At 46.0% G+C, this 51,856-nt stretch carries 64 protein-coding genes, 1 tRNA gene and 1 rRNA gene; 14 read left to right on the forward strand and 52 right to left on the reverse strand.

Going from position 1 to position 51,856, the window contains the following annotated elements:
• Positions 1-383: 383 nt before the first annotated feature.
• Complete coding sequence (locus BM292_RS11285; protein WP_092858660.1) at positions 384-1,181, forward strand: hypothetical protein; 798 nt, start codon at positions 384-386, stop codon at positions 1,179-1,181.
• Between the two features lie 71 nt (positions 1,182-1,252).
• On the opposite strand, the gene rplQ is transcribed toward BM292_RS11285, so the two are convergent.
• From rplQ to rplN, 17 genes are all read right to left on the reverse strand, one after another.
• Positions 1,253-1,654, reverse strand: coding sequence for a 50S ribosomal protein L17 (rplQ, locus tag BM292_RS11290; RefSeq protein ID WP_092858662.1), 402 nt, complete (start codon positions 1,652-1,654; stop codon positions 1,253-1,255).
• 38 nt (positions 1,655-1,692) lie between these two features.
• Positions 1,693-2,682, reverse strand: a complete 990-nt coding sequence (locus BM292_RS11295) for a DNA-directed RNA polymerase subunit alpha (RefSeq protein ID WP_092858664.1) — start codon at positions 2,680-2,682, stop codon at positions 1,693-1,695.
• A gap of 25 nt (positions 2,683-2,707) precedes the next feature.
• Positions 2,708-3,328, reverse strand: coding sequence for a 30S ribosomal protein S4 (gene rpsD / locus BM292_RS11300; RefSeq protein ID WP_092858666.1), 621 nt, complete (start codon positions 3,326-3,328; stop codon positions 2,708-2,710).
• Between the two features lie 30 nt (positions 3,329-3,358).
• Positions 3,359-3,748, reverse strand: a complete 390-nt coding sequence (gene rpsK / locus BM292_RS11305) for a 30S ribosomal protein S11 (RefSeq protein WP_034734070.1) — start codon at positions 3,746-3,748, stop codon at positions 3,359-3,361.
• A gap of 11 nt (positions 3,749-3,759) precedes the next feature.
• A complete protein-coding gene (gene rpsM, locus BM292_RS11310) occupies positions 3,760-4,116 on the reverse strand; it encodes a 30S ribosomal protein S13 (protein WP_055439831.1) in 357 nt (118 codons plus the stop codon).
• Between the two features lie 131 nt (positions 4,117-4,247).
• Positions 4,248-4,361: a 50S ribosomal protein L36 gene (rpmJ, locus tag BM292_RS11315; protein ID WP_055439830.1), complete on the reverse strand. Its 114-nt coding sequence runs from the start codon at positions 4,359-4,361 to the stop codon at positions 4,248-4,250.
• Between the two features lie 25 nt (positions 4,362-4,386).
• On the reverse strand, positions 4,387-5,715 hold the full coding sequence (gene secY / locus BM292_RS11320) for a preprotein translocase subunit SecY (RefSeq protein ID WP_092858668.1): 1,329 nt from the start codon (positions 5,713-5,715) through the stop codon (positions 4,387-4,389).
• Positions 5,716-5,720: 5 nt separating this feature from the next.
• Positions 5,721-6,155: a 50S ribosomal protein L15 gene (gene rplO, locus BM292_RS11325; RefSeq protein WP_092858670.1), complete on the reverse strand. Its 435-nt coding sequence runs from the start codon at positions 6,153-6,155 to the stop codon at positions 5,721-5,723.
• Between the two features lie 3 nt (positions 6,156-6,158).
• Complete coding sequence (gene rpmD, locus BM292_RS11330) at positions 6,159-6,341, reverse strand: 50S ribosomal protein L30 (protein ID WP_055439827.1); 183 nt, start codon at positions 6,339-6,341, stop codon at positions 6,159-6,161.
• 6 nt (positions 6,342-6,347) lie between these two features.
• Positions 6,348-6,854 carry a 30S ribosomal protein S5 gene (gene rpsE / locus BM292_RS11335; RefSeq protein ID WP_055439826.1) on the reverse strand — a complete coding sequence of 169 codons (507 nt, stop codon included), beginning with the start codon at positions 6,852-6,854 and terminating at the stop codon, positions 6,348-6,350.
• Between the two features lie 9 nt (positions 6,855-6,863).
• On the reverse strand, positions 6,864-7,217 hold the full coding sequence (gene rplR / locus BM292_RS11340) for a 50S ribosomal protein L18 (RefSeq protein ID WP_092858672.1): 354 nt from the start codon (positions 7,215-7,217) through the stop codon (positions 6,864-6,866).
• A gap of 9 nt (positions 7,218-7,226) precedes the next feature.
• Positions 7,227-7,760: a 50S ribosomal protein L6 gene (gene rplF, locus BM292_RS11345; protein WP_092858674.1), complete on the reverse strand. Its 534-nt coding sequence runs from the start codon at positions 7,758-7,760 to the stop codon at positions 7,227-7,229.
• A 14-nt stretch (positions 7,761-7,774) separates the two neighbouring features.
• A complete protein-coding gene (gene rpsH, locus BM292_RS11350) occupies positions 7,775-8,167 on the reverse strand; it encodes a 30S ribosomal protein S8 (RefSeq protein WP_092858676.1) in 393 nt (130 codons plus the stop codon).
• A gap of 26 nt (positions 8,168-8,193) precedes the next feature.
• Positions 8,194-8,499 carry a 30S ribosomal protein S14 gene (gene rpsN / locus BM292_RS11355; protein WP_092858678.1) on the reverse strand — a complete coding sequence of 102 codons (306 nt, stop codon included), beginning with the start codon at positions 8,497-8,499 and terminating at the stop codon, positions 8,194-8,196.
• Positions 8,500-8,510: 11 nt separating this feature from the next.
• Positions 8,511-9,050: a 50S ribosomal protein L5 gene (rplE, locus tag BM292_RS11360; protein WP_092858680.1), complete on the reverse strand. Its 540-nt coding sequence runs from the start codon at positions 9,048-9,050 to the stop codon at positions 8,511-8,513.
• A gap of 21 nt (positions 9,051-9,071) precedes the next feature.
• Entirely contained in the window at positions 9,072-9,386 is a 315-nt protein-coding gene (gene rplX, locus BM292_RS11365; RefSeq protein ID WP_092858682.1) for a 50S ribosomal protein L24, read from the reverse strand.
• 11 nt (positions 9,387-9,397) lie between these two features.
• Positions 9,398-9,766, reverse strand: a complete 369-nt coding sequence (gene rplN, locus BM292_RS11370; protein ID WP_092593899.1) for a 50S ribosomal protein L14 — start codon at positions 9,764-9,766, stop codon at positions 9,398-9,400.
• A 453-nt stretch (positions 9,767-10,219) separates the two neighbouring features.
• On the opposite strand from rplN, the gene BM292_RS11375 reads away from it, so the two are divergent.
• From BM292_RS11375 to BM292_RS11400, 6 genes are read left to right on the forward strand one after another with little or no spacing between them, the layout of a single operon-like run.
• On the forward strand, positions 10,220-13,009 hold the full coding sequence (locus BM292_RS11375) for a monovalent cation/H+ antiporter subunit A (RefSeq protein ID WP_092858684.1): 2,790 nt from the start codon (positions 10,220-10,222) through the stop codon (positions 13,007-13,009).
• Positions 13,009-13,353 carry a Na+/H+ antiporter subunit C gene (locus BM292_RS11380; protein WP_092858686.1) on the forward strand — a complete coding sequence of 115 codons (345 nt, stop codon included), beginning with the start codon at positions 13,009-13,011 and terminating at the stop codon, positions 13,351-13,353. Before BM292_RS11375 ends, BM292_RS11380 begins: the two co-directional genes overlap by 1 nt.
• Entirely contained in the window at positions 13,353-14,870 is a 1,518-nt protein-coding gene (locus tag BM292_RS11385; protein ID WP_092858688.1) for a monovalent cation/H+ antiporter subunit D, read from the forward strand. Before BM292_RS11380 ends, BM292_RS11385 begins: the two co-directional genes overlap by 1 nt.
• Positions 14,863-15,351, forward strand: coding sequence for a Na+/H+ antiporter subunit E (locus BM292_RS11390; protein ID WP_092858690.1), 489 nt, complete (start codon positions 14,863-14,865; stop codon positions 15,349-15,351). The genes BM292_RS11385 and BM292_RS11390 overlap by 8 nt, the downstream gene beginning before the upstream one ends.
• The gene (locus tag BM292_RS11395) at positions 15,345-15,614 is read left to right on the forward strand and encodes a K+/H+ antiporter subunit F (RefSeq protein WP_092858692.1); all 270 of its coding nucleotides are present in this window, start codon (positions 15,345-15,347) and stop codon (positions 15,612-15,614) included. Before BM292_RS11390 ends, BM292_RS11395 begins: the two co-directional genes overlap by 7 nt.
• 11 nt (positions 15,615-15,625) lie before the next feature.
• Positions 15,626-15,991 carry a Na+/H+ antiporter subunit G gene (locus tag BM292_RS11400; RefSeq protein ID WP_092858694.1) on the forward strand — a complete coding sequence of 122 codons (366 nt, stop codon included), beginning with the start codon at positions 15,626-15,628 and terminating at the stop codon, positions 15,989-15,991.
• Here BM292_RS11400 and BM292_RS11405 read toward each other — a convergent pair.
• The 14 genes from BM292_RS11405 to queE form a co-directional block, all read right to left on the reverse strand.
• Positions 15,988-16,707 carry a hypothetical protein gene (locus BM292_RS11405; protein WP_143434095.1) on the reverse strand — a complete coding sequence of 240 codons (720 nt, stop codon included), beginning with the start codon at positions 16,705-16,707 and terminating at the stop codon, positions 15,988-15,990. The two genes, BM292_RS11400 and BM292_RS11405, sit on opposite strands and share 4 nt — an antisense overlap.
• Positions 16,697-17,182: a tetratricopeptide repeat protein gene (locus BM292_RS11410; protein WP_092858698.1), complete on the reverse strand. Its 486-nt coding sequence runs from the start codon at positions 17,180-17,182 to the stop codon at positions 16,697-16,699. Before BM292_RS11410 ends, BM292_RS11405 begins: the two co-directional genes overlap by 11 nt.
• Positions 17,175-17,543, reverse strand: a complete 369-nt coding sequence (locus BM292_RS11415) for a DUF192 domain-containing protein (RefSeq protein WP_092858700.1) — start codon at positions 17,541-17,543, stop codon at positions 17,175-17,177. Before BM292_RS11415 ends, BM292_RS11410 begins: the two co-directional genes overlap by 8 nt.
• Entirely contained in the window at positions 17,540-18,340 is an 801-nt protein-coding gene (locus tag BM292_RS11420) for a type II secretion system F family protein (RefSeq protein WP_177203844.1), read from the reverse strand. Before BM292_RS11420 ends, BM292_RS11415 begins: the two co-directional genes overlap by 4 nt.
• A complete protein-coding gene (locus BM292_RS11425; protein WP_092858704.1) occupies positions 18,330-19,205 on the reverse strand; it encodes a type II secretion system F family protein in 876 nt (291 codons plus the stop codon). Before BM292_RS11425 ends, BM292_RS11420 begins: the two co-directional genes overlap by 11 nt.
• A complete protein-coding gene (locus BM292_RS11430) occupies positions 19,196-20,368 on the reverse strand; it encodes a TadA family conjugal transfer-associated ATPase (protein WP_233340263.1) in 1,173 nt (390 codons plus the stop codon). The genes BM292_RS11425 and BM292_RS11430 overlap by 10 nt, the downstream gene beginning before the upstream one ends.
• A complete protein-coding gene (locus BM292_RS11435) occupies positions 20,358-21,554 on the reverse strand; it encodes a type II and III secretion system protein family protein (RefSeq protein WP_165383933.1) in 1,197 nt (398 codons plus the stop codon). The genes BM292_RS11430 and BM292_RS11435 overlap by 11 nt, the downstream gene beginning before the upstream one ends.
• Entirely contained in the window at positions 21,541-22,296 is a 756-nt protein-coding gene (cpaB, locus tag BM292_RS11440; RefSeq protein WP_092858708.1) for a Flp pilus assembly protein CpaB, read from the reverse strand. The genes BM292_RS11435 and cpaB overlap by 14 nt, the downstream gene beginning before the upstream one ends.
• A 6-nt stretch (positions 22,297-22,302) precedes the next feature.
• Positions 22,303-22,449, reverse strand: coding sequence for a hypothetical protein (locus BM292_RS11770; protein ID WP_165383932.1), 147 nt, complete (start codon positions 22,447-22,449; stop codon positions 22,303-22,305).
• Positions 22,450-22,462: 13 nt separating this feature from the next.
• A complete protein-coding gene (locus BM292_RS11445) occupies positions 22,463-22,975 on the reverse strand; it encodes a hypothetical protein (RefSeq protein WP_130203608.1) in 513 nt (170 codons plus the stop codon).
• Complete coding sequence (locus tag BM292_RS11450; RefSeq protein ID WP_092858712.1) at positions 22,966-23,514, reverse strand: hypothetical protein; 549 nt, start codon at positions 23,512-23,514, stop codon at positions 22,966-22,968. Before BM292_RS11450 ends, BM292_RS11445 begins: the two co-directional genes overlap by 10 nt.
• Entirely contained in the window at positions 23,511-24,698 is a 1,188-nt protein-coding gene (locus BM292_RS11455; RefSeq protein ID WP_092858714.1) for an Rv3654c family TadE-like protein, read from the reverse strand. The genes BM292_RS11450 and BM292_RS11455 overlap by 4 nt, the downstream gene beginning before the upstream one ends.
• A gap of 1 nt (position 24,699) precedes the next feature.
• On the reverse strand, positions 24,700-24,996 hold the full coding sequence (locus BM292_RS11460; RefSeq protein ID WP_092858716.1) for a Flp family type IVb pilin: 297 nt from the start codon (positions 24,994-24,996) through the stop codon (positions 24,700-24,702).
• Positions 24,997-25,076: 80 nt separating this feature from the next.
• Positions 25,077-25,769, reverse strand: coding sequence for a 7-carboxy-7-deazaguanine synthase QueE (gene queE / locus BM292_RS11465; protein ID WP_092858718.1), 693 nt, complete (start codon positions 25,767-25,769; stop codon positions 25,077-25,079).
• A gap of 69 nt (positions 25,770-25,838) precedes the next feature.
• Between queE and queC the strand changes: the two genes are divergently transcribed.
• Positions 25,839-26,495, forward strand: coding sequence for a 7-cyano-7-deazaguanine synthase QueC (queC, locus tag BM292_RS11470; RefSeq protein WP_092858720.1), 657 nt, complete (start codon positions 25,839-25,841; stop codon positions 26,493-26,495).
• A gap of 1 nt (position 26,496) precedes the next feature.
• On the opposite strand, the gene nagZ is transcribed toward queC, so the two are convergent.
• Positions 26,497-27,540 (reverse strand): beta-N-acetylhexosaminidase, encoded by a 1,044-nt coding sequence (gene nagZ, locus BM292_RS11475; RefSeq protein WP_425439086.1) that lies wholly within the window; start codon positions 27,538-27,540, stop codon positions 26,497-26,499.
• A 130-nt stretch (positions 27,541-27,670) separates the two neighbouring features.
• Between nagZ and BM292_RS11480 the strand changes: the two genes are divergently transcribed.
• A complete protein-coding gene (locus BM292_RS11480) occupies positions 27,671-29,002 on the forward strand; it encodes a S41 family peptidase (protein WP_177203845.1) in 1,332 nt (443 codons plus the stop codon).
• Here BM292_RS11480 and BM292_RS11485 read toward each other — a convergent pair.
• The 5 genes from BM292_RS11485 to serB are packed head-to-tail and all read right to left on the reverse strand — an operon-like array spanning position 28,999 to position 33,500.
• Positions 28,999-29,739, reverse strand: a complete 741-nt coding sequence (locus BM292_RS11485) for an ABC transporter ATP-binding protein (RefSeq protein WP_092858726.1) — start codon at positions 29,737-29,739, stop codon at positions 28,999-29,001. The genes BM292_RS11480 and BM292_RS11485 overlap by 4 nt on opposite strands.
• Positions 29,739-30,692, reverse strand: coding sequence for a FecCD family ABC transporter permease (locus BM292_RS11490; RefSeq protein ID WP_092858728.1), 954 nt, complete (start codon positions 30,690-30,692; stop codon positions 29,739-29,741). Before BM292_RS11490 ends, BM292_RS11485 begins: the two co-directional genes overlap by 1 nt.
• Complete coding sequence (locus tag BM292_RS11495; protein WP_092858730.1) at positions 30,689-31,444, reverse strand: substrate-binding domain-containing protein; 756 nt, start codon at positions 31,442-31,444, stop codon at positions 30,689-30,691. Before BM292_RS11495 ends, BM292_RS11490 begins: the two co-directional genes overlap by 4 nt.
• Positions 31,445-31,446: 2 nt before the next feature.
• Positions 31,447-32,808, reverse strand: coding sequence for a DNA repair protein RadA (gene radA / locus BM292_RS11500; RefSeq protein ID WP_092858732.1), 1,362 nt, complete (start codon positions 32,806-32,808; stop codon positions 31,447-31,449).
• Between the two features lie 35 nt (positions 32,809-32,843).
• The gene (serB, locus tag BM292_RS11505; protein WP_092858734.1) at positions 32,844-33,500 is read right to left on the reverse strand and encodes a phosphoserine phosphatase SerB; all 657 of its coding nucleotides are present in this window, start codon (positions 33,498-33,500) and stop codon (positions 32,844-32,846) included.
• 178 nt (positions 33,501-33,678) lie between these two features.
• Here serB and BM292_RS11510 point away from each other — a divergent pair, with 178 nt between their 5' ends.
• Positions 33,679-34,146: a hypothetical protein gene (locus BM292_RS11510; protein ID WP_092858736.1), complete on the forward strand. Its 468-nt coding sequence runs from the start codon at positions 33,679-33,681 to the stop codon at positions 34,144-34,146.
• On the opposite strand, the gene BM292_RS11515 is transcribed toward BM292_RS11510, so the two are convergent.
• From BM292_RS11515 to BM292_RS11565, 11 genes are all read right to left on the reverse strand, one after another.
• Positions 34,127-34,915, reverse strand: coding sequence for a TatD family hydrolase (locus BM292_RS11515; protein ID WP_177203846.1), 789 nt, complete (start codon positions 34,913-34,915; stop codon positions 34,127-34,129). The two genes, BM292_RS11510 and BM292_RS11515, sit on opposite strands and share 20 nt — an antisense overlap.
• 23 nt (positions 34,916-34,938) lie before the next feature.
• Positions 34,939-36,534, reverse strand: a complete 1,596-nt coding sequence (prfC, locus tag BM292_RS11520) for a peptide chain release factor 3 (RefSeq protein WP_092858740.1) — start codon at positions 36,532-36,534, stop codon at positions 34,939-34,941.
• A gap of 120 nt (positions 36,535-36,654) precedes the next feature.
• A complete protein-coding gene (locus BM292_RS11525) occupies positions 36,655-37,296 on the reverse strand; it encodes an SCO family protein (RefSeq protein ID WP_165383929.1) in 642 nt (213 codons plus the stop codon).
• A gap of 2 nt (positions 37,297-37,298) precedes the next feature.
• The gene (locus BM292_RS11530) at positions 37,299-38,042 is read right to left on the reverse strand and encodes a formylglycine-generating enzyme family protein (protein WP_092858744.1); all 744 of its coding nucleotides are present in this window, start codon (positions 38,040-38,042) and stop codon (positions 37,299-37,301) included.
• A 17-nt stretch (positions 38,043-38,059) separates the two neighbouring features.
• A complete protein-coding gene (locus tag BM292_RS11535) occupies positions 38,060-39,211 on the reverse strand; it encodes a multicopper oxidase domain-containing protein (protein WP_245751943.1) in 1,152 nt (383 codons plus the stop codon).
• Positions 39,212-39,239: 28 nt separating this feature from the next.
• The gene (locus BM292_RS11540) at positions 39,240-39,632 is read right to left on the reverse strand and encodes a c-type cytochrome (RefSeq protein WP_092858748.1); all 393 of its coding nucleotides are present in this window, start codon (positions 39,630-39,632) and stop codon (positions 39,240-39,242) included.
• A gap of 182 nt (positions 39,633-39,814) precedes the next feature.
• Positions 39,815-40,519, reverse strand: a complete 705-nt coding sequence (gene deoD / locus BM292_RS11545; protein WP_092858750.1) for a purine-nucleoside phosphorylase — start codon at positions 40,517-40,519, stop codon at positions 39,815-39,817.
• Positions 40,520-40,527: 8 nt separating this feature from the next.
• Positions 40,528-41,751, reverse strand: a complete 1,224-nt coding sequence (locus BM292_RS11550) for a phosphopentomutase (protein ID WP_092858752.1) — start codon at positions 41,749-41,751, stop codon at positions 40,528-40,530.
• 23 nt (positions 41,752-41,774) lie between these two features.
• Positions 41,775-43,097, reverse strand: a complete 1,323-nt coding sequence (gene deoA, locus BM292_RS11555) for a thymidine phosphorylase (protein WP_092858754.1) — start codon at positions 43,095-43,097, stop codon at positions 41,775-41,777.
• Positions 43,097-43,864 carry a deoxyribose-phosphate aldolase gene (gene deoC / locus BM292_RS11560; RefSeq protein ID WP_092858756.1) on the reverse strand — a complete coding sequence of 256 codons (768 nt, stop codon included), beginning with the start codon at positions 43,862-43,864 and terminating at the stop codon, positions 43,097-43,099. Before deoC ends, deoA begins: the two co-directional genes overlap by 1 nt.
• A complete protein-coding gene (locus BM292_RS11565) occupies positions 43,861-44,289 on the reverse strand; it encodes a cytidine deaminase (protein WP_092858758.1) in 429 nt (142 codons plus the stop codon). Before BM292_RS11565 ends, deoC begins: the two co-directional genes overlap by 4 nt.
• Positions 44,290-44,461: 172 nt before the next feature.
• Between BM292_RS11565 and BM292_RS11570 the strand changes: the two genes are divergently transcribed.
• Together BM292_RS11570 and BM292_RS11575 are read left to right on the forward strand one after the other, a co-directional pair.
• Positions 44,462-44,680 (forward strand): YgaP family membrane protein, encoded by a 219-nt coding sequence (locus BM292_RS11570; protein WP_092858760.1) that lies wholly within the window; start codon positions 44,462-44,464, stop codon positions 44,678-44,680.
• A 10-nt stretch (positions 44,681-44,690) separates the two neighbouring features.
• Entirely contained in the window at positions 44,691-45,008 is a 318-nt protein-coding gene (locus tag BM292_RS11575; protein ID WP_092858762.1) for an ArsR/SmtB family transcription factor, read from the forward strand.
• On the opposite strand, the gene rimI is transcribed toward BM292_RS11575, so the two are convergent.
• From rimI to BM292_RS11590, 3 genes are all read right to left on the reverse strand, one after another.
• Positions 45,005-45,496 carry a ribosomal protein S18-alanine N-acetyltransferase gene (gene rimI, locus BM292_RS11580; RefSeq protein ID WP_177203847.1) on the reverse strand — a complete coding sequence of 164 codons (492 nt, stop codon included), beginning with the start codon at positions 45,494-45,496 and terminating at the stop codon, positions 45,005-45,007. The two genes, BM292_RS11575 and rimI, sit on opposite strands and share 4 nt — an antisense overlap.
• On the reverse strand, positions 45,466-45,822 hold the full coding sequence (locus tag BM292_RS11585) for a hypothetical protein (RefSeq protein WP_092858766.1): 357 nt from the start codon (positions 45,820-45,822) through the stop codon (positions 45,466-45,468). Before BM292_RS11585 ends, rimI begins: the two co-directional genes overlap by 31 nt.
• A gap of 55 nt (positions 45,823-45,877) precedes the next feature.
• A tRNA-Trp gene (locus BM292_RS11590) sits at positions 45,878-45,954 on the reverse strand.
• A gap of 152 nt (positions 45,955-46,106) precedes the next feature.
• Here BM292_RS11590 and BM292_RS11595 point away from each other — a divergent pair.
• Positions 46,107-47,882, forward strand: coding sequence for an autotransporter assembly complex protein TamA (locus BM292_RS11595; RefSeq protein WP_092858769.1), 1,776 nt, complete (start codon positions 46,107-46,109; stop codon positions 47,880-47,882).
• Positions 47,879-51,313: a translocation/assembly module TamB domain-containing protein gene (locus tag BM292_RS11600; RefSeq protein WP_092858771.1), complete on the forward strand. Its 3,435-nt coding sequence runs from the start codon at positions 47,879-47,881 to the stop codon at positions 51,311-51,313. The genes BM292_RS11595 and BM292_RS11600 overlap by 4 nt, the downstream gene beginning before the upstream one ends.
• A gap of 241 nt (positions 51,314-51,554) precedes the next feature.
• On the opposite strand, the gene rrf is transcribed toward BM292_RS11600, so the two are convergent.
• Positions 51,555-51,669 (reverse strand): 5S ribosomal RNA (gene rrf, locus BM292_RS11605).
• Positions 51,670-51,856: the final 187 nt, after the last annotated feature.

A 51,856-nucleotide genomic window follows, 5' to 3' on the forward strand; every position in this document is an offset into this window, starting at 1 on the left:
TTGCATCCGAAGATGCTTCTCTGCCTGAATCCGGTAAGTGCCCACACAGTTTGCTTGGCTTGGTATATTGTTAAAGAACATTCGCTTCTTCGTGAAGCGGGATGCGTATTTTACGCCATCCTTGGTTCAGGTCAAGATCCTTTTGGATCTTTTTTTTGACTTGCGTCACTTCCTAAACCCGCGTCATCACTCGGTGACAACGGCGGCGAATTATAAGGATCGCCGCCAGCTGTGCAAGATCTTTTTTTGCATTTTTTTCTAATTGGTTTATTTTTACTCAAATTGAACAAAGTTTATCTATTGATTGTCTATAAACACTGCTATTGTTCAAATTCGTCACTAATAATTACTAAAAAGACACATTGTTAAATCGGGGTGCGCCTATGAAAGTTTTTCCAACTTTATTGGCTGCGAGCGTATTTATTACTTACGCAAGTTACGCAGCAGAATCTGCTGTGGTCGAAACGACGAAACCTGGCGTTTATGTTTTAGATGAAGAAAGCCAACGACTCGCAGATACATACGCACGGATGCTTCGTTATTATGAACAACGGAATTTTTCCTCTATTCGATCGGTTCGGGTTTTGATGAGTAATTATCCTCATCACGTTGAGCCTATTTTGTATGCCGCTTTTGAGCGATATCCACGACACTACCGGCACATCATAAAAGCTGCAATTGACGCAGAACCAGCGTTCACTCGCGAGGTAATATCTGTTGCTCTAAATCTACGTGTGGCAGATCCTGCGGAAATCGTCCGAATTGGCGTTGAAACCGAACCGAGTTACGCCGAGGCGATTGTTGGAACCGTCGATGAGATCGATCCCGAGCATCTAAATGAAGTGATTCGGGTTGCTGTAACAACCGAACCGCATACAGCTGACGGTATTCTTAGAGCTAATAAAGAAGCAGAAGTTGGCAAATTAGAGTCAATCATCCAAGCTGTATTGGCCGCGGCTCCAGCCGTAGGCGGTTATCTAGCAGATACTATCAGCGATATTATCGGTTCGGCAGATAACACCGAAACGAATGAACTGCTGCAAGATCAAGATCGTGAACGTGCAATTAAATTGTTGCGTAGCGCATACAAAGCCGGCGGATTAACCGATGAACAACTACATGCTATTGCTGCTCGACACGAACTTTCCTCGCAGGAACTAGAGGTTATAACTAACCAATAAGTTCGCTTATTTTATATACAAACAAAAAAGCCGCTCGATGAGCGGCTTTTTTCATAGCGAATAAACTTCGCTTATTCTTCTACTGCAACTTCTTCAGCAGCAGTAGCGTCTACTTCTGGACGGTCAACTAGTTCAACATATGCCATAGGTGCATTGTCGCCAGCACGGAAGCCACACTTCATAATACGAGTGTAACCACCAGCGCGCTCTTGATAACGCGGACCTAATTCATTGAACAACTTACCAACCACTTCTTGGTCACGTGTACGAGCAAAAGCTAAACGGCGATTTGAAACGCTATCTTGCTTCGCTAATGTAATTAGCGGCTCAATTACACGGCGCAGTTCTTTCGCTTTTGGCAAAGTGGTTTTAATCACTTCGTGACGAACCAGTGAGCTTGCCATATTGCTGAACATCGCTTTGCGATGGCTGCTGTTGCGGTTGAGTTGACGACCACTCTTACGATGGCGCATACCTATACCCTTCTCAGTAAATCTCTGTAAAAGATAACTTAGTCGCGATCAACGAGACTTGCTGGTGGCCAGTTCTCTAGACGCATGCCTAAAGACAAACCACGCGATGCAAGCACATCTTTGATTTCGGTGAGCGATTTCTTACCTAAGTTCGGAGTTTTTAACAACTCAACTTCGGTGCGCTGCACTAAGTCACCAATGTACTGAATAGCTTCTGCTTTCAAACAGTTCGCAGAACGCACAGTTAATTCCAAATCGTCTACTGGACGCAAAAGAATCGGATCGAATTCCGGTTTCTCTTCTTTCTCTTCTGGCTCGCTCATATCACGTAATTCAACAAACGCTTCAAGCTGTTGAGCAAGAATTGTTGCTGCGCGACGAATCGCCTCTTCTGGATCCAATGTACCATTGGTTTCCATATCGATAACCAGTTTGTCTAAGTCGGTACGTTGCTCAACACGTGCAGAATCTACACTGTAAGCAATACGCTCAACTGGACTGAAAGAAGCGTCGACTAATAGTAGACCGAGCGGACGCTCTTCATCGTCAGCAGACTGACGTGCCGAGGCTGGAACATAACCACGACCACGCTCTACTTTGATTGACATATCAATCTCAGTATCACCTGTAAGAGTACAGATGAGGTGATCAGGGTTAATGATCTGGATATCACCATCATGGGTAATATCGCCAGCCTTGACAGGGCCCGCTCCGGATTTTTTCAAGGTCAGAATCGCTTCATCTTTGCCTTCCATGACTACTGATAAACCTTTAAGGTTTAACAGAATCTCGATGATGTCTTCCTGAACACCCTCTTTGCTGCTGTATTCGTGTTGAACACCGTCGATTTTTACTTCGGTTACTGCCACACCTGGCATAGACGAAAGTAAAATACGGCGCAACGCGTTGCCCAGCGTGTGACCAAAGCCACGCTCAAGAGGCTCCAACGTCACTTTAGCGTGAGTCGGGCTAATTTGTTCGATATCGACTAGCCTTGGCTTTAGGAATTCGGTAACAGAACCCTGCATTGTGTCCTCTCTTTATGCTTAAGCTTTACTTAGAGTAAAGCTCTACGATCAACTGTTCGTTAATTTCAGCAGACAAATCTGCACGCTCAGGAAGACGTTTAAACTGACCTTCCATCTTAGTGCTGTCTACTTCCAACCATACTGGCTTTTCACGCTGTTCAGCGAGTTCCAGTGCGGCTGCGATGCGCGCCTGCTTTTTCGCTTTTTCGCGAACGGACACAACGTCTTCCGGACGTACTTTAAACGACGGAATGTTGACTACCTGACCGTTCACTACTACTGCTTTGTGGCTTACCAACTGGCGCGCTTCAGCACGAGTTGACGCGAAGCCCATGCGGTACACCACGTTATCAAGGCGTTGCTCAAGCAATTGCAGCAGGTTCTCACCAGTATTGCCCTTAATACGGGCAGCTTCTTTGTAGTAGTTACGGAATTGCTTTTCTAGTACGCCGTAGATACGACGAACTTTTTGCTTTTCACGTAACTGCAAACCGTAATCAGACAAACGGCCGCGACGAGCGCCGTGCTGACCCGGTGCGCTTTCGAGTTTACATTTCGAATCGATTGCGCGTACGCCGCTTTTGAGGAACAAGTCTGTTCCTTCGCGACGACTCAGTTTGAGTTTTGGACCCAAATATCTAGCCATGTTCTTTCTCCAACTATCGTATAGCGCCTATTAAACGCGACGTTTCTTAGGCGGACGACAACCGTTGTGAGGAATAGGAGTCACATCAGTAATATTCGTGATGCGATAACCTACAGCGTTCAATGCGCGAATCGATGATTCACGACCAGGACCTGGGCCCTTAACGAACACTTCTAGGTTTTTCAAACCATATTCCTTCGCCATTTCACCTGCGCGCTCAGCAGCAACCTGTGCAGCAAACGGAGTTGATTTACGTGAACCACGGAAACCAGAACCACCTGCAGTTGCCCATGCTAACGCGTTACCTTGACGGTCAGTGATGGTCACAATGGTGTTATTGAAAGATGCATGGATGTGAGCCATGCCATCTGCGACTTGCTTTTTAACGCGCTTACGAGTACGAGTTGGTTGTTTAGCCATTTCTCAACTCCCTACTTCTTAATTGGTTTACGCGGACCTTTACGAGTGCGCGCATTAGTTTTAGTGCGCTGTCCACGTAGAGGCAAGCCACGACGATGACGAAGACCACGGTAACATCCGAGATCCATCAAGCGTTTGATGTTCATAGATACTTCACGGCGAAGATCGCCTTCAACAGTAAACTTAGCTACTGCATCACGAAGTACATCCAGTTTTTCTTCTGACAAAGAGCCGATTTTAGTATCTTCAGGCAGATCGATCGAAGCTAAGATAGCTTTTGAACGAGTACGGCCGATACCGTAAATCGCAGTCAAGGCAATGACTGCATGCTTATTGTCAGGAACGTTAATGCCAGCGATACGGGCCACTAACACGTCTCCTATAGTTTATGGGTGACCGGATTTGAAAAGCCCGTTAGGATACTCAACCGGTCGCCAATTTGCAAACATATCAAAGCCGCAGCCAAAAATATTTTTTGACTGCGGACTTCTTCTTCGAATTAACCTTGCCGTTGCTTGTGCTTAGGGTCACTGCAAATTACGCGCACAACACCGTTGCGCTTGATAACTTTACAGTTACGGCAGATTTTCTTCACGGAAGCACGAACTTTCATTGCTACACTCCGTAATTATCCAACCTTAACGGCCGAAGCCTTTAAGGTTAGCTTTTTTCAGGACCGAATCATACTGATGCGACATCAGATGAGTTTGGACCTGCGCCATAAAGTCCATGATAACAACTACGATAATTAAAAGCGACGTACCACCAAAATAGAATTGTACGTTCCACGCAATCATCATGAACTCAGGAACCAAACAGACAAAGGTAATGTACAAAGCGCCAGCAAGCGTCAATCGAGTCATTACTTTATCAATGTAACGTGAGGTTTGCTCACCAGGACGAATCCCAGGGATAAACGCTCCCGATTTCTTCAAGTTGTCTGCTGTCTCACGTGGGTTGAATACCAACGCAGTGTAGAAGAAACAGAAGAAAATAATTGCTGCTGCATAAAGCATCACATACAAAGGCTGACCCGGTGACAGTGTCAACGACAACTCTTGTAGGAAGTTTGCTACCGCACCTTCACCTTGGCCAAACCAGGTAGCGATGGTGCCTGGGAACAAAATAATGCTCGATGCAAAAATTGGTGGAATCACACCAGCCATGTTGACTTTCAATGGCAAGTGCGTGCTTTGCGCTGCGAAAACCTTACGGCCTTGTTGACGCTTCGCATAGTTCACAACAATACGACGTTGACCACGTTCTACGAACACAACGAAGTATGTTACTGCGAGAACGATAACACCAATTAGCAATAACAATAATAAATGTAAATCACCCTGACGAGCTTGCTCTGCCGTTTGACCAATGGCCGACGGGAGCCCTGCTACAATACCGGTGAAAATTAGAATAGAGATACCGTTTCCAATCCCACGCTCGGTAATTTGCTCACCTAACCACATTAAGAACATGGTACCAGTAACCAAACTCACGATAGCCGTGAAGTAAAATCCAAAACCAGGGTCAATAACTAATCCTGGCATTAGATTTGGTAAGCCTGTAGCTATACCAATTGATTGGAAAGTTGCGAGTATTAAAGTACCCCAACGCGTGTATTGGCTGATCTTACGACGGCCACTCTCACCTTCTTTCTTAAGCTCAGCAAGACGTGGATGAATCACGCTTGCCAATTGCATAATAATCGAGGCTGAAATGTACGGCATAATGCCTAGAGCAAATACCGACGCACGCTCAAGAGCACCACCGCTGAACATGTTAAACATGGCCACGATGGTGTCTTTTTGCTGATCGAATAATTGCGCCAATACAGCGGCATCTATACCAGGAATCGGCACAAAGGAGCCCGCACGGAACACGATTAACGCGCCGAGTACAAACAGCAGTCGACGTTTAAGCTCCGACGTGCCACCTTGAGCTCTGTTAGATTCCAATCCTGGTTTAGCCATGTGCTCTATCCTTCGATTTTGCCGCCAGCAGCTTCAATAGCTTCGCGGGCGCCTTTGGTGACCTTGATGCCTTGAACCGTTACTTTACGGCTGATTTCGCCTGACTTGATAACTTTAACAGTTAACACGTCGTGACGAATCAAACCAGCTTCTTTTAATGAAGCTAGAGTAACAGTATCACCAGCAACTTTCGCAATCTCTGCCAAGTTAACTTCAGCAGTAGTCATAGCCTTGCGTGAAGTAAAGCCAAACTTTGGCAAACGGCGTTGGATTGGCATTTGGCCGCCTTCAAAACCTGGCTTGATAGAGCCACCAGAGCGTGAAGTTTGACCTTTATGACCACGTCCACCAGTTTTACCAAGGCCTGAGCCGATACCACGGCCGAGACGCTTTTTGCTAGTTTTCGCACCAGGTGCAGGGGAGATAGTATTCAAGTACATGTCTTAATCCTCCACCTTTACCATGTAAGTGACTTGGTTCACCATGCCGCGGACGGCTGGAGTATCTTCCAGCTCGACCGTGTGACCAATGCGGCGCAGACCAAGACCACGAAGTGTAGCTTTATGTTTCGGCAAACGACCGATTGAGCTACGCGTCTGGGTTACTTTGATTGTCTTTTTCGCCATTGCTCACTACCCCAAAATTTCATCAACGCTCAATCCACGTTTAGCCGCTACTTGCTCAGGCGACTTCATACCGTGAAGTGCCTTAATAGTGGCACGAACAACGTTGATTGGGTTGGTTGAACCATATGCTTTTGACAGCACGTTGTGTACACCGGCAACTTCCAGTACTGCACGCATCGCACCACCGGCGATGATACCTGTACCTTCAGAAGCTGGCTGCATAAATACCTGTGAACCTGAATGACGGCCTTTAACAGGGTGCTGTAAGGTATCACCTTTCAGCTGCACGGTTACCATGTTGCGACGCGCTTTTTCCATTGCTTTTTGAATAGCAGCTGGAACTTCGCGAGCTTTACCATAACCGAAACCCACTTTACCTTGACCATCACCAACCACAGTCAGTGCAGTGAAGCTAAAGATGCGACCACCTTTAACAACCTTCGCTACACGGTTTACTGTGATTAGCTTTTCTTGCAGATCACTTTGTTGAGCTTCTACATTTGCATTTGCCATGTTCGTCTCCTAGAACTGAAGTCCAGCTTCACGAGCTGCGTCAGCCAAAGCGGCGACACGACCGTGATAACGGAAACCACTGCGATCGAATGCAACGTTTTTCACGCCTTTCTCAATCGCCCGTTCAGCGATCAGCTTACCAACTGCTTTTGCTGCTTCTACGTTACCAGCAGATTTGAACTGCTCACGCATAGTTTTCTCAACAGTTGATGCTGAAGCTAGTACTTCAGAACCGTTCGGTGCAATAAGCTGTGCGTAAATATGCCGTGGTGTACGGTGAACGACCAGGCGGTTAGCACCCAACTCTTGCATTTTCTTACGAGCGCGAGTTGCGCGGCGTAAGCGAGCTGATTTCTTGTCCATCGTCTTACCTTACTTTTTCTTGGCTTCTTTACGGCGCACTTGCTCATCGGCATAACGCACACCTTTACCTTTATAAGGCTCAGGCTTACGGAATGCGCGAATGTTAGCGGCAACTTGGCCTACTAACTGCTTGTCGACACCTTTCACGACTACTTCAGTTTGTGCTGGGACTTCGATAGTGATTCCCTGAGGGATATCGAACTCAATCGGGTGAGAATAGCCCAGCGTCAGGTTCAATTTAGAACCTGCAGTGTTAGCACGATAACCAACACCGATTAGCTGTAGTTTTTTCTCATAACCCTGCGCAACACCAACCACCATGTTTTGCAGTAACGCACGTGCTGTACCTGCTTGCGCAGTAGCGTTTGCAACGCCTTCACGTGCGATGGTGCGTAGAACGTTGTCTTCTTTTACAACTTCTACTGCATCATTTACTACACGGCTCAATGAGCCTTTGGCACCTTTGATTGTTACTTCCTGGCCATTTAGCGTAACTTCAACGCCAGCAGGAATGGCAATCGGTGCTTTAGCAACTCGTGACATTTCCTAACTCCTCGTTAAGCTACGTAACCAATAACTTCACCGCCAAGACCCGCTTTGCGAGCGGCACGGTCAGTCATCAGGCCTTTCGAAGTAGAGACAACTGCGACACCTAGACCACCCATAACTTTAGGTAGTTCGTTGCGTTTCTTGTAGATACGCAGACCAGGGCGACTTACGCGCTCAATTGATTCAATAACAGGCTTACCTTCAAAGTACTTCAAAGTAACTTCTAGTTCTGCTTTCACATCACTAGTTACGCTGAAGTCCGCGATATAACCTTCTTCTTTCAGAACTTGGGCAATAGCCACTTTCTGCTTAGAAGCAGGCATGCGCACGGCAACTTTGTTAGCACCCTGAGCGTTGCGGATGCGAGTGAACATATCCGCAATTGGATCTTGCATGCTCATATTTGCTTTCTCCCGTGACTCGTGGCTTACCAGCTAGCTTTTTTCAAGCCAGGAATTTCACCGCGCATCGCTTTCTCACGTACTTTGATACGGCTCATGCCGAACTTACGTAGGAAACCGTGTGGGCGGCCCGTTACGCGGCAGCGGTTACGCTGACGGCTTGGGCTCGAATCACGAGGAAGACTTTGCAATTTAAGCACGGCTTCCCAACGCTCTTCGTCCGAAGTATTCGGATCGCTGATCACATTTTTCAGTGCGATGCGTTTTTCTGCGTATTTAGCTGCTAGCTTTTGACGCTTCAGCTCACGCATTTTCATTGACTCTTTTGCCATAACTCTACACCTTACTTCTTGAACGGGAAGTTAAAGGCAGCGAGCAAAGCGCGAGCTTCGTCATCAGTGCCTGCAGTAGTGGTGATAGTGATGTCAAGACCACGAACCTTATCAACTTTATCAAAGTCGATTTCAGGGAAGATGATCTGCTCACGTACGCCCATACTGTAATTTCCCCGACCATCGAAAGATTTCGGGTTCAAACCACGGAAATCGCGAATACGTGGAATTGCAATCATAATTAAACGTTGCAAAAAGTCCCACATACGCTCGCCACGCAGAGTCACTTTACAGCCAATTGGGTAGCCTTCACGGATTTTGAAGCCAGCGACAGATTTACGAGCAACAGTACGTACCGGACGTTGACCAGAAATTGCTTCAAGGTCAGATACTGCGTTGTCGAGAATCTTTTTGTCAGCCAGAGCTTCACCAACACCCATGTTAAGGGTGATTTTTTCAATCCGAGGGACTTGCATGACGCTGTTGTAGCCGAACTGTTTAAGCAGCTCAGGAACTACTGATTCTTTGTAAAAATCATGCAGTTTCGCCATCGTAAAACTCCAAATTAAAAATTAAATGATTGCGTTGTTAGATTTGAAGAAACGAACTTTTTTGCCGTCTTCAATCTTGAAACCAACACGATCTGCTTTACCAGTCTCTGGGTTGTAAACTGCTACGTTAGAAACGTGGATTGGTGCTTCCTGCTCCACGATACCACCCGCTACGCCCAATGCAGGGTTTGGCTTCTGGTGTTTCTTAACGATGTTTACGCCTTCAACGAATACACGATTCGAAGCGGTATCGACTTTAAGCACTTTACCGCGCTTACCCTTGTCTTTACCTGCCAGGACTACTACTTCATCATCACGTTTGATTTTTGCCGCCATATCTGGACTCCTTACAGTACTTCTGGTGCCAGAGAGATAATCTTCATGAACTGCTCAGAGCGCAATTCACGAGTCACTGGTCCAAAGATACGAGTGCCAATCGGTTGTTTGTTGTTGTTCAACAAAACAGCCGCGTTGCGGTCAAAACGGATGACTGACCCGTCTTGACGACGGACGCCTTTCTTGGTGCGAACGACCACCGCATTCACAACATCACCTTTCTTCACTTTTCCGCGAGGAATCGCTTCTTTAACAGAAACTTTGATGATATCGCCAATGTTTGCGTAACGGCGGTGCGAGCCACCCAGAACCTTAATACATTGTACGCTGCGTGCGCCGCTGTTGTCGGCCACTTCCAGAGTAGTTTGCATTTGGATCATTGCAGTGCTCCGCTTTATGTAAAAAACAGACCCTCTCGAGTCGCTGTTGTCCAGTTACCCTCGCGTTTAAGCTATAAGCCTAAATTTTGAGAATAAAAGACTTCCCCTTATAAAAAGGGCGGCGAATTGTAACAGATAAAATTTCGAGATGGTAGTGCGATGTAGGAAATAAACTAAGAAAAGTTTACTTGTTTGAACTGACTAATTTCCGCGATTGAAAAATGTGAGCAGGTTTGTTGATGCTCTAGTCGATTAACAGACGAGAATTCTATCAGAATCTCGCCAAATGTCGAGGTAAATCACCCTTCTTATTTATGAGTTCAGATCGGTGAATTCCCACGTTAAGCGGTCGATATGTTACGTTCGAAGCTGTTGGCAACCGTTTGAGCTAAGTGGTAAATTCATTCGTACAAACCTTGAGAACGAACAACTTTTTGCAATATAAGGATTCCAATGAATCTAGCTATACTCGTTATGTTGCCGTTTATCGGTGCAATATTGCCGTTATTGGTGAGCACCCGTCCGCGCTGGATGATTACTCTTTCAGCGGCATCAGTGACTGCGATCAGTCTGGCTCTTCTCTTAACCCTTGCACCACAGTCGCTACAAGGCTTAGTTCCCAGTTTTCATGTTGACTGGTTACCCGCGTTAGGCTTGAGCTTTAGCTTTCGTTTAGATGGACTGTCCCTGTTATTTGCCGGTTTAATACTTGGCATTGGATTACTTATTGTTATTTACGCGCACTATTACCTCAGTGAAAATGACAATAGTGGTCGGTTTTTTGCTTGTTTATTGTTGTTTATGGGTTCCATGCTCGGAATCGTTACCGCTGATAACCTCATTCTGCTGTGGTTGTTCTGGGAGCTCACGAGTATTTCAAGCTTTTTGCTTATTGGATATTGGTTCCATCAAAGTAACGCACGTCGCGGTGCGAGAATGGCATTGGCAATTACCGGTGCTGGTGGATTAGCCTTATTAGCCGGTATCTTGTTGATTGGTAATATTGCCGGTAGTTATCAATTAGACGCAGTTTTCGCAGCGGCCGAATCGATTCGCGCTCATTCGCTTTACGTTCCAGCTTTGTTATTAGTGCTGCTCGGCGCATTTACTAAATCAGCACAGTTTCCGTTCCAGTTTTGGCTACCTCATGCTATGGCCGCACCAACGCCAGTGAGTGCATACTTACACTCAGCAACAATGGTCAAAGCTGGGATATTTCTCATGGCTCGTCTCTACCCAGTATTGGGTGGCACACCCGAGTGGTTCACCATAGTAACGCTAACAGGTCTGGCTACGATGCTGTTTGGCGCATACTTTGCACTTTTTAAAACCGACTTAAAAGGATTACTCGCGTTTTCGACCATCAGCCACTTGGGCTTAATTACGATGTTACTTGGCCTCGGCAGTGCCGGCGCCCTGCTTGCTGCGCTATTCCATATTTTAAACCACGCCACATTTAAGGCCGGTTTATTCATGATTGCCGGAATTGTCGACCATGAGACAGGTAGCCGAGATTTGCGTAAACTCAGTGGGTTGCGCAAATTCATGCCATTTACCATGGTACTCGCCGTTATTACATCAGCCTCAATGGCAGGAATTCCGCTATTCAACGGATTTTTATCGAAAGAGATGCTGTTTGTGGAGTCATATCAACAACATCTCTTTGGTGGTTTATCTTGGCTAGTTCCAGTGCTAGTGACCGCAGGCGCTATGCTTTCCGTTGCTTATTCCATACGCTTTGTACACGGTGTGTTCTTTGATAAAGTTGCCGAAAACTTGCCGAAACAACCACATGAACCACCACTCATGATGCGCGCCCCAGTTATCATCCTTGCCGCACTGTGTGTTGTTGTGGGCGTTATTCCAATGTTTGTCGTTTCAAACCTACTCCAAACAGCTGTCGCGGTAGTGAGCCCTAACCCTGTTGAAGTAGCCATTTCAATTTGGCATGGTTTTAACTTGGCTTTATTAATGAGCGTCTTAGCAATCATCGGCGGCATCGGAATTTATGTATATCGAGAAGATTTACTGTCATTTAATCGGCAATTTGATCATCACGATGCCAAAGAAGTATTCGCTAAGATTGTTAAATCAGTCACCAACTTTTGCGATGGCTTGATGAGTCGAATCGAGACCGGCTCATTACAGCGCTACATTGCTGCCTTGCTCATTCTAACTGTCGTGTTTGTGATACCTGAGTTGTATCAAATAAATCAACTCACAGGCTCTCGCGAGCAACTCCCTGTAAATGCGGTTAGTTTAGCCGGTGCTTTAATTATTATATTGGCAGCAATTGGTACTGCAGCATTTCATCATCAAAGGCTTACCTCCCTGATGATGTTGTCGGTGGTTGGCCTCATGGTGTCACTCACATTCATCCATTTCTCGGCACCCGATTTAGCATTGACTCAGCTGGTTGTTGAGGTTGTCAGCATTATTCTCATGATTCTGGCATTATTCTTTATGCCACAGCGTATACCGAAAGCATCAAGTGGAAGCCGAGTTGCACGAGATATTCTGCTCGCCGGCTTCGTCGGAGGTATTGTCGGCACGCTTAACTACGCATTGCTAACGCGTCCAATAAACAGTATTTCTGACTTCTTTTTGGAAAACTCAGTTTCTGGCGGTGGCGGAACCAATGTTGTTAACGTGATACTAGTTGATTTCCGGGGCTTTGATACGCTAGGTGAAATTACCGTGCTGGCCATTGCTGCTGCCGGTATTCACAAATTACTTAATAACCTGCGTCCGTTTATGCCATCCAGTGATGTCGATGGCCGACCTTGGCACCGAGTGAAACACCCGCTATTGGTACAAACGGTTTCTCAAGCGATTTTACCGCTAGCGCTGATGGTGTCGTTTTATATATTCCTACGTGGTCATAACCTTCCCGGAGGTGGCTTTATTGCAGGCTTGATTACTGCCTCGGCAATGATTTTGCAATATATGGCTAATGGGGTTGATTGGGTGAAACACCGCTTTAATTACAACTATCAAACCCTCGCTGCAGTCGGCGTCATGATCGCATTATTTACTGGCGTTGGTAGTTGGTTCTTCGGTCATAACTTTTTAACGTCTTGGTTCACTCATGTGCACTGGCCTATTGTGGGCGAATTTGAATTCGCCACGGCAATTATTTTTGATCTCGGTGTCTATCTCACCGTTATCGGTGCCACTCTGATGATATTGGCTAATTTTGGTCAAATGACAACGCGTCACCGTCCAAGACAGGAGAAGCATTAATGGAAGCTTTATATGCAGTTACTGTGGGCGTGTTAACGGCATGCAGTATTTATTTAATTCTACGCGGGCGCTCATTTCCGATTGTCATCGGTATCACCATGCTTTCGTATGCGGTAAACCTGTTTCTGTTCTCGACCGGTCGATTGGTTCTTAATCAGTTACCGATAATTGGTAATCAACCGGACTATACCGACCCTCTTCCACAAGCTTTGGTGCTCACAGCTATTGTTATCGGTTTTGCAATGACCGCCTATTCAATTATTTTGGCTGTAAGAGTGAGAGGCGAACTCGGCACTGACGAAGTTAATGAACCCAATCAAAATGATGGGGAGGCACAGCGCTAATGTTCAGTCAACACTTAGTCGTTCTTCCATTACTGATTCCTATGCTTGCGGCATTGTTGCAACTGCTACCGTGGGGTGAAGAGCCACAACGGTATCGCCGGGCTATTGGTATTGTCTCTTGTATCGCTTTGCTGATTGTTGCTGTGATCTTGTTGCTACAATCCCAGCAGGGACCAAGCGTTTATGCGCTAGGCAGCTGGCAAGCTCCTTTTGGCATCGTTCTCGTTGTCGATAAACTCTCAGCACTGATGGTTCTACTCACAGCCATTCTGGCACTTCCTGTTCTATGGTATGCCTGCTACGGTGAAGACAACCTTGGCTCGCATTTTCAGGCTTTATTCCAATTTCAATTATTAGGAATACTTGGTGCATTTTTAACCGGCGATTTGTTTAACTTATTCGTATTCTTCGAAATTCTACTGATTTCAAGCTACGCACTTTTAATGCACGGCGGTGGTAAACAGAAGCTCCGGGCTACTTTGCATTACGTATTGTTAAACTTAACTGGCTCTGCCGTTTTTTTGATTGCTCTTGGTGTAATTTACGGTATTACTGGCACCTTAAACATGGCAGATTTAGCCGTGAAAATTGCTAGTCTACAAGCCGACGATGCGCACATTGCTCGTGTTGGTGGGTTACTGTTACTGATTGTATTTGCTCTTAAGGCAGCCTTGTTACCACTCTATTTTTGGTTACCGCAGGCGTATGCCATGACCACTGGTACCGTTGCAGCACTATTTGCGATTATGACGAAAGTCGGTATCTACGCAATAATTCGCGTGTTCACTTTAATTTTTGGTGAAGATTCCGGTGCTTCTGCATTACTGGGTTATGAATGGCTTTGGTGGCTAGGTTTAGGCACACTCGCAATTGGTGCACTGGGTGTCATTGGTAGCCGTGATTTGCGTCTGGTTATTGCCTATCTTGTTGTCATCTCGGTCGGAACAATGTTGACAACATTTAGTATGAACTCAGAGCGTTCTATTACCGCAGTGCTGTATTACATGTTGCATTCAACCTTCATAACGGCCGCCCTCTTTCTCATCGCCGACGTGGTCGCAAAACAACGCGGCAAAACCGCATCGCGTATTGTTAAAGGGCGTAAGATGGCACAGCATGCTGTGCTAGGGATGATGTTTTTCGCTGCAGCGATTGCAATTATTGGTATGCCACCATTCTCAGGCTTTATTGGAAAGCTATTTATCCTAGAGGCGGCGAGAACAGGTGCTCAGGTTGCCCTATTATGGCCACTCGTGCTTGGTAGCACTTTCTTGGTCATGGTGTCACTGTCGCGAGCTGGTAGCCGCATGTTCTGGCACACATTCGATGGCAAACCCGGTGATATCAATCATCCTAAAGGTCAACTTATTGCGATTGGATTATTACTTTGCGCAATTGTGGGCTTAACCATTTTTGCAGGAAGTATTAGCAACTTTATTAATGGTATCGCCTATGATGTCATGCACCCTGCTTCGTACATTGAAGCTGTATTAGGAGAGGGGTATTCCCATGAGTAAGATTTTACCGGCTCCTTATCTAAGCCTGTTTTTACTTATTTTTTGGCTACTATTGCAAAATACCGTCACGCCAGGATTAGTTCTGCTAGGCTGTATATTAGCAGTGGCAATTCCACTTTATACAAATCGCGGCCGAGACTTTCCTGCCAAGATTCATAAGCCATTGAAGGCCATTGAATATTTTTTTCTGCTGCTTGTTGATATTTTAATTTCCAACCTAAATATCGCAGCAATCATCTTGATGCCTTCGCGGCGGATCAAGCCTGCGCTTATTGAGTATCCTCTTGATATTGTTGGTGAAGTACCTATCACTGTACTAGCAAGTACTATCAGTCTTACGCCTGGCACAATTACTGCTGAAATTCGTCGTGATGGCCGCGCTCTCATGATTCATGCGCTTAATGTTGAAGATCATGAAAAGCTAATCGCTTCAATTAAACAACGCTATGAGATGCGCCTAAAGGAGATTTTCAAATGTTAATTTTCGCTGTTCAATTTGCGTTTGTCGCGTTTAGTGTGGCGCTGTTACTAAACTTGTGGCGCCTATTTAGAGGGCCCGACCTACCTGATCGCATTCTAGCGCTAGACACGATTTACATTAATTCACTAGCGCTACTGGTACTATTTGGAATTTGGCACGGCACCGCATTTTATTTTGAAGCCGCTTTGCTTATCGCCATGTTAGGCTTTATTGGCACCGTTGCAGCAGCGAAGTTTTTACTTCGCGGTGATATTATTGAATAAGGCATCACTAAATGAATATGACTGAACTCCCTGCTTGGGCAGATTGGCTAGTTTCAAGCTTGATTATTATCGGTGCACTATTTGCCTTGATAGGCTCAGTAGGCCTAGCTCGCTTGCCTGATTTCATGGCACGACTGCATGCCCCAACCAAGAGTACAACTTTAGGTGTTGGCGGTGTCATTCTTGGCTCTATTATCTATTTTTCAGTGACCACAGCGTTTTCTTGGCATGAATTACTCATTACTATTTTCTTATTTTTGACCGCGCCTATTAGTGCTCACCTTCTCGCCAAAGCCGGTCTTCACCTTGAGCTTAAGCGCGTCGCAAATACCCGTGATTTACGAGCGCAACCCAATCAATATTCGGATGAAGATTAATACGGACTAGGCTCATCGGGAGCGGACTGCATATATGCCAGCAACTTATTGTACTGCCGGTTGATATCGGTGAGTAAATTACTCAGTTGATCAACCCGCAGTCGATCAGGGGCAATCTTGTCTGCCACCACCGGACCATTCATAACCAGTGTTGTCATATTAGCGGTTATCGATCGAATTCTGTCAACGGTACTTGGTAAAGCGACGCTGGCTTCGTTTACGTAGATATCTCTGGTGCTTAGCAAATGGTGATTACCGAGAGAAAGGTTTGCGGCCAACGGAGAACTCTCGTAGCGATGCACACCTTCAATTTCATGCGATGCAGATCCATTCCCCATCACCGCTTCAATGCGATCGTCATGAATATTAACGTGCGGGTGTTGTAGTCCGCTGCTAAGTATTTGGATATCTGCTGCTGTTAGATTCAACCAACTCAATTTGAATCGATTACCTTCTGCAGTACCGATTAAAAACTCGGGTGCAGGAGGCAGCGTAAAAGTCGTCGCGAGTTCTTCAAGTGATGGCGGCCAAATATCAAATTTTCTTTGATAATGAACCACAGCTCGTTGCCAAAACCACCACGTTGCGTGTTGGTAGCGTAAGCGTTCTAGCTCTGAGATTCTGGTGTCTGGTGGCAACGGCATCATAGCTGCCGTGACAATAAGCACTATCCCAATGAGGAGCGGCGTAAACATACCTGCTTGCCTAGTTTTCAACACGAGTCTCCATACTTAAGCCGGATACGCCATGTAATTGAGCCAGTTCCTGTAACAACAATCGATAATTAGTGCCAAATTCGGAATCGCTCTCGCCGAACTCGAGATAAGGTAGCCCAGTAATTAATAACTCAGTTGCTTGTCTCAATTTGACTGCCGCTAAGTTATGCCAGATGGCGGGTTGATCTGCTCGAAGAGCTAAACATTTTTGATAGGCATTGTCTGCCGCCTCATAGCGATTCAAGCGATAGTAGACGTGTCCCAGTAAACACCAACTTTCGAGGTGTCTCGGTTGCGCCTTGAGCACTTGCTGTAAACTCCCCTCCGCAGTGTGCAAGTCGCCACGCTCATAGACTACCTTAGCAATGGCGTAATGCTGCTCTACCGTAGAAAAGTTAACTCGTGTCGTGCTGTTACAACCTGTGGTAGTCAATACGAGGCTAATCATTATCAGCATTATCGTTGCTTTATTCATAAACCGCTTCCCTTAAGCAAAAATCCAATTTTTGACCCTGCCAAGATTCTAATGGCAGTGGACAACCAGCTTCGCACTCAATAAGAGAATCGACACCGGTTAAACGGACAACTTTAGCTGGCTGGACATTTCGCAACACCGTTACAATGTTCAGTTGCTTATCGAGGCCGACAACATCAATGGCAAAGCGCATTCCCCAAGTATGAATAGCACTACATTTGGGAAACCAAAACGCCCGTTGCGGGGATGCGACACGTAGATAAAGCATGCCGACAAGTCGTTGTGGGAAATACTCCATAACCTTAACATCGCGCCAAATGCAGCGACCATTTGAATGAAGATAGAAACGTCCCTGTTTCATAGCATTCCTCCTTGGGTAAAACCGATAAACACTGGACCTAAAATCAGTAACATTGTTACTGGGAAAAAACAGAAAATTAGCGGCAACATTAACTTGACGGAAACTTCTTGTGCTCGTTTCTCAGCTTCGAGCAACTGCTGCTGTCGAAACTGATTGGCTTGGCTCTTTAATGTGTTCGCTAGTGCGCCGCCAGTCTCTTGTGCTTGGAGCACTGCGCCAGCAAAAAGACTTATCCACGGATGTGTGATCCGTAAAGATAATGCGTCTATGGCTTGACTGAGTGAGTAACCGCTTTGCTGTAAGCGATGCAACCGCGCTATCTCAGCTACTGCAGATAGATTGTTGGGAATACTCTGTAACGCATGGAGCGCGGCTCGTAATGACAATCCCGATTGCATCAACATGGCAACCAGATCAAGTGCGCTTGGCCATTGTCTGATTACCTTGCGCTGATAAGCTTTAAGTCGATTACGTCTCGCTAAAACCATGAGTAGTAAAGATACCCCGATAGTTAATTTAACCACCGCGCCAATCGGCAAGCTAAGAATGATGAAAACACTCATTGCAATAATGAGCTGATGCAAGAGCCATGCAGCAGGCGTCTGTTCAGGTACAGCCTGTTGGGCGGTCGTTATAACTTTGCTAGAAAGGGTTTTGGGTAACTTATAAATGAGTTTATCAAGGGTAGCTTTTAATCGAACACTACTGCCGCATACGGCTACAATTTTTAACCAAAGAGCAGCAATACAAACACACGTGATAGACAGGGCTACCCAAATCAAAATATCAATGTGCATAGGCATCTCCTAATATTCTTCGAATTAAGAAATGACCGGCTAACATCAAACCAAAACTGACGCCTAGCAAATAATGTCCAAACTCAGTCTGAGTCAAAATGACGGTGTTTTCTGGATGCAGAAAATGCAGTGCTGCAAACAAGCCAATGGGTAGCAGCAACATGACTTTACCTTGCAATCGAGCTTGTGCGGATAAACTCTTAACCCGCTCAACAGCGTACTGTTGCTGTCTTAACGTAACTGCCAATCGCTGCAGAATATCTGCTTGTTGTGAGCCATGCTGAATGCCAAGCTGCATGGTTAGTAACATCTGCAAAACGGCCTCAGTGTTCACTCGTTGATAAAAGCTGGCGAGTGCGACGATTGGTGTTTCGCCGGTTCGCATGCGCCGAATCACAAGTAGCCATTCGTATCGGAGGGGAGCGGCAACTTGCATAGCACTGCGCTCAAATGCAGCATTGAAACTCAAACCCGCCTGCATTGCTGTCACCAGAAGGTCAATTGCATCCGGCAGCTGGAAGTTAATCAACCGATGACGCCGCGCTAATAACAGTTTTTTTGCAAACACGGCTCCTAACGCCATCGCGCTTCCAACGACAAAACTAATAAATAGCGATGTCAAAACAGTCAATATCAATAGAAGAGGCAACACGAACAACGTTAAGCGTTCCCAAAAAATCTTCGCGGGTAGGTAGATTAGAAAATCGGCGAGAGATTGTTCTGTGCTATCCATGAGCCATTTTTGTGCTGGATTTTTCCATCTATCAACGAAGTGAATTAATAGAATAAATGCTGTGACATATAAACTCACAAAGGTCAGCATTACGATAATTTCAGTCGTCGCTCCCAGATTTTCTATTGCCATACCGAGAGCACTCCAGTTGCCATGAACTGCTTATCTTCTCGCTTAAATACTTGATTCATTTGAATCACGTCAGTATCAATTCCAGAAACTTCGGATATCTCTCGAATGACCCTAGCTCCATCACTATCTCGCTGAATTTGAACTATCACATCGATTGCTGAAGCAATCTGTTGTCGAATAGCTGCTAAAGGAATTTCTAAACCTGCCATAAGGACCATTACCTCAAGCCGCTGAATTGCGTCTCTTGCCGTATTCGCATGTAGCGTTGTTAATGAACCTTCATGTCCGGTGTTCATGGCCTGCAACATATCAATGGCCTCTATGCCTCGGCATTCACCGACAATGATTCGATCCGGTCGCATCCTCAAGGCATTGATTAGCAATTCTCGGATTGATACTCGACCTTGGCCTTCAGCGTTCGGCGGACGCGCCTCTAATGCAATTAAGTTTTGATGGTTCAGCTGTAATTCAGCAGCATCTTCAATAGTGATTACCCGTTGATGCGGGGGAATTATTCCCGCCAAGGTGTTTAAAAGCGTAGTTTTTCCGGTACCGGTACCACCCGCAATTAATATGTTGCGCCGCTCAACCACACATTGTTGTAAATATTCTGCGGCTTGATCTGACAGCGACCCTTGTTGCACTAAATCAGCAAACTGCAACTGCTTCGCTAAAAATTTACGTATCGTTAAGCAACTCCCACGTAGCGCCAATGGCGATATCACAGCATTTATTCGAGAGCCGTCGGGCATACGTGCATCAACCATTGGTTGAGCACTATCTAAGCGCCTACCCAGTGGCGTTATGATACGATCGATAACACGTAGCAATTCTTCTTCACTTGAAAACGCAATCGAGCATCGCGATAGCTTGCCTTCCTTTTCGACAAAAATAGTTTGAAAGTCATTAACCATGATTTCTGATACCGACTGATCGTGTAGCAAGCTAGTTATTGGTCCAAAACCAATACAATCATTGACGATGTTTTCAATCGTTAGCGCGAGTTCGTTGGCATCCGCTACCGATAAAGTCGTTTTATAATTTTCTAAAATGATGATTGCTTGCTGATGAAGTTCAGTAGTTGTCATCTGCTCAATATTTTTCTCACTACGCTGCAAAGATTGGCGCAGATGTTGCCGAGCTAAGTCCTGATTAAATGGCATCGGATAACCCCACGCAATCGGCTGCATCGCGAAACAGGTTAATCAGTAATTGAGCATTCTTATGCGCTTTCTGAGTCTGACGTTGTTGCGCTTGCAGCATTGGCGTGACGACAACAATCAGCTCCGTTTCAGCGTCGCGAAACTCTTTCGATGAAAAGAGTTCACCTAAAATCGGCATTTTGTTGAGTACCGGAAATGCATCGGTTTGTAATGACTGCTCTTGACTCAGTAATCCTGACAATATGATTGCTTCACCACTTTTTGCCGTAATAAGACTGCTCACGCGTCGCGTTAGCATGCCTGGGATGCCCTGAATAGCCGTGGCAGGATCAATCGTACTGATTTGAGCTTTGATTTCGGTTGATATTTGGCCATGACCCAAGTCATGCGGCGACATCGATAATGAAATACCGTAGTCTCGAAACTCGACATCCTGCATGCCTTGAGCCAGTACTTGTGGAATCGGAAACTCTCCACCCACCAAAAAGTCCGCTTTCCCGCCACTTGCTGCGATTAATTTTGGCTCAGCGAGAATTCGTGCCTGACCATTTTGAATCAATAAATTAACGGTCGAGAGTAAAGTTATCGGAAATGTCACCCATTGAGAGTTAACATCGCTAAGTGTTGGCCCAGATATCGAATTTTGCCAATTAACACCTAAATGTTTAGCGCTTTGACGTTTAACCTCCAGAATGGTCACTTGAAGCTCAATCATTTGGTCAATAGCAATTGGCGCTTGGTCCACCTGTATCAGCCATGTTGGATAATCTTTTGTGTCTTGATTTAATTGTTTCAAATCGGCTTGATTGAGCTCGCCAGATATCACCATAGCGCCTGCGATTTCGGTAAACTGCAATTGCGAATATTTGCGCTTTATCCAATTTAAATGAATCTGCTGCTTCGCATCTTCAAGTTCACTAACTGCTACTTTGATTTTATTGTTTTCACCATTTTGATATCGAACAAGCAATTCGGTGTGTCCTGCAGTAATTGCTTTGATAACAAGGTCATTAGGCTGCAATAACTCGACCTTTATAATACTTTCATTGCCCACCACAACATCAGAAACACCTTTTAGCGATACTAGCTGAGTTTCTCCGACGTTCAGGTTCACAACGTTGGATGCTGCAACGGGAAAAGCAACCATCGCCACAACTGCAACAACAACGAAATTAATAAATCGCATCAGTACTGACCTCATTGGCGAAAAATCGGTGGATTTTGACGGGAACTGGTGGTGTTGATACAACGTACTCACTACCTGGACGTTGCAGCCACACCCCGAAATTTTGTAGTTTCATCACCTCAAAAATCTCCGCCTGCACCGGCGTAAACTCAAAGGTCATCGTGCTTGGTAGGTAATGCGATGGGCTAATATCAAGCTGCGCTTCATTGTCGAAATTGTCCATTGCAATAACCGGAATATTAACCAGAACCAATGGCTTACTGCTGTCTTGAAAGTCGCTTCCTCGCAACGTCACATGGTCTCCAATTTTCACCAAGCCATTGTGCAACTGCTGAACAGAGACAAGACTCGTGACGCCATAAAAGCCGGGTTTTAAATTGCTGGAAAAGCGAGGCGTTCTATATGGCTCTATCGCATTTGCTGTTAAAGGTTCACCGCGGTCAATAAACCGACTTGAAGCTAGGCCGATTATGCTCGGCGCATCCTCGGGGCGAAGCCAATTATCTTGCACAAGACTTTGCGGGAAGTTACGGACAACCAAAGTGTCAGAATTGATGATTTCGCCAACCAAAATATCGCGTTGACTGACTAAAATCCCCAGTTCAATTTCCCGTTGTTCAGCAACTTCTTGCGAAGCCTTCTCAGCAACATAACTCGTAACTAACTGATAACTGGCGAAGCTTAAAATTAAACTCAGCACGACCAATGCCGTAAGTTTGCTTTTGTGATTGGGCTTGAGCATAACTCGTTACCAAACCAACGGATTAAGTGTGAAATACTGCCAAACCCAATCGAAGTGCGCTGCTGTCGATTGCACAATGTGCTTTGTCATCTCAATAATGTTATACCCATCGGCAGTTATTGGAATCAGCCACATTGCGCTAGCAAACAACATAATAATTAGGCTCTCAATGAGACTTTGTCCTTGTTGTAATTTGTACGATGTGGGTACTTGTTGGCTGCTGAACCAACAACAAAGAGGTTTGTGGCTTGTCCAATGTAATGTGATAACGTCCATGTTCTATTTCCCTTGATGACGCAAGACGCGCGCCATATCGAAAGTTAAATCCGTCGACTAGAGTTTGTGCCCGCTGCTGTGACTCAAAAATTTCAATCTGATAATGTTCAACTACTTGCGTCAGGAGATGTTTGCCAAGCCAGGTTCGCTTAGCCACAACCTGCTGCTGGTTTAGGGCAAATGATTGCGCATAAACGCGCCCATTGAGTGATTGTATGTGCCAAATTTGTTTAGCCGCATCTCGGCAATAGTACTGTTGATTAACTGGCTCAATAGGTGAGCAACCAAAACGTTCAACCAATTGAATCACAGCATTAGGTTCGTTCATTTGCCATAACACACCCTGATCGTTTTCGGCCACGACCTGCGCATGAGCTAACATCCACGCACTTATCAACGACACGCCGGATCCTTACAACGCAATTCATAAGGCGTAATGTCACTATCCACCTTGCCGAGTACTAGTGATTCACGTTTTAATTCGCGGCTTATCGGTAACCCACCAATCACATCAAGCACGGTGCTTAAACCAGATTGATGTAAATAGTGACTCAGCGTCAGCGAACGCGGAGATGAAATCAGCTCCATATTGTTATCCAACTGCCAATCATCCGTGAGTCGAGCTAATATGTAGCGCGAGTTTTCCGAGGTGACAAAATGCAGGTTATCGAGCTTAACTTTTAACTCTGTGTAATCATTCCGTGGTGCTAAGATTGGTTTCACTTGTGAACTAAATTCATCTGTTTGCTTGCGTTGCCAGGAGCCGGTCGGTATTGGCTGCAAGATTTCAGCGCGCAACTTATTCAGCTCGTTATGCTGGGAAGTCAAAGCATCATTTAATTTAGTGAAACTCATAGACAAGGTCACTGACAACAGACTCAACAATACAATGAGTTCAACCATACCTTGCCCATGTTGACGAAAAGCCGAGTAATTATTCATAGTTCACCTTGTGCAAAGCGGCTTAAAATAAGCTTTTCTGGAGCATTGAGTGACTGCAGCTCAGACTCCCAAAGTGCATTAAATAAATTCGCCTGCTCGGTTGTTTTAGTAGCTCTAGGAAGTACTGATTGAGGACGTGAAAATCGCACGCCTGCTTTTGCAAAAACATCATCAAACTTAATGATCACCGACGGCCAGTCATCTACTTCAAGCTGTTCTTTATTGAAGTAATAAGGTGTTGTTGTGGTGCCCATATTTTGTTGATCAATCAATGCCAACTGGGTTGCTCGTGGGTTGATTTGACGGCTTTCGCCAAACTGATTCTCAGTCACGCTAGTAATGTTGCGACTCTGATAAGTTACGCCTTCGCCCCAAGGAATTTCCTCGCGCTTAAACAACCAACGGATATGCAAGGCAACTGTATCCATTGATTGCCATGCCCAACGCCCCTGATTGACCATAACGAGGTCACTGCCACCTGCTTTTCTAGCTTTCACAAAGCCAGCATCGAACCACTTGTAGCTGCGCTTGGAAGAAAAATCATCGCGACTACTTTGAGTCATTTCCCGCAGTAAATCATTATCTCGAGCCCCATGTTGAAGTGGCATATATCGCCACCACAACCACGGAAACTCAATCAGACCCGGACTATGAAACAGCGTCCATGAATGTTGCAATATGTTTTGAACCTTGGCGATTTCAGCAAGACTTTTGGGGATCATCATTGCGAATGAAGCGCGAATCATCCACTGAGCGGTTTGCAGTGTTGAAAGCAATATGCGCTGCAACACTAAGGCACTGTTCACGATGATATGGAGTGGCCTTTCAGCATATTTGACTGCCTTAGCAAGATGGCCTGTCACCACATTCAGGTATGGAACAATACTAGTAACCAACGCTAGACGTTCAGTAGCGGAACGAATACTACTAAACCAACTAGCTAAACCTAATAATTGCCCCTGCGTCACTTGGTTAGCAATCAACGCGCGATTAATAACTGCAATTAAATTAAATTCGCGCGCGATAATCGTGGCTGCACTTAACGCCATGTTATCGGCAGCACTTTGCAAGTGCCACCGTTGCTGTAATCGCTGTTGTTGCGAGACCACAACAAGCAGCATGGCGAGCAAACCAGCAACGGCAGGCAATACGAGCACACTGACATAACCACGCTCACTTCTCATGTTAATTTCCAGATTCTGTAACTTCATCATAGTTACCTAAACTGACGTCTTGGCGACCCAACGTATTGGCGCGACGCGCTGCACTGCGAGCACTATTCAGTTGATTAGTGGCACTTTGACCGGTTATTTCGCTAGCGATACCCGCCACCTGACCACGAACGGTTTTCCCTAACAGGGAATACACACCGATGGCTGCAACAGCAATTAACGCAACAATAATAATATACTCAGTCATGCCCTGCCCTAGGGCATGGCGTTTTGAGCCAGGAGAATAGGAAAGCTTAATTGTCACTTGCATCTGAGTTTCCTTATCAAGATTGGTCAGGAAACTCAGTGTAATGTCGATGCTAGAGGAGAATGTAAGGAGTGGTTGATGACCTACTCAATATTAAGGTACTTATGTAGTTGAACGGAAAGACGCCAGTTTCGCTCAATGCAGACTTTCATTGCTAATTCCGTCGCACGAGGACGCTGGCTAATCGGTTGTAGCCCAATACTGACACCATCTCGCGGCGGACAACTTGCTAGCAACTTGTCGAGCTGATCTATGTGCTTTTGCATCGCGACTGGGTACTTGATCTCGTCGGCTCTTTTCATACAATCTGGGCGCACTAAGTATCCACCTGGCATATCCAATTTAGGTGAAACAGTTACCCAAGTACCATCAGTCACTCTTAATGGAAACGTCCCGCTGGTCTCTATTTGCAGTTTAAAGCCCGCCTGTTCCAGTGCTATACCCAGCTCAGTTAAATCATACATCGCCGGTTCACCGCCCGTGATGACGATGTGTGTTGCGGTATACCCTTTACGCTTCAGAAGCATAACTAACTCGTTCGCCGAGGCATTCGCCCACTGCGCTGTTGGCGCTGTTTTTTCGGTAATCTCAGAAAGAGCGACCTCATCTTTTGCGTGTTGCTCCCATGTATGTTGGGTATCGCACCATGGGCATCCAACTGGGCAACCCTGCAATCGGACAAAAATTGCTGGAACTCCAGTATAAATCCCCTCTCCTTGAATGGTTTGGAACACTTCATTAATTGGATAGAGCGTATTAATAGGATTCTCCAACATCTGCAAAATAATATGGGTTACAATATGAGGCGAATTTTAGCGTAAATTTAGGCAAATTAGGATCGTAACATGGCAAAAGTTGTCGTTATCTATTCAGGTGGCATGGATTCATTCACTGTGTTGCATCATGCAGTACAGCAAGGACACGAAGTTTATGCACTTAGTTTCAATTACGGCCAACGCCATGTGCGTGAACTCGATGCCGCCGCTGCGGTTTGTCTTCAACTCGATATTCCTCATAAAGTTGTCGATATTACAGCAATTAATAGTCTTCTTGCTGGTAGCTCATTGACCTCGGATATTGATATCCCCGAGGGACACTATGCTGAAGCGTCAATGCAATCAACGGTCGTGCCAAATCGTAATATGATCTTGCTTTCATTAGCAATCGGCTATGCCGTAAGTATCGGTGCTGAAGCTGTTTACTACGGTGCTCATTCTGGTGATCACGCGATTTACCCAGACTGCCGACCTGAATTTGTGGAAAAAATGAATGCTGTGAGTCTAATTGCCAACTATGAGCCGATTCGAATTGAGGTACCATATTTGCGCAACGACAAAGCGGAAATTTTAGCAGACGGGTTGCGCATGAACCTCGATTACAGCCAAACCTGGACCTGTTATAACGGTCGTGACAAGGCTTGCGGCAAATGCGGGGCTTGTGTGGAAAGATTAGAAGCCTTTGCAGCGAATCAGGTGACCGACCCGCTGCCATATGAAAGTTAAATTAGTTCGGTTTAGCGGTCGCAGCGTTCTCGATTTCAGTTAAAACTGCTTGCGCACCGTGCCAGCGAGGATGATTCTGTAACACGTTCATGGTCATGCCCGCTGGTTTGCTCAACTGCTGGTAACACCGAGCGGCATTCTTTTTCAACTGTTCAAGACGCGGCTCGACTGCCTGAATAACTTCCATTGCGCCAGCTCGATCGTTACAGACTAATACCATGTCGCACCCAGCATCGAGCGCTGCATGCGCACGTTCACTCATGGAACCAGCCACAGTAGCACCTGCCATACCCAGATCATCACTAAAAATGATACCGTTAAATTGTAACTGCGCGCGCAAAATATCTTGCAGCCAATAGCTCGAAAAACCTGCCGGCTTATCATCCACGGCAGGATAAATTACATGCGCCGGCATCACCGCATCAAGACAACTGGCGAGCTCTATAAATGGTGGCAAATCAGTGGCTAGAATTTCTTCCCAGCTACGCTCATCTACCGGTATTTCAATATGAGAGTCGGCACGTACCGAGCCGTGACCTGGGAAATGCTTACCCGTTGCTTTCATGCCCGCCTGATGTAAACCGCGAATAAACGCTCGCGCGATAGGAATCAGCTTCTCGCTTGTTTCGGCAAATGCACGGTCACCAATCACTTCACTAATCCCATTCACGTCAAGCACCGGCGCAAAGCTGATATCAATATCCATTGCCAGTACTTCTGCAGCCATCAACCAGCCGAGTTCTTGCGCCCAGTTCTGTGCTTGCGCATCAGATTCGGCATAACGGCCAATCTGCGCCATTGCTGGAATCGCACTGAATCCATCACGAAAGCGCTGGACTCGTCCACCTTCATGATCGACCGCCAAGATTAATGGATTGCGAGCCGCAGCACGTGTTTGGCGAACAAGTTCTAATAATTGTGTTTGATTCTCATAATTCCGACTAAAAAAGATCACTCCACCAACTGCAGGATGAGCCAATAGCTCACGTTCCGCGTTAGTTAATTCGGTGCCTTCAAGGTCGATCATTACTGCAGTCATATCGATATCTCTTATCTTAGAGCCGGCAGGCAGTGTGCCAAAATAAAAATCATCCGTCACTAGTCAAATCTTGGAGATTTAGTTAAAAATCTGTCATCTTATGAATACGTCGATCATCAACAGAGAGATTATTCTTATGAAAACATCTGCCAAACTCGTCTTATCGAGTCTTATCAGTTGCTTGGCACTGGCTGGTTGCGGAAGCGACAGCGACGAAACGATAGCTCCGATTGTTGACCAATGCAGTGCACGCGGACAGGTCGAGAATTTCTACGCGTACATGCAGGAGAATTACTTGTGGAACGAGGATATGCCGACCAATGTGAATCCTGGTAATTACAACAACATTTATGATTTATTAGAAGCACTTGTCGTTCCTGAAGATCGCTATAGTTTCATTCTTACCGAAGATGAATATCAAAGTCGTTTTGTCGACGCTGAATACGCCGGCTTTGGTTTCAGTTCAAGGTTAACTCTCGACGATCGCGTGTTTATCAACTATGTCTATGCTAATTCTCCGGCTGAAATTGCCGGTATGAAGCGTTCAGATGAATTGACTCACATCAACGGCGAATCAGTGCAAACCCTGATTCAGCAGGGTCGCTACCAAGATGCATTGGGTGGTGCGGAAACAGGTGTCAGTGTCGAATTAACTTGGCAAGATGTTGATGGCGTAAGTTTTACAGATGTTCTGACCAAAGAAATCGTTGAAACGAATACCGTATTGGCTACTGAGCGCTTTCTCATTGATGGCAAAGAAGTTGGTTATTACGTGTTAAACAGCTTTATTAACCGCACCGGTGATGACTTGAACAGTGCGTATGATCAACTCGTTGGCGTCGATGAGTTGGTGATTGATTTGCGCTACAACGGCGGCGGTCTAACTCGCTATGCCAACCAAGCATCAACTCAAGCTGCAGGTGATACAGTCATTGGTGAGGTATTCACCAAATACTTATTTAATGCTAATAATTCGGATTCGAACTTTATTGAGCAATTCCAATTGTACGATGGGATTGAGCAGCTCAACTTAAATCGTGTTTATGTTCTTACAACCGGAGCTAGTTGCTCGTCCTCAGAACTCATCATTAACTCGTTAGACCCGTTTGTCGATGTCATCGTTGTTGGTCAGCCAACTTGCGGTAAACCTGTTGGGCAAATACCTGAACTACTATGTGATAAACGAGCTTTTGTCGTGAACTTCGAGACCGTGAATGCGATTGACGAAGGTCGCTATTATGACGGTTTAGCACCTAATTGTAGCGCTGAAGATATTCTGGTTGGCGACTGGGGCGACGAAAATGACCCAATGTTGCAAGCTGCCGCGTACCACATGACTTATGGTCAATGTCAGCCAACTGCAACCAGCTTATCGAATAAGGGCTCGGTTAAGGCGTTGAACGAGCGTCAGTTAGATGCAAAACAGCACCCAACCAAGCTACCAGATTTGTGGCGCCAAGAGCATTAAAGGCGACGCGCAAGCATTGCGACGCCGTTGCTATTGCATAACCAATCGACACTAACTTTGTACGCCGCTGCAAGGTTAGTGTCGGTTAACACCTGATTAGGTTCCCCGCTGGCAATTAATTGCCCCTCGTTTAAAAGTAACAATTCATCACAATATTGTGCGGCAAGCGCAAGGTCATGTAATGCAACTAACACTAACTTCCCCTCTTTACTCATGGCCTTAAGCCAATCCATAACTAGCAACTGATAGTGCAGATCTAAACTCGCCGTTGGTTCGTCGGCTAAAAGAAGTGATCGGTTCATGGCATAAATACAGGCAAGCATGACGCGTCGTTGCTCACCACCGGATAGCTCTGTGATTGCTCGGCTCAGCAAGTTTCCCAGATGAAACTCATCAATACTTCGTTCACGCCAAGCAGATAAAGTTGCAGAAGATTCTTTGATATTGACTTGGCTGGTTAGCAGCAAATCACTCACCCGAACCGGTTCGCGAAATTCATTTTTTTGCGCAAGATATGCAAGTTGTTGCCGCTGCTCCGAGGGCGAACAATGCAGCAGATCGTCACTGTGCCATTTCACTTCGCCATTCGCCTTTTTCAAGGCGCCAGCTATTATCGACAAGAGTGTCGATTTACCGGAACCATTGGCACCGATAACACCCACCAAACGCCCTGCAGACGCACAGTAATTGACGTTATTTAGTCTTTTGGGATAAGAAAGATTGGTGAGCTCAAGCATCAGGTACGTCCGGAACGATGAAGTAACAGCAGTAGCCAAGGTGCGCCTATTAAGGCGATGACGACACCCAGTTGAAGTTCTACCCGAGTGTCAATGGTTTGCACAAGAGCATCAACTCCAACCAATAAAATTCCACCAACCGCCCCACTGTAATAGATAAGCTGGTTTGGCCGTCGAAGCCCCAACAAGCGCACTAAATGAGGCGCTACCAATCCGATAAATCCGATAATACCAGCTGTAACGACTGATGCCGAAACTAACAGCGCAGTAACCAGTAACAATAAAAATTTAGACCACGCTTCATTGAAGCCAAGCGTTTGCACGGTTGGCTCATCGAAAATTTGGGCTTGAATGTAGTGACGTTGCGTCATTAATAATACGAGACTTACAATGAGCAATGGCAAGATTAACCACACATAAGCCCAACCGCGATTCGACACTGAGCCCATTAGCCAAAGCGCCCACTCTTGGAATGCAAACGGATTTGGTGCCAAGTTAAGTACCACTGCAATGAGGGCGCCTGAGATAGCGGAAAGCGCAACGCCAACTAAAATGATTCGGATACCCTGCGGTTGTCGGCCAGATAATAGCCACAATAAGCCAAGCGTAACTATACCGCCTAACAATCCAACCGCTGGCAACCACCAAGAAACCGGGCCCACTGCTCCCAGATACAATGTGGCGACGGTAGCAAGCGCAGCACCGCCAGCAATGCCGGTGATGCCCGGCTCGGCAAGCGGATTTCGCAGTAATAGTTGTAATACACTTCCAGCTAGACCCAACGCAACGCCGTTGCAAAACGCCAAAATGATACGCGGCAGTCGTATCTCGTTAAAAATAAAGGTCTCTAACTCATTACGCGGCAGTAATGACCAGCTCTCACCACCACTACCGAGATGCCACAGAGTTAGCATTAACGCGAAGACCAAAATAACGAAGCTACGAATCATCATGGCATGACTACTTGTTGCATATACTCAACAGCACGTTGAGCGGGACAGCCACTCACCGTCGGTTTAATTTGCACCACCCGACGCGCCGTCAACCATGGCTTTAGGGCACTATGCCAAAGCCATTCATTTGCTCGCGCATAGTCACTTGAGAAGCCATCCAGTACCACGCGTAGGGGCTTTAATTGAATCAGTTGCTCCAAGCTTATCTGTACAAGTTGCTGTGATTCATCAGCCACAAGTACTGGTATGTCATTGGCTCTGAGCATATTTACAATAAAACTCCCACCACCCCAACTGTATTGATTAGGCATAATGACCAAAACAGACTCAGTTAACTTGGGTAACTGAGCTAATTGGCGTTGTTGCTGACGCTTCCAGCTTTGCAAAGACTGCTCAAGTTGGAGCTCGCCCCCAACGTGCGTTAGTGTTTCCTGCCATTGCACCCAAGTATTTGGCTCTTTAACTAATACAGTTCGCGTCGCCGCAGATAATTGTGATACCAAACGTGGATTCGTGTAGGTTCCATACAGCACGATATCAGGATTAGTGCGAAGCACGCGCTCTAATCGATTGCCGTGCGCGGTGCTCGGTATAAATTCCCAAGTTTCTGGCAACCACTGCGGCGCCCATTCATCGAAACAAGGATTAAGCGATACCAAACGTTGAGCAACCGCAGAAGAGCCTGTGGTTAAGCCGAGCAAAAACAAGCTTGCGCAGCCAAATACTTTGAGTCGGGCAAGCTTTCTTTTCACAATTAAGTCGCCTCAAGCGCTTCTTGCAAGCTTTTCACAGCGATAACTTCCATCCCTTCAATTTTCTCTTTCGGCTTGTTGCCGACTGGGACAATCGCTTTGGTAAAACCGTGTTTCGCGGCTTCATGAAGTCGAGCTTGACCGTTAGGTACTGGGCGAATTTCACCAGATAGACCCACCTCGCCAAACACAATCAGATCACGCGGCAGCTCGGTTTCTCGAAAACTGGATACAATCGCAAGTAATAAGGCGAGGTCGGCTCCAGTTTCCATCACGCGAACGCCGCCAACAACGTTTACGAATACATCTTGATCGGACATGTGTAAACCACCATGCCGATGCAACACCGCCAATAACATCGCCAGCCGCGTGGTTTCCATTCCTACAGCGACACGTCTCGGATTGGCCAATTGGCTCACATCCACCAAGGCTTGAAGTTCAACCAACAACGGACGTGTACCTTCCCAAATCACGATGACCACCGAACCACTGCCATGCTGTTCGCCGCGCTGTAGAAATATTGCCGATGGATTGGTCACCTCTTTGAGACCTTGCCCGGTCATTGCAAAAACGCCCAGTTCATTGGCTGGACCGAAGCGATTTTTATGACCTCGAAGAGTCCGAAAACGCGAATCGGCATCACCCTCCAACAATATTGAGCAATCAATACAGTGCTCTAATACTTTTGGCCCCGCTAACGAGCCATCTTTAGTGACATGGCCAACCATGATGATTGCAACACCCTTTTGCTTGGCATAGCGCGTCAGGTATGCCGCACATTCACGCACCTGCGAGACACTTCCTGGAGCCGACTGAATATCAGCCAAGTGCATCACCTGAATGGAATCAATAACCATCACACGAGGTTGTTCCTGATCCGCTAAATCGCAAATGGTTTCTACCGATGTTTCAGCCAGCATTCGCAATTTATTGGTCGGTAATGACAACCGCTGAGCACGCAGAGCAACCTGCTGTAACGATTCTTCACCGGTTATATACAAAACATTCATTTGTTCTGCCAAGCGACACATTGTTTGTAGCAGTAGTGTACTTTTACCGGCGCCGGGTGACCCCCCAATGAGAATGGCTGAGCCAGGCACAATGCCTCCGCCAAGAACTCGGTCAAATTCAGTAAAGCTACTACTAAAGCGAGGTAATTCCTCTAAATCCACTTCGTTTAGTGTTTGTACTTTCGCCCGCGTGGCTCCAGCATAACCACGACGTTCTGCGCCACTTGATTTGACGCTACCGAGGCGAACTTCAGTGATGGTATTCCACGCTTTACATTCTGGGCATTGCCCTAACCATCGAGCAAAGTCAGCGCCGCAATCATTGCAGACGTAGGCCGTTTTTGTTTTTGCCATAGCTTGAAACTTTCCTTGCGTACTTAATCTATAATTTAGACCGGCTCTTGCTTCTCAAAATAGTCGATAACTGCAGATAGATCGGGAACATCAACACACAGTGTTGCGACATTTCGTAACGCTGGCTTCGCGCAAAATGCGATACCGAAACTGGCAGCTTCTAGCATTGGAATATCATTAGCTCCATCGCCTATGGCAATGGTTTGTCCACTCTCTATGCCAAGTTCTGCCGCCCAGCGAACCAAGCAATCAGCTTTCGTTTGTGCGTCCACAATCGGTTCAGCGACAGTGCCGGTTAACTTCTCCGCGTTCCATATTAGCGTATTTGCGTGACAGAAATTCAAGCCTAACCGCTGTTGCACTTTTTCGGTGAACCACGTAAACCCGCCGGAGACTAAACCAACATACCACTGATGTTGTTGCAGCCAAGTTATCAGTCTTTCAGCACCTGGGGTTAATGGAATAGGCTCAAATATCGCATTCATTTGTTGTGCTGTCACGCCAGCTAAAGCCGCAACTCGCGCACGCAAGCTTTCGGCAAAATCCAACTCACCTCGCATCGCTCGTTCGGTAATTGCGCTAACTTTGTCTTTACAGCCAGCAAGCGCTGCAATTTCATCTATGCATTCGATAGTGATTAGAGTCGAATCCATATCAAAAATAACCAGGCCAGGCTTTGAAAAATCGGGCATGAATGGTTCGCCTTAAATGTTAAGTAGGTTGCTAAGCACAAGCAATTCAACGTATATTTGCCGCATGATAAAAATACCTGCTCATGTTAACAGTCTATTCAAACTTGTCTATCGGCGAGGACGCCGGTTTGGGCTTGCAATACTTTTGATCTTACTCATTGAGCAATTTTGGAGTGCTATGCACACCACGAGTCTGCAGGAGTTTCAAACGCACAGCCACCAATTAATGAGTTTAACAGCAGAACAAGCCGCAACAGAAGCTCGCCACTGGATCATGGCTGATGATACAGATAACCTCGAGCAATTAGTGGCACAATTACAACAACAACCGTTTATTGCGGCAGCGCAAATTCAAAATCGCTACGGACAATCAATCGCTACTTCGCTTCAACAAACCGAAAGTGATCAAGTCCAACAAGCTTTAGTTCTTGTTGAGGAGGTCATCGATGACGGCAAAGTGGTTGGCTACTTAACGCTGACGGTTGACGAGTCATTGTTGCTTGAAGCCCCCGTTAGAACTCACGAGTACTTGACCTTTTATGGTCAATTTTTATTGGGCTTTGCTGTTTTAGCAGGTATTTTCATGGCGATAACGTTTAATCGTTGGCGCTATAAGCGGGTCGCAATTAATCATCCAACTGAATAGTTCCACCAAATAGTCGACACGTATTATGCCAAATAATGTTGGCCAGATGCTCGATCGGTTCATCTCTAAGGTGACTCAGTTCTTCCAATACTTTGATGCATTGAGCGGGTTCGTTACGTTGGCCTTGAAAGCCACTTAATGGCATATCAGGCGCATCCGTCTCAATCACTAAATGTTGGATGTCTGCTTGTTGAATGGCTTGGCGTGTCTTATTGGCTCTTGAATACGTCATAACACCACCGACGCCTAACATAAATCCTAGCTTAGTCCACTCATTTGCTTGCTCGGGACTGCCCGAAAATGCATGAATCACGCCAGCAACCTCAGGTAGCTTGCTTCGTAGCGGCTTTAGAATTCTTAGCAGCTCAGGCTGTGTTTTTCGATGATGTAATACGAGGCTGCGGTTGAATGCTACAGCTAGGTCAACTTGGGCAGTAAAAAGCTCGTATTGCTTTTTGTAATCACTCACTTCGGCGTCCAAGCCAATTTCACCCACAACAGTGTGCGGAAATTGCTCCAGTTGATGCGCCAGCCATTCAAGATCTGATACTTGGTGTTGTGCAATAAAATATGGGTGTAAACCAAATCCTTCAATTACTTTAATTGACCCGCAATCGTTTCGCCAATGTTTATCAGAGCTCAATTGCCGCGCGACACCAGGAACAAAAAGCCGCTTAACACCTTGCTTTGCCGCGCGTTGTAATACGGCTTTTCGGTCCTGATCAAAGGCGTCAAAATTAATGTGACAGTGACTATCAAACAATTTCACGACGCCTCCTTTTGGATTTGCTATTAGTGCTCCCGAGTGTGACTAAATACGATATCGGGGTAACGCTCGGTCGCCAAGCTCAGATTCACCATAGTTGGCGCGATATACGTTAAATTGTCACCGCCATCTAGAGCTAGATTTGATTCTGCTTTACGGCGAAACTCATCAAGTTTCTTCGCATCTTTACAGCTCACCCAGCGCGCTGTGGCAACGTTGATGCTCTCGTATACTGCATCGACGTTATATTCAGATTTTAAACGGTGCACAACAACGTCAAACTGTAGCACACCGACTGCACCTACAATCAAATCATTGTTGCTTAGCGGACGGAATACCTGCACCGCACCTTCCTCAGACAACTGCACCAAGCCTTTAAGTAATTGCTTTTGTTTCAACGGATCTTTTAAACGAATACGACGGAACAACTCCGGCGCAAAGTTCGGGATACCGCTAAACTTGAATTGTTCGCCACCGGTAAACGTATCACCGATTTGAATCGTACCGTGGTTGTGCAAGCCGATAATATCCCCCGGATAAGCCTCTTCCACTTGCTCACGGTCCCCTGCCAAAAAGGTTAACGCGTCGGCAATTCGAACGTCTTTACCAATTCGCACTTGGTGCATTTTCATGCCCTTCTCATACTTACCTGAAACGATACGCATGAACGCAACGCGGTCGCGATGTTTTGGATCCATGTTTGCTTGAATCTTAAATACGAATCCAGAGAAATCTGGGTGCGTCGCCGCAATAGCTGTGCCATCATCAGTTTCACGAGAAAGTGGGGTCGGCGCCCAATCAACAAGACCATCTAACATGTGGTCAACGCCAAAGTTACCTAAAGCAGTACCGAAGTAGACCGGTGTTAGTTCACCAGCGAGAAACATCTCTAGGTCAAAGCTATTTGATGCTCCTTTCACCAGCTCAATTTGTACACGCAGATCATCTGCGTAATCGCCAATGCGTGCATCCAACTCTGGGTTATCCAAACCTTTAATGACATCTAACTCTTGAATACGGTGACCTTGACCGGTTTTATAGAAAATCACTTCATCATTGAGCAGATGATAAACACCTTTAAAATTTTTACCTGACCCTATTGGCCATGTAATGGGTGCACACATAATATTGAGAACGCTCTCAACTTCATCCAACAATTCCAACGGATCGCGAATATCGCGGTCGAGTTTGTTCATGAAAGTGATAATCGGGGTATCACGCAGACGCGTTACTTCCATTAGTTTGATGGTGCGATCCTCAACACCCTTTGCACCATCAATCACCATAAGGCAAGAGTCTACTGCGGTTAAGGTACGGTACGTATCTTCCGAGAAATCTTCGTGTCCTGGCGTATCCAGCAAGTTAACCAAAGCATTACGATACGGAAACTGCATGACCGAGGTAGTCACCGAGATACCCCGTTCTTTTTCCATTTCCATCCAATCAGATTTCGCATGCTGACCCGATTTCTTGCCCTTTACAGTTCCGGCTTTTTGTAGCTTTTGACCGTGTAACAATACTTTTTCAGTAATGGTCGTTTTACCCGCATCAGGGTGCGAGATGATAGCGAACGTACGCCGCTTGGCGACTTCTTTGGCGATAGCTTTGGCCAGATCTGACATGCTGAACTCTTTTTCCTAATGGATAAGTCAATTTAAAGACAATAAATACGAAAGTGCCGCGAATTCTAACCGAATTCGCGGCACTTTTGTACGATTAACTCAATAAGACAGCTTGCCGCTTTAGCGGTGCAATAAATGATTCTCGTCGATAATCTTCACTAATGCGTTTACGGCCTCTTCAACTGGCCGATTCAAACCCTCAACACGCTCAACGACACGACCATGGACATCAAGCACAGTGACTAGGTTACTATGATCAAAGTCGCCGTCAGCACGCTTACGGTAGCGCACGCCAAGCAATGTTGCTAAAGCTCGAATGTTATTGTCATCGCCATGAAGGAATGTCCAAACGTCGTCACCCAAATTGTATTTTGCTGCATATTCAGCCAACGCGGCTGGGGTGTCGCGGTCTTGGTCAAAACTTACCATGACCAATTTCACTTCACCTTTGTACGCGTCTGGTAGTGCTTCAAAGATACGACGCGCATCATTAACTAACACTGGGCATGCAGTGGTACAGCTACCATAAATCATTGAAATAACAATCGGCTGCCCTTGGAAGTTCGCAAGCGTCAATGATTCACCAGTATGGGCTTGCCACTCCCCATCTAAATGATAAATCGAGTGTTCTTTATTTACTGGCTCAGCCTTGAACGTTGTGTGATTCATATGATCATGATGATTATGTTGGCTGTGATCTTGTGCTATGGCGACACCAGAGCTGAACAGTACGACCGATAAAGCTAACATTAAATTTTTCATTCTCATTTCTCCAAATCGTAAGCACAACGAAAGCCTAAAGTGCTAGTTGTGCTTTGTGGGCGATAATTGCTACGAGACTGATAACGAAAGAAAGTCGCGTAGCTCGCATCACCAAAATCAGCCATAAATCTCGCGCTATCGCCACAAGATCCAGCAAGCAAATCATTATTGTCGCCATTGGTTAGCAACAATTGATAATCTTCAACCCATTCATTCACGCGGTTGTGCATGTAATCCAGTTGTCCAATAGTTGTATCGACTTCCTGCTTACTGTAAGCAGTTGGGTTGCTGTGTCGCGCAAACAACATTTGTGCGTACGCTTTATCACTCAAACCGTGTTGCTGAAGATAGTAATTGGATGCATATTCCCATTCATCGAGTGTTGGTAATCTTCCACCTTGCGCATCACAATAAGCGCGAGCTGCAAACCAAGACACTTCTGTGACTGGCTTAGACTCATAGCCAGCAGGCACTTGATCAGCTACTGACCAGCTCTTCAAATAATTGCCGTCATGAAAAATAGCGGCAATGTTATCGCGACGCCATTTCGAGTTTTCCAACACAAATTCCAAATACTGCGCATAAGTGACTGGTGCCGCGTCTAGCTTAAATGCTGGCATCACCACAACCTCGACGGTCTCATCAAGTAGTACCGCAGGTTTATACTCACCAGCGGGAATGATGACCGGCTCGGCGGCTGCTTGCGCAGCCACCACCATACTCAAAACACTCAGCCACTTATACATAATCAACTCCTGTTGACTTATTTCTTGCGAGGGCCAGCGTATAACGCGCCGGCGGCACCACGCTCTGCATCAGCAAATTCATGGTCGACTATTTTGTAAACGCCCTCTTCTGGCACGATGAATTCAACTGTTGCACTGCTACTCGCACCCAGCAAAACAGTCTGCATGCCATACCAAGTGTTACGAGGGTCACCTTCAGCCCAAACCTTATCGAAAATTGCACCGATAACGTGGAAGCTTGAAGTACCTGATGGGCCTGCGTTTAAGAAATGTATGCGTACGCGGTCACCGGCATTGGATTTCAATGGGTTTTCGCTAAGTGCAGACACGTGACCGTTGAAGACAACGTGACTCGGGTCACGTGCTAGAGCCGCTGAATGGTTGTAGATATAGTCTTCACCCATTTGCTCTAAGTACATTTCTGATTGAACAATCACGTACTCTTGGTCAACTTCTTTGTCAGTTGGATAGCCTTCTTTTGGCGATACAACGACAGCACCATATTGACCCATTGCAGTGTGCATCAATACGCTTGAAGTACCGCAGTGATACATATAAGTACCGGCATAGTTCGCAATCCATTCAAACTCGATAGTCTCGCCTGGGGCAATAGTCGCCCACTTATCATTCGCTGCAACAGTACCGCTATGGAAATCCATAGAGTGAGGCATTGGCGCAACAACCGGTTGATGCTTCTGTAATTGGTTAGTAGCAATTTGGTCAAAATATGGTGCAGCACCTTTGAATGGCTTAGTAATCACAACTTCTTCAGTTGAACGGTTCTTCATTTTGAAGACAACGCGATCACCTTCACGAACGTGTAGAACCGGACCTGGGACGCTACCACCGAAAGTCCATGCGTTATAACTAACACCCGGTGCTACCTCAACTTTCTGTGAAAACACGTCCATACGAACTTCGTGTTCTTTGTTACCTTTGTAGTCAAGCTTGGCAAGGTTCGGAACCATAGTGATATAGTCACCAACCACCGCAGGGCCGTTGTAATCATCACGATAAATTTTTGCTTTTGGCATACCATAGATTTTGCCATCGATAACATATTCGCTATCGTGTTTTAACGGTACGTTTGCTTCGGCGATTACTGGTAGGCCAGCAAATGAAACGAGTAAGGCACTTGCTACTGCACTTTTAATGAAGGTTTTCATCATACTTCTCCAATGTATTTAAACTTAATTCTTAACGAACCGCTTTTACTTCAGTCGCTGAAATCTCTTTGCTTCCGCCAGCAAAATGTTTGTTCACATAGCTCACTACGGCAGCGATATCGGCATCACTTAAGTACGCCATAGGCGGCATCATGCCGTTGAACTCAGCACCATTCACAGTGACCTTACCGGATTTACCTTTGACGATGGTTTCTGCAATGTAGGCTGGTTTATCAGCAATATTGGAGTTGCCTACTAGAGGTGGAAATACGGCAGCCATGCCTTGACCATTCGCTTGGTGACATGCCATACAATTTTTCTTGTAAACAGCCTCACCGGCGTCGGCTTGTGCTCCAGCAGAAAACAGCGCGAAAATGGAAACCGCAGCGAAAATGCCTGATTTAAATTTATTAACGTTAGTCATCGTAATGCCCCTTGTTCGAAGTCTTTATCAGATGACTATAGGTTAGCGAAATACCGGGCTTTTACGAGTGAAATGAAGGAGTAAACGAGGGCTACCACTTTTAGGTTAAACCCTCTATTACTGTTAGTATGAAAGAGAAGTATTGATTAGATATACTTATGGAATAGATGAATTTTTAACAATTAAATAAGGGCATCTAGGGTCAGCTCAACCATCGCAGAAAATCCGAGTTGACGTTCTTGCGAGCTCATGGCTTCACCACGCTCGATGTGGTCTGACACAGTGAGAACCGTCAATGCTGATACTCCATGTTCTGCAGCCACGCCATATAAACCAGCGGCCTCCATTTCCACGCCCAAAATTCCCATTTGGGCAAGGCGGGAGCGTAATGCGGGGTCTGACTGATAAAATAAATCGGCAGAGAAAACATTACCTACACGCACATTTACTGCGCTTCGCTCAGCGTGCTCTGCAACTTTTCGAAGCAGTTGAAAATCTGCTATTGCCGCAAAGTCAAAATTGTTAAAGCGTTGACGATTCACGCCAGAATCCGTGCAGGCTCCTTGCGCTAAGATAATGTCGTGCAAATTAATATGAGGTAATACGGCACCGCAACTACCGAGGCGAACGAGTTTAGAAACCCCATAATGACGAATCAGTTCGGTGGCATAAATGGAGCACGATGGAATACCCATTCCGGTGCCCATAACAGATACCGGTTGCCCTTTATAGGTACCTGTATACCCAAGCATGTTCCGTACATCAGTGACACACTGCGCATTATCTAAAAACCTTTCAGCGATAAATTTCGCACGAAGTGGATCACCAGGTAATAAACAGAGTTCAGCAAAGGTATCTGCTGGGGCATTTATGTGAGGTGTTGTCATAGTTTATGTTACCGCTCATCAATAAAGGATTGACCAAAAGATGTCGATGGTAAGCCTAACCACGACGCAACGGTTTGACCGATATCAGCAAAGCTCTCACGGCGCCCCATCGAACCCGGCTCTATGCCTTCCCCCACAGCAAGAACGGGGACATATTCACGCGTATGATCAGTACCAGGCCAAGTTGGGTCGCAGCCATGATCCGCTGTCAAAATAAGTATATCGTCAGGTTGCATGGCGGCAAGAATACCAGGTAACAACATATCAAATTGTTCCAGTGCGCCGGCGTAACCGCTGACATCCCGTCGATGCCCGTAATCACTATCAAAATCAACTAAATTGGTAAAAATTATAGTCTGTGATAGCGCCTTGTGCATTTGCTCAATAGTTGTCGCAACAAGATCTGGAATACCTGTCGCTTTATATTTTTGGGTTATGCCTTGATGCGCAAAAATATCCGCAATTTTACCAATACTAATCACCTCGCCGCCCTGTGCGACAAGCTTATCGAGTACAGTTGGTTCGGGTGGTGGTACAGCGTAGTCGCGACGATTGCCTGTGCGTTTAAAGGTTGCACTATTATCACCCACAAATGGACGCGCAATCACCCGCCCAACGTTATACGGCTCGAGGAGTCGCCGTACACACTCACACAGCGCATACAACCTTTCTAACCCAAAGCTTTGCTCATGACAGGCAATTTGAAATACCGAGTCAGCGGACGTATAAAAAATCGGTTTACCGGTACGCATGTGCTCTTCACCGAGCTCAGCAATAATTTGCGTGCCCGAAGCATGACAGTTACCGAGGTGGCCGGGTATTTGGGTTTCAGCGACAATCTGATCTAGCAATTCTTGCGGAAATGAATCCTGCGGTTCAAGGAAGTAACCCCAATCAAATAACACCGGTACACCGGCCATTTCCCAGTGCCCTGACGGCGTATCTTTGCCAGATGAAAGCTCTTGCGCCCAGCCAAATCGTCCAATAATCTCTTGCGCCGGCTCAAGCCCTGCTGGCTGTTCGCCAGTTGCTCCGTAATAGGCTTCGGCCAATCCCAAACGCAGGAGGTTAGGGATTTTTAACGGGCCTGAACGACCGTCATTTGCTCTTCCAGCAGCGGCTTCGGCGGCAATATGGCCGAAGGTATCTGCGCCATCATCACCAAACTTATCGGCATCTGCAGCGGCACCGATGCCGAAAGAATCAAGTACAACGATAATGGCTCGAGACATCTTCTCACCCTCTATTGAGTTGCTCAGGGACGAATATATTGATGAATTATTGGATTACTGGTCGATACCTGTTGGCCAACCGTAAATGCGCGCTGCAATCGGTCGGCAGCAGTTTCCCACGCAGCTTCATCGCGCGCATACACCATGGCGAGCGGAGATTGCGAGTCAACCGAGTCACCTAGACCAACAATCGCATCCAAACCAACACCAAAATCGAGTTTATCGGAGCTCCGTTGACGCCCACCGCCAAGCGCGACAACAGCCATACCAACGGCGCGCGTATCAATATGCGTGACGATACCAGATTGCAGTGCGAAGACTGGTTTCGCCACTGGAGCCAACGGTAAATGCGTTGAATAATTCGTGAGTAAGTCGCTAGGACCACCGAGTTCTTTGATCATTTTTGCAAAAACCTCAGCTGCAGCACCACTCTCGAGAGCTCCGAGAACCTTTTCGCGCGCAACTTTTTCTGTTTCCGCAAGACCACCTAAAACCAACATTTCGGTACAAAGGGCAACTGTGACTTCATGCAACCGTGGCGCGCGATAATCACCCGTTAAATAGCGAATCGCTTCAATCACCTCGATGGCATTCCCTGCTGATTTCGCCAGTACTTCGTTCATGTCAGTCAAAATAGCAGACGTTGGTAAGCCAGCGCCATTCGCTACCGTAACTAAACTATTGGCAAGCTCGGTCGCTTTCTCAATATCTTGCATGACCGCGCCATTACCAACTTTAACGTCGAGCACTAAACCTTCGAGACCGGCAGCTAGTTTTTTCGACAAAATCGAAGCTGTAATGAGCGGAACTGACTCAACTGTCGCAGTAATATCTCGCGTTGCATAAAAGCGCTTATCCGCAGGCGCTAAGTCTCCCGTTTGCCCGATAATGGCGACACCGGTTGATTTTACCACGCGACGAAATTCATCCAACGACGGTACCGTTTGATAACCAGGTATTGAATCCATTTTATCCAATGTACCACCTGTATGACCAAGGCCTCGCCCTGAAATCATTGGCACATATCCACCACAGGCAGCAACAATCGGACCGAGCATCAAGCTGACCACATCACCCACGCCACCGGTCGAGTGTTTATCCAATACCGGTCCGTCAAGCGACATTGATTGCCAGTCTAAAACTGTTCCTGAATCGCGCATAGCCAAGGTCAATGCTACGCGTTCGTCAGCATTCATGCCTTGAAAGAAAATAGCCATCGCTAAGGCTGAAATTTGGCTTTCAGAAATTGCACCAGTCGTTAATCCATTTACAAAGAAACGAATTTGTTCCTCCGATAAAATCCCACCATCGCGCTTTATACGAATGATTTCTTGCGGTAAATACATTAATAGTCGTCCTTTTCTACTACGTCAGCGTCGTTAAGGGTATTGAGCAAGTTACCGAGCAGACTGCTAGCCCCGAAACGAAAGTTTTCTGCATGAACCCAATCAGCACCCATCATGGACTCCGCAAGCTCTATATACTGCAACGCATCTTCTGCTGTGCGAACGCCACCAGCTGCTTTAAACCCGCACTTAGCACCGCTTGCTTTAATTGCTTCCAACATAATTCTTGTCGCTTCTAACGTTGCATTTACTGATACTTTGCCGGTAGATGTCTTGATGAAGTCGGCTCCGCCGGCAATAGCTATATCACTAGCTTGACGAATCAGCTCTGGCGTTTGCAGTTCACCACTTTCAATAATGACTTTGAGCAACGCCTTATCAGCACATGCTACCTTGCACGCTTTGACTAATTGCAGACCCACTCTAACGTCGCCCTCAATTAATGCGCGGTATGGAAACACGACATCTATTTCATCCGCACCAGCTGCAACGGCTCTTGCCGTTTCGGCCTCAGCTCGTTGAATATTGATGCTGCCCTCAGGGAAATTCGTCACAGTCGCAACTTTCACTGCTCCTAAGCCTAAGCGCCCAAGCTCTAACTTGCTCCAAACTACCATTTCAGGAAACACACAAATGGCAGCAGGGGTCCCGTATTTGGTATTGGCAGCTTCACATAAAGCGGAAATCGTCTCGGGCGAATCATTGTTATTCAATGATGTCAGATCCATTAATTGAATTGCGCGCAGGGCGGCTTGTTTAATCATCATGATTTGTTTCTATATTCGTTAATGTCGAAATGGAAGGCATGGGGTAATAACGATGCGACCGTCCAACTTTCGAAACCAGTTTCACAAGTAGAAATGATGTCAGTATCGGGAGCTAAAAACTCAGCTAATACCTGCCGACAGGCTCCGCAAGGTGAGTATACTTGATCGCTCGGTGTATAAATGACGACTTTGGAAATGCTTTGCGGATCGACACCTTGCGCAATTGCAGTAAAAATCGCGGTGCGCTCAGCGCAATTAGAGAGCCCGTATGAGACATTTTCGACATTACATCCACTGATGATTTCGCCGCTTTTAGTCAGCAACACAGCGCCAACTTTAAACTGGCTATACGGGGCATATGCCTGGTTTGCAGCCGCTTTGGCTAGCGCCTTTATGGGATTAAGCTCTGATGGTTCAATACTCATAAAATATGACTGTTGTGTATGGCAGTAAAGCTTACCCCGATATGATTGGGAATCCAAGTACACCAAAAGGGAGAGATAATTTAGGTTTTACTAAATTAATGATCACGATCACTTTGCGAATTTTACTTTTAAAGCTATATTAGTTTAGTAACTTCTAAATTAGGGGATTCTCATGAGTGTTGAAAAAGCTTTAACTGCCTTTGCTGGCTTTATGGTGTTATTATCTGTCGCCTTAACTGTTTGGGTTCATCCCAATTGGGTCTGGTTAACGGTGTTTGTTGGTGCTAATTTATTCCAGCAATCATATACTGGATTTTGCCCTGCAAGTATATTTTTGAAAAAAGTATTTAAACTAAAAACTGAGCGCGAGCTTGCGCTGCAAAAATTATAGAGAGATAGCTATGAGCATGCTGATGGATGCTGAAATGCAAACTGGCGAAGCACAAGATGCTGCCGCTTTTTTACGTTCAATTGCGAATGAACATCGCCTTCAAATTTTATGTCACCTTGCTGGCGGTGAGAAAAGCGTTGGTGAGCTAAATAAGCATTTTCCGCTAAGTCCATCGGCATTCTCTCAGCATTTAGCAGTATTGCGTGAGCAAGGCCTTGTTAAGTTCCGCAAGCAAGCGCAAACGATTTTTTACTCAATTAACGACCCAGATACGATGCAATTCATGCAATTGTTGCGTCGTAAATTCTGTCCAACCTTTATCGATTAGCCAGTTTTGATTTGCGACTTTTTCATAATAATCGCATCTTCTCGGTCACCTGAGGCGGTCGGGTAATATCCCTTTCGTTTACCGAGCGTGTTAAATCCCAACTTTTCATAGAGCGCAATAGCCGGCTGATTCGACGCACGCACTTCAAGAAATAAATCTGCGTTGTTAAGTTGTGCCAAATGACAAACATGTTGCACAAGTTGCTGACCTACTCCCTGTCGTTGTGACTGGGCGGCAACCACCACATTCATGATGGTCCACTCGTCTGCGATGGGTTGATGTATCAGAATAAAACCTAGTAATTCATGATTTACTTCATCATACGCTACAAAGTTTTGGTAACCCTCAGCAAAACATGAACGCAAATTTTCGACAGACCAAGGTAATTGATTGGCGCTTTTTTCAATCTCAATCAGTTGAGGATCCCAAGTAAATAACTCAGAAATGGATATCGGCTTCATGACAGATGATTCTGAATCTGCTGCCAAATCCTCGCTTTGGTTGCTGCGTCAACGTTGGTCACAACGCCGAGATTAAGCGTAAATGCAGGATCCCATTGTTGCTGATTCGATTGAGGAATTTCGGCAAGCGCTGACGATGGTTGACCTAGCGTTAAGGATAAATCGACAAGCCATTGCGGATGCTTGACTGGCAATCGTTCTGATAGCTGCAACAGCCATTGGCCTAAACGATAGCAATACGCGACACTCGTCACAGTTTCATTAGTAGACGGCGATTGACGTCGCTGCCACAAAGGTAAACCCAATGCTGCAAGCGCATTTTTTTGTGATGTATTGAAGTTTTGGTTAGTCATGCGCTTAGCCTAGCCCAAACGCCTTCTTTTAGGAAGCTTTGAAAAGAAATGGAAATGGCAGGGGTGGAGGGATTCGAACCCCCAACCGTCGGTTTTGGAGACCGCTGTTCTACCAATTGGAACTACACCCCTGCAATCAAGGTCTGAATTATACTGCCCAAACTCACACTGGCAAGCGATTTATGCGCTCGCCTTTATCAATTGCGGGATTTTTCACCACTTATAGCAAAACGCGGTGTTATACTTAATTTTTCTCTACACTTACTGAAAGGTATTTCGAATTTATGAGTGTGCGCTGGTTGCAAGGACTGCTGTTTTTAATTCTAGTCATCATGAGTCTACCGGCTGTTGGTCAGACTTCGTGGCAACCACCTGATGCCAAGTTGGCAATAGAGATAGACGGCGTAAAAGGCGAATTATTAGCTAATTCACGCATCTACCTCAGAATCACCGCGCTCGAAGGTGAAACTGTTCCGTCAATTTTTCGCGTACGCTATTTAGCCCGACAAGGTGAACAAGAAATTCGCTCGGCGTTAGAGCCTTTTGGCTTTTATAACGTGACAGTGACCAGTGAAATCATTGAAACCGATGAGCTTTGGACGATTCGATATCAAGTCGACGTGGGCCCGGTAACAACTTACGATCAGGTTAACTTTGAACTAACTGGTGGTGCAAAGAATGACGAAGCTTTTCAAAAAGTAATCCGTTCACTACGCCCCGTTTCAGGTCAAGTTTTCAATCACCAAGCATATGAACGATTCAAAGCAACGTTACGAAACCTTGCGGCTGAACGCGGCTATTATGACGCTGCTTTCCTTAAACAATCCGTTAAAGTTGAGACATCGACACAAGTCGCTAACGTTGAATTAGTGTTCGACTCTGGTGAACGTTATCTGTTCGGTGAAACAAGCTTTTGTTGCGCATTTCTCAATAACAGCTTATTGGAGCGTTTCATTCAATATCAACCCGGTGAACCATTTACCACCCGCGCACTACTGGATTTACAGGTTGATCTGGCAGGAAGTGATTACTTTAATCGCGTCGAGGTAGCGCCACTTTGGCAAAACACCACGGAAAATCGTGTTCCAATTGATGTGACACTGTCACCCAATGAGCGTGACCGTTATCAAGTGGGCTTGGGTTACGGAACTGACACCGGCGCCCGTATCACTCTGGGCTTCGACCGGCGCTGGGTAAATGATCGCGGGCATCGACTCAGCAGTGTCATTCGACTCTCTGAAGTACAGAACACAGGCTTCGTAAGCTACATTATTCCAGGTAACAATCCTGCTCGTGACTCCTACAGCTTTAATGGGGAAATAACCGACAGATCATTTGAGGAGCAACGGTCAACCCTTTATAAAACATCGTTTAAGGATTTACGTCACTACGACCGTTGGCACCGCACCTACCAGCTAGCCTACCAGCGAGAAGATTTCGCATTTGGTGAGGAGCCGACAGAAACCTCTAATTTCTTAATTCCATCGGTTGAATGGAGTTTGATTGAAAGCTCAAACTTACCTGAAAATCGTAACATTATTGATGATGGGTACCGGTTATCGATCATGTTGCAAGGTGGCCATGATGGCGCTCTCTCTGATACCACCTTTGCATCGATAAAGGTTGGCGCCAAGTGGATTCATCGCCTGAATGATCAGTGGCGTATTTTGTTAAGAAGTGAAGTTGGTGCATTACGTGCCGATGACTTTGAAGTGCTTGGTCCGACTTTGCGTTTTTTCGCCGGCGGTGATCATAGTGTTCGCGGTTACGCGTACCAACAGTTAGGGCCAGAAAATAGTGAAGGCGTGGTGGTTGGCGGCAAGTATATGACCGCCAGCTCTGTTGAAATCGATTATGCTTTCAAACCCAATTGGCGCGTTGCGCTTTTCACAGATATCGGTAACAGCATGATGAATTGGGATGAGCGACTCAAGCAAACAGTTGGCTTTGGCTTTCGCTGGGTGTCACCGATTGGCCCAGTGCGGTTAGATTTGGCCATGGCGCTAGACGAACCAAGCAAACCTTGGCGCCTCCACCTCACTCTGGGGCCAGATCTATGAAGTTTATAAAGTATCTCGCGTGGACAATTATTTGTTTATTTGTGTTGGTGCCGAGTATCTTGCTCGCGCTTATCATGACATCTACTGGCTCCCAGTTCTTAATTGAACGGACATCTGAATACGCGGGTATTGAGCTGACATTCGAACAACTCGAAGGTAATTTAGTTAGCGAACTGACTTTAAAAAATTTGCGCGTTGCGCAAACGAACTGGCAAGCCAGCGCAAAATATTTATCCATAGCTTGGCAACCAACCGATCTGCTTGATAAACGACTTGTATTTAAGCAGATTAAAAGTGAATCATTCGAGTTCGAGACCTTATCGACGACGCCAACCGCAGAAGCATCTGAAAATATAAAGCTTCCACAACTTCAACTGCCTTTTGAATTGGTTATTGAAAATCTAAGCGCCATCACAAATCATGTCGTTGTCGATAGTGCCAAGCAAAAATTACCAGATGTTCGCGGTCGATTCGAATGGCACGACTCAACGGTTGCCATTAAACGACTTGAAGTCGAATACCAGCAAGTCACAAGCACAATGTCTGGCAACATCACCACAGCAAATGACTACCCGATTAATTTGGATGTGAGCTGGCAAGTAAATAGTCCTCTTGAAAAGTTGGCGATTGATGCCATAACGGGAACGACAATATTACAAGGGGACTTAAGCCAACTTAGTGCTGTTAGTGAGTTTGGTATTGCAGCGAGTCCTGAAATGCATCGTATTAACGTTCAACTCAAAGGTTTACTGCAAAGAGAACCATATTGGTTAGCCGACGTCGCCATTACGAATCTACCAACACAACCGCTATTACCATTATTAGTGCCCGCTGAGTCTCCCTGGAATGAGTGGTTAGCCGATTCCAGAATAACGCTTGTCGCCACCGTAGATAACCAACAGGCCGCAATTCAAACTTTGGATATAGCTCAGATTGGTAAGAAAAATGGAGCATTAAAATTTGATGGATTGCTGAGCAATTATTTGTCCTTTAATGACACACCAGAGCAGGTTCGTGTGCGCGGATTGCTGTCTGCCTCGACTATTGTACTACCCGCTGAAGTTTTGGGCATCGAGCTCGCCATTGATAGTATTGCCGGTAATATTGAGGGGAATCTCGATTCGTTTCAGCACAACCTCACAATCGCCGCAACCTATGCAGAAAATACTTCGGCGACAATGGATATTACGGGTGAAGGGAGTACAACTCATATCAATCTAGCGCAGGCATCAATTGATTCCCGTTTTTTACAGGCTGATTTCGCATCAACTATTATTTGGTCTCCGGAATTTACAATTCAAGCGCAGATTAACGCATTACGAGCCGAGCCGAATCAATTGCCAGAAGAACTCGCAAAACAAGTTAACTTCATCACAAATTTAGAAATCTTGGCACAAGGTGGCCTCACCTACAGTAACGATAAGATTAGTGCAGATAACTTCGCAATTGAGTTTGGCGACAACCATCTCTCATTGAACGGCGCTATGACCGATACTAAGCCTCTACGTGTTGAAGTGAAGCTTCCAGATTTATCTAACTTATACGCTAGTGACTATGTGGTGGGCGATGCTAATCTGGTTGGGACTATTTATGGAAGTTTGTCAGATAGATTGAACATTAGCGTTGAACAATTTGCGTTAAATCATCCAGATTTTGGTAACTGGGCTAATGTGGATTCCGCCAAAATTTCGACACCTATGGCGCAACCGTTAGCGTCATCAGTTGAGGGTTTGTGTTTAATTGCAAACTCGAGACGCACACCAGCCGAACTATGTCTTGATACACAAGCCAACGAATCTCTCCAAACCACTCAAATTAAGGGGCGAAACCTTCCTCTCTCATTGCTCAATCGCTTTCGTGAATCTGATGTGGCTGAGCGAATCTGGGGCCTTGCTAATTTAAGTACAACGATTAATTACGACACGAGTACTTGGTCACTTATTGAGTTGACCGGCGAACTACGCAGCGAGCGTACGATTTTATTTGCTTTAGACGAAGAAGTTTCGACCAGATTCAAGTATTGGCAGGTCGAATGGCAAGGTAATCTAGAAACGATTAACACCTCTATCACGGCAGAGTTAGAGGAAGACAAGGGTTTGATCATTGGCGACTTAGCTATAGATAGCGTCGATAAGGAAGCTAAGCTCGACGGCGAGGTGCTTATGGAGTTACGTGATCTCACCGTTATGCAGTGGGTGCTCCCCGACCTTCGTTACGAGCAAGCCCATGCATTGGCACAAATCAATATTGAAGGTACAACGGCAGCGCCTGAAATATCGGGTTCGGTAGAGCTAGCAGCACAAGAAATTGGTTTTGCTCAAAGCGGACTATTACTCACCGATGTCAAAATTGCGGCCTTTGATGCGCCTAACGTTGATGATGGCATAACGCTAGACGGACAGGCCCAATCAGGACAAGGTTGGATTAGCATAGCCGGCTTATTGCAACCGCTCAAACCAGAACTCGAGCTAACTATCAAAGGCGAGCAGTTTAGAGCAATTCAGGTACCAACGGCGACGGTCGATATCAGCCCAGATTTAAAAATTACATTACTTAATAAACGGATAGACGTTACTGGCGAGCTGAGAGTCCCGCTTGCTCATATTGACCAGCCTGAACTTGCTGAAACTGGTGTTACCGCATCCAATGATGTTGAAATATATAATAATGGCGAACCTGTTCGCAGCAACGGTTCTTCACTATACCCGGTTTATGCTGACGTACGCGTTACCCTTGGCGATGATATTAAAGTTTCAGGTTTTGGTTTTGAAGGTGAACTTGCCGGCAGTCTGCGTCTTACCGAAGCGCCAACCCGTGCATTAACAGCAACTGGCAATATTTCAGTCAAAGACGGTTACTATGAAATTTATGGTCAGCGCTTAGAAATCGAACGTGGTTCACTTATATACAGCGGCGGGCCAATTGATAATCCAGGATTAAACTTACGAGTGGAACGGGCATCTGAAAACATTACCGCTACGGAAGATGTACGAGTCGGTGCACAAGTAAGTGGTACCTTACAAGAGCCTGATTTTAGACTTTACTCAACACCTGCAATGCCTGATAGCGAAGTTCTTTCCTATTTAATTCTAGGACGCGGTTCGGGTACAACAACAGCCGGCAATGAAAACCTTCAATTACAGGCTCTGATTCTACTTGGCTCTAAAGGTACTGATCTGCTTGGAGAGTCGCTACAGGATACATTTGGCTTCGATGAGTTTGGTATTGATTCAACCATGAACCCAAATGATACCTCGTTCTACATCGGTAAATATCTTTCGCCTAAACTTTATGTGAAGTATGGCGTCGGCCTTTTTGAGGATACGAATACGTTTTTAGTTCGTTATTTGCTTTCAGATAAATTGATTATTGAAACGACGGCAAGTAGTGAGGCGCAAGGTGGCGATATCTTCTACACAATCGAGAAATAAGAGCTAGAGCGATATTAGCTATTGGATATTAGATATTAGTGGAAGGCAGAGACGAAAGGCGTTGTTTGTGCGCTACGCTGTTCGTGCGTTCACTGTTCGTCCGTGCTACGCACTGTTCGTAACCGAACAGAGAGGCGAAGCCGAACGGACGAACAGCGTAGCGGACGAATAACGAATCACGCTTTTGGGTCTGTAAACGAAAAAACCCCGAGCGCTAGCTCGGGGTCTCGTCGTATTTGAAGCCTGGCGGTGTCCTACTCTCACATGGGGAAGCCCCACACTACCATCGGCGCTGAAGCGTTTCACTACTGAGTTCGGAATGGATCAGGTGGTTCCACTTCGCTATGGCCGCCAGGCAAAAACTGTTAAACAATATAAACCCGCTGATTGTGCGTAATGAACCACTCTACATGAGCCATTCTTTGGTAAAAGCTCGAACTTGTGCCTTGGCCTTAAGCTCTAAACACCTTCGGTGTTGTATGGTTAAGCCTCACGGGCAATTAGTACGGGTTAGCTCAACGCATTACTACGCTTCCACACCCC

The organism is Pseudidiomarina tainanensis (assembly GCF_900115255.1).
Taxonomy (GTDB): domain Bacteria; phylum Pseudomonadota; class Gammaproteobacteria; order Enterobacterales; family Alteromonadaceae; genus Pseudidiomarina; species Pseudidiomarina tainanensis.

Coding starts and splice junctions, on each gene's coding strand:
- BM292_RS11285 (WP_092858660.1), top strand. CDS start 384: ATGAAAGTTTTTCCAACTTTATTGGCTGCGAGCGTATTTATTACTTAC.
- rplQ (WP_092858662.1), bottom strand. CDS start 1,654: ATGCGCCATCGTAAGAGTGGTCGTCAACTCAACCGCAACAGCAGCCAT.
- BM292_RS11295 (WP_092858664.1), bottom strand. CDS start 2,682: ATGCAGGGTTCTGTTACCGAATTCCTAAAGCCAAGGCTAGTCGATATC.
- rpsD (WP_092858666.1), bottom strand. CDS start 3,328: ATGGCTAGATATTTGGGTCCAAAACTCAAACTGAGTCGTCGCGAAGGA.
- rpsK (WP_034734070.1), bottom strand. CDS start 3,748: ATGGCTAAACAACCAACTCGTACTCGTAAGCGCGTTAAAAAGCAAGTC.
- rpmJ (WP_055439830.1), bottom strand. CDS start 4,361: ATGAAAGTTCGTGCTTCCGTGAAGAAAATCTGCCGTAACTGTAAAGTT.
- secY (WP_092858668.1), bottom strand. CDS start 5,715: ATGGCTAAACCAGGATTGGAATCTAACAGAGCTCAAGGTGGCACGTCG.
- rplO (WP_092858670.1), bottom strand. CDS start 6,155: ATGTACTTGAATACTATCTCCCCTGCACCTGGTGCGAAAACTAGCAAA.
- rpmD (WP_055439827.1), bottom strand. CDS start 6,341: ATGGCGAAAAAGACAATCAAAGTAACCCAGACGCGTAGCTCAATCGGT.
- rpsE (WP_055439826.1), bottom strand. CDS start 6,854: ATGGCAAATGCAAATGTAGAAGCTCAACAAAGTGATCTGCAAGAAAAG.
- rplR (WP_092858672.1), bottom strand. CDS start 7,217: ATGGACAAGAAATCAGCTCGCTTACGCCGCGCAACTCGCGCTCGTAAG.
- rplF (WP_092858674.1), bottom strand. CDS start 7,760: ATGTCACGAGTTGCTAAAGCACCGATTGCCATTCCTGCTGGCGTTGAA.
- rpsH (WP_092858676.1), bottom strand. CDS start 8,167: ATGAGCATGCAAGATCCAATTGCGGATATGTTCACTCGCATCCGCAAC.
- rpsN (WP_092858678.1), bottom strand. CDS start 8,499: ATGGCAAAAGAGTCAATGAAAATGCGTGAGCTGAAGCGTCAAAAGCTA.
- rplE (WP_092858680.1), bottom strand. CDS start 9,050: ATGGCGAAACTGCATGATTTTTACAAAGAATCAGTAGTTCCTGAGCTG.
- rplX (WP_092858682.1), bottom strand. CDS start 9,386: ATGGCGGCAAAAATCAAACGTGATGATGAAGTAGTAGTCCTGGCAGGT.
- rplN (WP_092593899.1), bottom strand. CDS start 9,766: ATGATCCAAATGCAAACTACTCTGGAAGTGGCCGACAACAGCGGCGCA.
- BM292_RS11375 (WP_092858684.1), top strand. CDS start 10,220: ATGAATCTAGCTATACTCGTTATGTTGCCGTTTATCGGTGCAATATTG.
- BM292_RS11380 (WP_092858686.1), top strand. CDS start 13,009: ATGGAAGCTTTATATGCAGTTACTGTGGGCGTGTTAACGGCATGCAGT.
- BM292_RS11385 (WP_092858688.1), top strand. CDS start 13,353: ATGTTCAGTCAACACTTAGTCGTTCTTCCATTACTGATTCCTATGCTT.
- BM292_RS11390 (WP_092858690.1), top strand. CDS start 14,863: ATGAGTAAGATTTTACCGGCTCCTTATCTAAGCCTGTTTTTACTTATT.
- BM292_RS11395 (WP_092858692.1), top strand. CDS start 15,345: ATGTTAATTTTCGCTGTTCAATTTGCGTTTGTCGCGTTTAGTGTGGCG.
- BM292_RS11400 (WP_092858694.1), top strand. CDS start 15,626: ATGAATATGACTGAACTCCCTGCTTGGGCAGATTGGCTAGTTTCAAGC.
- BM292_RS11410 (WP_092858698.1), bottom strand. CDS start 17,182: ATGAATAAAGCAACGATAATGCTGATAATGATTAGCCTCGTATTGACT.
- BM292_RS11415 (WP_092858700.1), bottom strand. CDS start 17,543: ATGAAACAGGGACGTTTCTATCTTCATTCAAATGGTCGCTGCATTTGG.
- BM292_RS11420 (WP_177203844.1), bottom strand. CDS start 18,340: ATGCACATTGATATTTTGATTTGGGTAGCCCTGTCTATCACGTGTGTT.
- BM292_RS11425 (WP_092858704.1), bottom strand. CDS start 19,205: ATGGCAATAGAAAATCTGGGAGCGACGACTGAAATTATCGTAATGCTG.
- BM292_RS11430 (WP_233340263.1), bottom strand. CDS start 20,368: ATGCCATTTAATCAGGACTTAGCTCGGCAACATCTGCGCCAATCTTTG.
- BM292_RS11435 (WP_165383933.1), bottom strand. CDS start 21,554: ATGCGATTTATTAATTTCGTTGTTGTTGCAGTTGTGGCGATGGTTGCT.
- cpaB (WP_092858708.1), bottom strand. CDS start 22,296: ATGCTCAAGCCCAATCACAAAAGCAAACTTACGGCATTGGTCGTGCTG.
- BM292_RS11770 (WP_165383932.1), bottom strand. CDS start 22,449: ATGTTGTTTGCTAGCGCAATGTGGCTGATTCCAATAACTGCCGATGGG.
- BM292_RS11450 (WP_092858712.1), bottom strand. CDS start 23,514: ATGAATAATTACTCGGCTTTTCGTCAACATGGGCAAGGTATGGTTGAA.
- BM292_RS11455 (WP_092858714.1), bottom strand. CDS start 24,698: ATGAGAAGTGAGCGTGGTTATGTCAGTGTGCTCGTATTGCCTGCCGTT.
- BM292_RS11460 (WP_092858716.1), bottom strand. CDS start 24,996: ATGCAAGTGACAATTAAGCTTTCCTATTCTCCTGGCTCAAAACGCCAT.
- queE (WP_092858718.1), bottom strand. CDS start 25,769: ATGTTGGAGAATCCTATTAATACGCTCTATCCAATTAATGAAGTGTTC.
- queC (WP_092858720.1), top strand. CDS start 25,839: ATGGCAAAAGTTGTCGTTATCTATTCAGGTGGCATGGATTCATTCACT.
- BM292_RS11480 (WP_177203845.1), top strand. CDS start 27,671: ATGAAAACATCTGCCAAACTCGTCTTATCGAGTCTTATCAGTTGCTTG.
- BM292_RS11485 (WP_092858726.1), bottom strand. CDS start 29,739: ATGCTTGAGCTCACCAATCTTTCTTATCCCAAAAGACTAAATAACGTC.
- BM292_RS11490 (WP_092858728.1), bottom strand. CDS start 30,692: ATGATGATTCGTAGCTTCGTTATTTTGGTCTTCGCGTTAATGCTAACT.
- radA (WP_092858732.1), bottom strand. CDS start 32,808: ATGGCAAAAACAAAAACGGCCTACGTCTGCAATGATTGCGGCGCTGAC.
- serB (WP_092858734.1), bottom strand. CDS start 33,500: ATGCCCGATTTTTCAAAGCCTGGCCTGGTTATTTTTGATATGGATTCG.
- BM292_RS11510 (WP_092858736.1), top strand. CDS start 33,679: ATGCACACCACGAGTCTGCAGGAGTTTCAAACGCACAGCCACCAATTA.
- prfC (WP_092858740.1), bottom strand. CDS start 36,534: ATGTCAGATCTGGCCAAAGCTATCGCCAAAGAAGTCGCCAAGCGGCGT.
- BM292_RS11525 (WP_165383929.1), bottom strand. CDS start 37,296: ATGAAAAATTTAATGTTAGCTTTATCGGTCGTACTGTTCAGCTCTGGT.
- BM292_RS11530 (WP_092858744.1), bottom strand. CDS start 38,042: ATGTATAAGTGGCTGAGTGTTTTGAGTATGGTGGTGGCTGCGCAAGCA.
- BM292_RS11535 (WP_245751943.1), bottom strand. CDS start 39,211: ATGATGAAAACCTTCATTAAAAGTGCAGTAGCAAGTGCCTTACTCGTT.
- BM292_RS11540 (WP_092858748.1), bottom strand. CDS start 39,632: ATGACTAACGTTAATAAATTTAAATCAGGCATTTTCGCTGCGGTTTCC.
- deoD (WP_092858750.1), bottom strand. CDS start 40,519: ATGACAACACCTCACATAAATGCCCCAGCAGATACCTTTGCTGAACTC.
- BM292_RS11550 (WP_092858752.1), bottom strand. CDS start 41,751: ATGTCTCGAGCCATTATCGTTGTACTTGATTCTTTCGGCATCGGTGCC.
- deoA (WP_092858754.1), bottom strand. CDS start 43,097: ATGTATTTACCGCAAGAAATCATTCGTATAAAGCGCGATGGTGGGATT.
- deoC (WP_092858756.1), bottom strand. CDS start 43,864: ATGATGATTAAACAAGCCGCCCTGCGCGCAATTCAATTAATGGATCTG.
- BM292_RS11565 (WP_092858758.1), bottom strand. CDS start 44,289: ATGAGTATTGAACCATCAGAGCTTAATCCCATAAAGGCGCTAGCCAAA.
- BM292_RS11570 (WP_092858760.1), top strand. CDS start 44,462: ATGAGTGTTGAAAAAGCTTTAACTGCCTTTGCTGGCTTTATGGTGTTA.
- BM292_RS11575 (WP_092858762.1), top strand. CDS start 44,691: ATGAGCATGCTGATGGATGCTGAAATGCAAACTGGCGAAGCACAAGAT.
- BM292_RS11585 (WP_092858766.1), bottom strand. CDS start 45,822: ATGACTAACCAAAACTTCAATACATCACAAAAAAATGCGCTTGCAGCA.
- BM292_RS11595 (WP_092858769.1), top strand. CDS start 46,107: ATGAGTGTGCGCTGGTTGCAAGGACTGCTGTTTTTAATTCTAGTCATC.
- BM292_RS11600 (WP_092858771.1), top strand. CDS start 47,879: ATGAAGTTTATAAAGTATCTCGCGTGGACAATTATTTGTTTATTTGTG.